The sequence below is a fragment of the Pseudomonas sp. PME37.24/025 genome (assembly GCF_055556615.1).
The window spans coordinates 1-56095 of sequence record NZ_JBVHNK010000004.1 but is presented as its reverse complement, the minus strand read 5'-3'; the positions used below and the strand labels follow the sequence as shown (position 1 = coordinate 56095).

54 protein-coding genes, 1 other RNA gene and 1 pseudogene (1 of these 56 cut by a window edge) are annotated in these 56095 nt (G+C 59.2%); 22 read left to right on the top strand and 34 right to left on the bottom strand.

Features of this window, described 5'->3' with window-relative positions; all coding sequences use genetic code 11:
• The 6 genes from ACZ3HH_RS08970 to ACZ3HH_RS08945 form a co-directional block, all read right to left on the bottom strand.
• Nucleotides 1–196: the 5' portion of an ABC transporter ATP-binding protein gene (locus tag ACZ3HH_RS08970; RefSeq protein WP_465804112.1), read on the bottom strand. The gene continues 947 nt to the left of window position 1, outside the view; the window shows 196 of its 1143 coding nt (coding positions 1–196); the start codon lies at nt 194–196; its stop codon lies beyond the left edge, outside the window.
• A gap of 61 nt (nt 197–257) precedes the next feature.
• Nucleotides 258–1355 (bottom strand): polyamine ABC transporter substrate-binding protein, encoded by a 1098-nt coding sequence (locus ACZ3HH_RS08965; RefSeq protein ID WP_465804111.1) that lies wholly within the window; start codon nt 1353–1355, stop codon nt 258–260.
• 187 nt (nt 1356–1542) lie between these two features.
• Nucleotides 1543–2640, bottom strand: a complete 1098-nt coding sequence (locus ACZ3HH_RS08960) for a polyamine ABC transporter substrate-binding protein (protein ID WP_367375792.1) — start codon at nt 2638–2640, stop codon at nt 1543–1545.
• Nucleotides 2641–2822: 182 nt separating this feature from the next.
• Nucleotides 2823–4187 carry an aspartate aminotransferase family protein gene (locus ACZ3HH_RS08955; protein ID WP_465804110.1) on the bottom strand — a complete coding sequence of 455 codons (1365 nt, stop codon included), beginning with the start codon at nt 4185–4187 and terminating at the stop codon, nt 2823–2825.
• A gap of 58 nt (nt 4188–4245) precedes the next feature.
• On the bottom strand, nt 4246–5604 hold the full coding sequence (locus tag ACZ3HH_RS08950) for a glutamine synthetase family protein (protein ID WP_123360981.1): 1359 nt from the start codon (nt 5602–5604) through the stop codon (nt 4246–4248).
• Nucleotides 5605–5641: 37 nt separating this feature from the next.
• Nucleotides 5642–6418: a gamma-glutamyl-gamma-aminobutyrate hydrolase family protein gene (locus tag ACZ3HH_RS08945; protein ID WP_465804109.1), complete on the bottom strand. Its 777-nt coding sequence runs from the start codon at nt 6416–6418 to the stop codon at nt 5642–5644.
• Between the two features lie 278 nt (nt 6419–6696).
• On the opposite strand from ACZ3HH_RS08945, the gene ACZ3HH_RS08940 reads away from it, so the two are divergent.
• Both ACZ3HH_RS08940 and ACZ3HH_RS08935 read left to right on the top strand, forming a co-directional pair.
• Nucleotides 6697–8073 carry a glutamine synthetase family protein gene (locus ACZ3HH_RS08940; RefSeq protein WP_007897683.1) on the top strand — a complete coding sequence of 459 codons (1377 nt, stop codon included), beginning with the start codon at nt 6697–6699 and terminating at the stop codon, nt 8071–8073.
• A gap of 263 nt (nt 8074–8336) precedes the next feature.
• On the top strand, nt 8337–8969 hold the full coding sequence (locus ACZ3HH_RS08935) for a TetR/AcrR family transcriptional regulator (RefSeq protein WP_465804108.1): 633 nt from the start codon (nt 8337–8339) through the stop codon (nt 8967–8969).
• A gap of 192 nt (nt 8970–9161) precedes the next feature.
• On the opposite strand, the gene ACZ3HH_RS08930 is transcribed toward ACZ3HH_RS08935, so the two are convergent.
• From ACZ3HH_RS08930 to ACZ3HH_RS08900, 7 genes are all read right to left on the bottom strand, one after another.
• Complete coding sequence (locus ACZ3HH_RS08930) at nt 9162–9377, bottom strand: TOBE domain-containing protein (RefSeq protein WP_003229256.1); 216 nt, start codon at nt 9375–9377, stop codon at nt 9162–9164.
• 34 nt (nt 9378–9411) lie between these two features.
• Entirely contained in the window at nt 9412–10218 is an 807-nt protein-coding gene (ssuB, locus tag ACZ3HH_RS08925) for an aliphatic sulfonates ABC transporter ATP-binding protein (RefSeq protein ID WP_465804107.1), read from the bottom strand.
• Complete coding sequence (gene ssuC, locus ACZ3HH_RS08920; protein WP_465804106.1) at nt 10215–10997, bottom strand: aliphatic sulfonate ABC transporter permease SsuC; 783 nt, start codon at nt 10995–10997, stop codon at nt 10215–10217. Before ssuC ends, ssuB begins: the two co-directional genes overlap by 4 nt.
• 6 nt (nt 10998–11003) lie before the next feature.
• Nucleotides 11004–11969, bottom strand: coding sequence for a sulfonate ABC transporter substrate-binding protein (locus ACZ3HH_RS08915; protein ID WP_465804105.1), 966 nt, complete (start codon nt 11967–11969; stop codon nt 11004–11006).
• 102 nt (nt 11970–12071) lie between these two features.
• A complete protein-coding gene (gene ssuE / locus ACZ3HH_RS08910; protein ID WP_123360975.1) occupies nt 12072–12665 on the bottom strand; it encodes an NADPH-dependent FMN reductase in 594 nt (197 codons plus the stop codon).
• Nucleotides 12666–13032: 367 nt separating this feature from the next.
• The gene (locus ACZ3HH_RS08905; RefSeq protein WP_465804104.1) at nt 13033–13671 is read right to left on the bottom strand and encodes a peroxiredoxin; all 639 of its coding nucleotides are present in this window, start codon (nt 13669–13671) and stop codon (nt 13033–13035) included.
• 293 nt (nt 13672–13964) lie between these two features.
• On the bottom strand, nt 13965–15326 hold the full coding sequence (locus tag ACZ3HH_RS08900; RefSeq protein WP_465804103.1) for an OprD family porin: 1362 nt from the start codon (nt 15324–15326) through the stop codon (nt 13965–13967).
• 367 nt (nt 15327–15693) lie between these two features.
• Here ACZ3HH_RS08900 and tauA point away from each other — a divergent pair, with 367 nt between their 5' ends.
• A complete protein-coding gene (gene tauA / locus ACZ3HH_RS08895; protein WP_465804102.1) occupies nt 15694–16680 on the top strand; it encodes a taurine ABC transporter substrate-binding protein in 987 nt (328 codons plus the stop codon).
• Nucleotides 16681–16848: 168 nt separating this feature from the next.
• Here the strand turns inward: tauA and argA are convergent, their stop codons facing one another.
• Both argA and argE read right to left on the bottom strand, forming a co-directional pair.
• Nucleotides 16849–18147, bottom strand: coding sequence for an amino-acid N-acetyltransferase (gene argA, locus ACZ3HH_RS08890; protein ID WP_465804101.1), 1299 nt, complete (start codon nt 18145–18147; stop codon nt 16849–16851).
• 265 nt (nt 18148–18412) lie between these two features.
• The gene (gene argE / locus ACZ3HH_RS08885; protein WP_465804100.1) at nt 18413–19564 is read right to left on the bottom strand and encodes an acetylornithine deacetylase; all 1152 of its coding nucleotides are present in this window, start codon (nt 19562–19564) and stop codon (nt 18413–18415) included.
• 192 nt (nt 19565–19756) lie between these two features.
• Here argE and ACZ3HH_RS08880 point away from each other — a divergent pair, with 192 nt between their 5' ends.
• Nucleotides 19757–21124 carry a CYTH domain-containing protein gene (locus tag ACZ3HH_RS08880; protein WP_465804098.1) on the top strand — a complete coding sequence of 456 codons (1368 nt, stop codon included), beginning with the start codon at nt 19757–19759 and terminating at the stop codon, nt 21122–21124.
• A 125-nt stretch (nt 21125–21249) separates the two neighbouring features.
• On the opposite strand, the gene ACZ3HH_RS08875 is transcribed toward ACZ3HH_RS08880, so the two are convergent.
• Entirely contained in the window at nt 21250–21720 is a 471-nt protein-coding gene (locus ACZ3HH_RS08875) for an Lrp/AsnC family transcriptional regulator (protein ID WP_018927598.1), read from the bottom strand.
• 126 nt (nt 21721–21846) lie between these two features.
• Here ACZ3HH_RS08875 and ACZ3HH_RS08870 point away from each other — a divergent pair, with 126 nt between their 5' ends.
• From ACZ3HH_RS08870 to ACZ3HH_RS08845, 6 genes are all read left to right on the top strand, one after another.
• Nucleotides 21847–22185: a hypothetical protein gene (locus ACZ3HH_RS08870; RefSeq protein ID WP_465804097.1), complete on the top strand. Its 339-nt coding sequence runs from the start codon at nt 21847–21849 to the stop codon at nt 22183–22185.
• Between the two features lie 100 nt (nt 22186–22285).
• Nucleotides 22286–24070 carry a type IV pilus assembly ATPase TfpB gene (gene tfpB, locus ACZ3HH_RS08865; protein ID WP_465804096.1) on the top strand — a complete coding sequence of 595 codons (1785 nt, stop codon included), beginning with the start codon at nt 22286–22288 and terminating at the stop codon, nt 24068–24070.
• A gap of 117 nt (nt 24071–24187) precedes the next feature.
• The gene (locus ACZ3HH_RS08860; RefSeq protein WP_123360967.1) at nt 24188–25102 is read left to right on the top strand and encodes an SPFH domain-containing protein; all 915 of its coding nucleotides are present in this window, start codon (nt 24188–24190) and stop codon (nt 25100–25102) included.
• Nucleotides 25103–25113: 11 nt separating this feature from the next.
• Nucleotides 25114–25551, top strand: coding sequence for an NfeD family protein (locus tag ACZ3HH_RS08855; protein WP_465804094.1), 438 nt, complete (start codon nt 25114–25116; stop codon nt 25549–25551).
• A 68-nt stretch (nt 25552–25619) separates the two neighbouring features.
• Nucleotides 25620–25940, top strand: a complete 321-nt coding sequence (locus ACZ3HH_RS08850) for a DUF2388 domain-containing protein (RefSeq protein ID WP_007899427.1) — start codon at nt 25620–25622, stop codon at nt 25938–25940.
• A 212-nt stretch (nt 25941–26152) separates the two neighbouring features.
• Nucleotides 26153–26821 (top strand): outer membrane protein, encoded by a 669-nt coding sequence (locus ACZ3HH_RS08845; protein ID WP_465804092.1) that lies wholly within the window; start codon nt 26153–26155, stop codon nt 26819–26821.
• Nucleotides 26822–26879: 58 nt separating this feature from the next.
• Here the strand turns inward: ACZ3HH_RS08845 and gcvP are convergent, their stop codons facing one another.
• From gcvP to ACZ3HH_RS08795, 10 genes and pseudogenes are all read right to left on the bottom strand, one after another.
• A complete protein-coding gene (gene gcvP / locus ACZ3HH_RS08840; protein WP_465804091.1) occupies nt 26880–29753 on the bottom strand; it encodes an aminomethyl-transferring glycine dehydrogenase in 2874 nt (957 codons plus the stop codon).
• 157 nt (nt 29754–29910) lie between these two features.
• Nucleotides 29911–30294 carry a glycine cleavage system protein GcvH gene (gcvH, locus tag ACZ3HH_RS08835; protein WP_465804089.1) on the bottom strand — a complete coding sequence of 128 codons (384 nt, stop codon included), beginning with the start codon at nt 30292–30294 and terminating at the stop codon, nt 29911–29913.
• 50 nt (nt 30295–30344) lie between these two features.
• Nucleotides 30345–31427: a glycine cleavage system aminomethyltransferase GcvT gene (gene gcvT, locus ACZ3HH_RS08830; protein WP_465804087.1), complete on the bottom strand. Its 1083-nt coding sequence runs from the start codon at nt 31425–31427 to the stop codon at nt 30345–30347.
• Between the two features lie 277 nt (nt 31428–31704).
• Complete coding sequence (locus ACZ3HH_RS08825; protein ID WP_465804085.1) at nt 31705–33321, bottom strand: ABC transporter permease; 1617 nt, start codon at nt 33319–33321, stop codon at nt 31705–31707.
• Nucleotides 33322–33498: 177 nt separating this feature from the next.
• Nucleotides 33499–34503, bottom strand: coding sequence for an extracellular solute-binding protein (locus tag ACZ3HH_RS08820; RefSeq protein ID WP_465804083.1), 1005 nt, complete (start codon nt 34501–34503; stop codon nt 33499–33501).
• 247 nt (nt 34504–34750) lie between these two features.
• A complete protein-coding gene (locus ACZ3HH_RS08815) occupies nt 34751–35968 on the bottom strand; it encodes a 2-octaprenyl-3-methyl-6-methoxy-1,4-benzoquinol hydroxylase (protein ID WP_465804330.1) in 1218 nt (405 codons plus the stop codon).
• Between the two features lie 9 nt (nt 35969–35977).
• Nucleotides 35978–36073 (bottom strand): annotated as a pseudogene (locus tag ACZ3HH_RS08810) (tetrameric acyl-CoA thioesterase); the annotation flags it as partial.
• Nucleotides 36074–36095: 22 nt separating this feature from the next.
• Nucleotides 36096–37283 (bottom strand): 2-octaprenyl-6-methoxyphenyl hydroxylase, encoded by a 1188-nt coding sequence (ubiH, locus tag ACZ3HH_RS08805; RefSeq protein ID WP_465804081.1) that lies wholly within the window; start codon nt 37281–37283, stop codon nt 36096–36098.
• The gene (pepP, locus tag ACZ3HH_RS08800; protein ID WP_465804079.1) at nt 37280–38614 is read right to left on the bottom strand and encodes a Xaa-Pro aminopeptidase; all 1335 of its coding nucleotides are present in this window, start codon (nt 38612–38614) and stop codon (nt 37280–37282) included. Before pepP ends, ubiH begins: the two co-directional genes overlap by 4 nt.
• Before the next feature lie 27 nt (nt 38615–38641).
• Nucleotides 38642–39196: a YecA/YgfB family protein gene (locus tag ACZ3HH_RS08795; RefSeq protein WP_008012538.1), complete on the bottom strand. Its 555-nt coding sequence runs from the start codon at nt 39194–39196 to the stop codon at nt 38642–38644.
• Between the two features lie 216 nt (nt 39197–39412).
• On the opposite strand from ACZ3HH_RS08795, the gene ACZ3HH_RS08790 reads away from it, so the two are divergent.
• From ACZ3HH_RS08790 to ACZ3HH_RS08775, 4 genes are all read left to right on the top strand, one after another.
• On the top strand, nt 39413–39622 hold the full coding sequence (locus tag ACZ3HH_RS08790) for a TIGR02449 family protein (protein WP_007899405.1): 210 nt from the start codon (nt 39413–39415) through the stop codon (nt 39620–39622).
• Nucleotides 39619–39936, top strand: a complete 318-nt coding sequence (locus ACZ3HH_RS08785; RefSeq protein ID WP_007899404.1) for a cell division protein ZapA — start codon at nt 39619–39621, stop codon at nt 39934–39936. The genes ACZ3HH_RS08790 and ACZ3HH_RS08785 overlap by 4 nt, the downstream gene beginning before the upstream one ends.
• 30 nt (nt 39937–39966) lie before the next feature.
• A non-coding RNA gene (gene ssrS, locus ACZ3HH_RS08780) (6S RNA) lies at nt 39967–40145 on the top strand.
• Between the two features lie 86 nt (nt 40146–40231).
• Nucleotides 40232–40837: a 5-formyltetrahydrofolate cyclo-ligase gene (locus ACZ3HH_RS08775; RefSeq protein WP_465804076.1), complete on the top strand. Its 606-nt coding sequence runs from the start codon at nt 40232–40234 to the stop codon at nt 40835–40837.
• Between the two features lie 34 nt (nt 40838–40871).
• Here the strand turns inward: ACZ3HH_RS08775 and ACZ3HH_RS08770 are convergent, their stop codons facing one another.
• Nucleotides 40872–41021: a hypothetical protein gene (locus ACZ3HH_RS08770; protein WP_018927582.1), complete on the bottom strand. Its 150-nt coding sequence runs from the start codon at nt 41019–41021 to the stop codon at nt 40872–40874.
• Nucleotides 41022–41221: 200 nt separating this feature from the next.
• Between ACZ3HH_RS08770 and ACZ3HH_RS08765 the strand changes: the two genes are divergently transcribed.
• Nucleotides 41222–41674 carry an EVE domain-containing protein gene (locus tag ACZ3HH_RS08765; RefSeq protein WP_465804073.1) on the top strand — a complete coding sequence of 151 codons (453 nt, stop codon included), beginning with the start codon at nt 41222–41224 and terminating at the stop codon, nt 41672–41674.
• Nucleotides 41675–41815: 141 nt separating this feature from the next.
• Here the strand turns inward: ACZ3HH_RS08765 and ACZ3HH_RS08760 are convergent, their stop codons facing one another.
• Nucleotides 41816–42223 carry a flagellar basal body-associated protein FliL gene (locus ACZ3HH_RS08760; RefSeq protein WP_465804071.1) on the bottom strand — a complete coding sequence of 136 codons (408 nt, stop codon included), beginning with the start codon at nt 42221–42223 and terminating at the stop codon, nt 41816–41818.
• A 150-nt stretch (nt 42224–42373) separates the two neighbouring features.
• Between ACZ3HH_RS08760 and ACZ3HH_RS08755 the strand changes: the two genes are divergently transcribed.
• Both ACZ3HH_RS08755 and glpT read left to right on the top strand, forming a co-directional pair.
• The gene (locus ACZ3HH_RS08755; RefSeq protein WP_465804070.1) at nt 42374–43351 is read left to right on the top strand and encodes an NADPH:quinone oxidoreductase family protein; all 978 of its coding nucleotides are present in this window, start codon (nt 42374–42376) and stop codon (nt 43349–43351) included.
• Nucleotides 43352–43570: 219 nt separating this feature from the next.
• Complete coding sequence (glpT, locus tag ACZ3HH_RS08750; RefSeq protein ID WP_192344987.1) at nt 43571–44920, top strand: glycerol-3-phosphate transporter; 1350 nt, start codon at nt 43571–43573, stop codon at nt 44918–44920.
• Here the strand turns inward: glpT and ACZ3HH_RS08745 are convergent.
• The 6 genes from ACZ3HH_RS08745 to ACZ3HH_RS08720 all read right to left on the bottom strand — a co-directional run bounded on the left by ACZ3HH_RS08745 (nt 44896) and on the right by ACZ3HH_RS08720 (nt 51030).
• Nucleotides 44896–45564 (bottom strand): gamma-glutamylcyclotransferase, encoded by a 669-nt coding sequence (locus tag ACZ3HH_RS08745; RefSeq protein WP_038980835.1) that lies wholly within the window; start codon nt 45562–45564, stop codon nt 44896–44898. The two genes, glpT and ACZ3HH_RS08745, sit on opposite strands and share 25 nt — an antisense overlap.
• A gap of 222 nt (nt 45565–45786) precedes the next feature.
• Nucleotides 45787–46755 (bottom strand): CDP-6-deoxy-delta-3,4-glucoseen reductase, encoded by a 969-nt coding sequence (locus tag ACZ3HH_RS08740; protein ID WP_465804067.1) that lies wholly within the window; start codon nt 46753–46755, stop codon nt 45787–45789.
• Complete coding sequence (gene ubiD, locus ACZ3HH_RS08735; protein ID WP_007899385.1) at nt 46755–48221, bottom strand: 4-hydroxy-3-polyprenylbenzoate decarboxylase; 1467 nt, start codon at nt 48219–48221, stop codon at nt 46755–46757. Before ubiD ends, ACZ3HH_RS08740 begins: the two co-directional genes overlap by 1 nt.
• A 142-nt stretch (nt 48222–48363) precedes the next feature.
• Nucleotides 48364–49623, bottom strand: a complete 1260-nt coding sequence (gene rho / locus ACZ3HH_RS08730; protein ID WP_007899384.1) for a transcription termination factor Rho — start codon at nt 49621–49623, stop codon at nt 48364–48366.
• A 247-nt stretch (nt 49624–49870) separates the two neighbouring features.
• A complete protein-coding gene (gene trxA / locus ACZ3HH_RS08725) occupies nt 49871–50200 on the bottom strand; it encodes a thioredoxin TrxA (RefSeq protein WP_007899382.1) in 330 nt (109 codons plus the stop codon).
• Nucleotides 50201–50322: 122 nt separating this feature from the next.
• Nucleotides 50323–51030 carry a FadR/GntR family transcriptional regulator gene (locus tag ACZ3HH_RS08720; protein ID WP_465804065.1) on the bottom strand — a complete coding sequence of 236 codons (708 nt, stop codon included), beginning with the start codon at nt 51028–51030 and terminating at the stop codon, nt 50323–50325.
• Between the two features lie 257 nt (nt 51031–51287).
• Between ACZ3HH_RS08720 and ACZ3HH_RS08715 the strand changes: the two genes are divergently transcribed.
• From ACZ3HH_RS08715 to ppx, 5 genes are all read left to right on the top strand, one after another.
• Complete coding sequence (locus tag ACZ3HH_RS08715) at nt 51288–52073, top strand: transporter substrate-binding domain-containing protein (protein WP_465804064.1); 786 nt, start codon at nt 51288–51290, stop codon at nt 52071–52073.
• Nucleotides 52074–52095: 22 nt separating this feature from the next.
• A complete protein-coding gene (locus ACZ3HH_RS08710) occupies nt 52096–52767 on the top strand; it encodes an amino acid ABC transporter permease (protein ID WP_465804062.1) in 672 nt (223 codons plus the stop codon).
• Nucleotides 52764–53414: an amino acid ABC transporter permease gene (locus ACZ3HH_RS08705; protein ID WP_007899375.1), complete on the top strand. Its 651-nt coding sequence runs from the start codon at nt 52764–52766 to the stop codon at nt 53412–53414. Before ACZ3HH_RS08710 ends, ACZ3HH_RS08705 begins: the two co-directional genes overlap by 4 nt.
• Nucleotides 53401–54138 carry an amino acid ABC transporter ATP-binding protein gene (locus tag ACZ3HH_RS08700; RefSeq protein ID WP_008076079.1) on the top strand — a complete coding sequence of 246 codons (738 nt, stop codon included), beginning with the start codon at nt 53401–53403 and terminating at the stop codon, nt 54136–54138. The genes ACZ3HH_RS08705 and ACZ3HH_RS08700 overlap by 14 nt, the downstream gene beginning before the upstream one ends.
• 244 nt (nt 54139–54382) lie before the next feature.
• Nucleotides 54383–55885, top strand: a complete 1503-nt coding sequence (gene ppx, locus ACZ3HH_RS08695) for an exopolyphosphatase (protein WP_465804059.1) — start codon at nt 54383–54385, stop codon at nt 55883–55885.
• Nucleotides 55886–56095 lie beyond the last annotated feature (210 nt).

The following is a 56095-nucleotide window of genomic DNA, read 5'->3' as shown; positions in this document are numbered from 1 at the left end:
GCAGCAAGGTGGATTTGCCCGAACCCGAGCCGCCGAGCAGGGCGAAGATTTCGCCTTTCTTGATTTCCAGGGACACGTCGTCCACGGCAATCGTCTCGTCGAACTTTTTGGTGACCCGGTCGATTTTGACCAACACCTGTTTAGGTGTCTGGTCGCCCTCGAGGGCTTTCTTATAGGCGCCGGAGGCAACTGCCATTTACGAAACTCCCAACAGAATTTGCAGTTCGCTCAACGTGGCGAACCTGGATAGTTTGAAGCTATTTGCCCGACTTGACCTTGGTCCAGCTGCGCGTCATCAAACGCTGAATGTTCGGTGGCAACTCGATGGATACGTACGTCTTGTCGAGGACCGCTTGCGGTGGATAAACCGATGCGTCGGTGCGTATGGACTGTTCCATCAGTTTGTCCGATCCGGGGTTCGGGTTGGCGTAGCCTACGGAATCGCTGACCTTGGCAATCACCTCGGGTTTGAGCAAATAGTTGATGAAGGCATGGGCTTCTTTGGCGTTGGCGGCATCCTTGGGGATCGCCAGCATGTCGAACCAGAGCGCGCCGCCCTCTTTCGGAATCGAGTAGGCGATGTTCATGCCTTTGCCGGCTTCAGCCGCGCGGGCCTTGGCCTGGAACATATCGCCAGAGAAACCGATCGCCACGCAGATGTCACCGTTGGCCAGGTCTGCGATGTATTTGGATGAGTGGAAATACGTCACGTAAGGCCGCACTGCCAGCAACTTGGCTTCAGCCTTTTTGTAGTCTTCAGGGTTGGTGCTGTTGGCGTTCAGGCCCATATAGTTGAGGACCGTGGGCATCATTTCATCGGCAGAGTCGAGAAACGCCACGCCACAACTGTGCAGCTTCTTGATGTTCTGCGGCTCGAACACCACATCCCAGGAATCGATCTTGTCGAGGCCCAGCACTGCCTTGACCTTGTCGACGTTGTAACCGATGCCGTTGGTGCCCCACAGATACGGCACGGCATACTGATTGCCCGGATCGTTCTGTTCCAGGCGCTTGAGCAGTACCGGGTCAAGGTTCGAGTAGTTGGTCAGCTTCGATTTGTCGAGCTTCTGAAAAGCCCCGGCCTTGATCTGCTTGCCAAGGAAGTGGTTGGACGGCACGACCACGTCATAACCGGTACGCCCGGCCAGCAACTTGCCTTCCAGGGTTTCGTTGGAATCGAATACGTCATACACCGGCTTGATACCGGTTTCTTTCTGGAAGTCGGCCAGGGTGGTTTCACCGATATAGTCCGACCAATTATAAATATGCACTGTGCCAGCGGCCTGAACACTGATAGCAAGTGTCAGCCCGGCGCCGACCAGCAGGGCATTGCGCAACAAAGAAAAAATAGGCAAGTGAAGGTCCTCTAAAATTAGTTGGGCCCAAGTTGCCCCGCGTTACATGACAGCCATGGCTGCCTGGCAACAAAACCGGCGCGCAACTTACCCTCGAAAAACCGTTCCAGCAAAACTTTCTGTCATTTAATTATTTCTGTTGCCGCCGTCGCGCGACGACGGCAACAGGTAGTTGCCTCAAATCGGCTTATTTACCGGATTTGATCTTGGTCCAGCTGCGAGTCAGGATCCGCTGGGTCGCGGCCGGCAAGTCGGCAATCGCGTACAGCTTGGCCAGCACTTCTGCTGGTGGGTAGATGCCTGGATCGCTGGTGATTTCTTTATCGACCAGTGGAGTCGACGCCGCGTTACCGTTCGGGAAACGTACGGCGTTGGTGATTTCAGCCATGATTTCCGGTTTCTGCAGGAAGGTCATGAACTTGTAGGCGCCTTCGACGTTTTCAGCATCTTTAGGGATGGCGACCATGTCGTAGAAGCTGCCGGCACCTTCTTTCGGAATGTTGTAGCTGACTTTCACCTTGTCACCGGCTTCAGCGGCGCGAGCCTTGGCCTGGTAGATGTCACCCGAATAACCCACGGCGACGCAAATGTTGCCGTTGGCCAGGTCGGAGATGTACTTGGACGAGTGGAAGTAGCCCACCGAAGGACGAATCTTCAGGAACAGCGCTTCGGCTTCAGCCAGTTGTTTCTTGTCCTGGCTGTCGGTTGGATAGCCCAGGTAATGCAACGCCACCGGAATCATCTCGGTTGGCGAATCGAGGAAGCTGATACCGCACGACTTCAACTTGGCAGCGTTTTCAGGTTTGAACAGCAAGTCCCAGGAGTTGGTCGGTGCATCGGCACCCAATGCAGCCTTGACCTTCTCGGCGTTGTAACCGATACCGATCGAACCCCACATGTAAGGGAATGCGTGTTCGTTGCCCGGGTCACTCACCGACACTGCTTTGAGCAGGTCCGGGTTCAGGTTTTTCCAGTTAGGCAGCTTGGACTTGTCCAGCTTCTGGTAGACGCCGGCCTTGATCTGCTTGGCCAGGAAGTTGTTCGACGGCACGACGATGTCGTAGCCGGACTTGCCTGCCAATAGCTTGGCTTCGAGGGTTTCGTTACTGTCGAACACGTCGTAGACGACTTTGATACCCGACTCGGCTTCGAACTTCTTGACGGTATCCGGTGCGATGTAATCGGACCAGTTGTACACGTGCAGCACTTTGTCGTCAGCCTGAACGGCGCCCGCCATCACGCCCATCAGGGACATGGCGAGGAGGGTCTTGCCAGCTATCTTCATACCTAATGCCTTCATGGGTAATGCTCCAATTTTTCTTTTTAACCACGTGCTCAGCGGCCTGTTACTGGGCATCCGAACAACCGTTAGTCTGGCAAGATCCAAGGCAGGCTTTCAAGGAAGGCCCCATCCTTTGTTTGCACTGAGCGAAGTGCACACTTCACACCTCGCTCAGAGCCTAGCACTTAGCCCTGTAACGCACTCAGGGTCAGATCCAGGCACTTGCGTGCTTTTGTTACCAGCTCATCGATTTCAGCCGGTGTAATCACCAGTGGCGGAGCAATGATCATGGTGTCGCCGACGGCGCGCATGATCAGGCCGTTGTCGAAGCAGAATGTGCGGCAAATCATGCCGACGCCCCGCCCTTCGTAACGTTTGCGGGTGGCTTTGTCCTGAACCAGTTCGATGGCCCCCAACAGACCGACCCCACGCACTTCTCCCACCAACGGGTGATCGCTCAGTTCCCGTAGACGCTTTTGCAAATAAGGTGCCGTTTCTGTACGCACGCGCTCGACAATTTTCTCGTCGCGCAAGATGCGGATGTTTTCCAGCGCCACCGCAGCGGCCACCGGGTGCCCGGAATAAGTGAAACCGTGGTTGAAATCACCGCCTTCGTTGAGCACCTCGACCACGTCGTCATGCACGATCAGGCCGCCCATCGGGATGTAGCCGGAGGTCAGGCCTTTGGCGATGGTCATCATGTGGGGTTTGAGGTCGTAGAAATCGGTACCGAACCACTCACCGGTACGGCCGAAACCGCAGATCACTTCGTCGGCCACGAACAGAATGTCGTACTTGGCGAGAATTTCCTTGATGCGCGGCCAGTAGCTGTCTGGCGGGATGATCACGCCGCCGGCGCCCTGGATCGGCTCGGCAATAAAGGCACCGACGTTGTCGACGCCGACTTCCAGAATCTTCTCTTCCAGCTGATTGGCCGCCCAGATACCGAACTCGTTCGGGGTCATGTCGCCGCCTTCGCCGAACCAGTACGGCTGGGCAATGTGGACGATGCCAGGGATCGGCAAGTCGCCCTGTTCGTGCATGTACGTCATGCCGCCCAGGCTCGCGCCGGCCACGGTAGAACCGTGATAGCCGTTCTTGCGACTGATGATGACTTTCTTCTTCGGCTGGCCCTTGATCGCCCAGTAGTGGCGAACCATCCGCAGCATGGTGTCGTTGCCTTCGGAGCCGGAACCGGTGAAGAACACGTGATTCATGCCTTCAGGCGCAACGTCGGCAATCACCTTGGCCAGCTCCAGCACCGGTGGGTGAGCCGTCTGGAAGAACAGGTTGTAATAAGGCAATTCGCGCATCTGCTTGCTGGCGGCATCGGCCAGCTCATCGCGACCGTAGCCGATCGCTACGCACCACAGGCCGGCCATGCCGTCGAGGATCTTGTTGCCTTCGCTGTCCCAGAGGTAAACGCCCTTGGCATGGGTGATGATCCGCGGGCCTTTCTCTTTCAGCTGCTTGAAATCGCTGAACGGCGCCAGGTGGTGATCGTTGCTCAGGGCTTGCCATTCAAGGGTTTGCGGGTTGTTGCTGGTCATGCGAATTCTCCTGGGATTCGAGTGGAGGGCGCCGCCAAGCGCAGCGGCGCCCGGCGCATCAGACGGCGAAAAGCAGGAACTCCCGCTCCCACGAACTGATCACGCGCTTGAAGTTTTCATGCTCGGCACGCTTGACCGCGATGTAGCCCGTGATGAATTTCTTGCCCAGGTACTTTTCGATGGTCTTGCTGTTTTCCATGCGATCCAGGGCATCTTCAATAGTCAGTGGCAGGCGCAGATTGCGCCGCTCGTAACCACGACCCACGACCGGAGCACTCGGGTTATGCCCTTCGACCATGCCGATAAGGCCGCACAACAGGCTGGCGGCGATGGCCAGGTAAGGGTTGGCATCGGCACCCGGCAGGCGGTTTTCCACCCGACGATTCTGCGGACCGGCATCCGGAACCCGCAGGCCCACGGTGCGGTTCTCTTCACCCCACTCCACGTTCACCGGCGCCGAGGTATCCGGCAGGAAGCGGCGGAACGAATTGACGTTGGGTGCGAACAACGGCAGCAGCTCAGGAATGAATTTCTGCAACCCGCCGATGTGGTTGAGGAACAGCTGGCTCATGGTCCCGTCTTCATTGGAGAAGACGTTTTTACCGGTCTCGATGTCGATGATGCTCTGGTGCAAGTGCATGGCGCTGCCCGGCTCGCCGGTCATGGGCTTGGCCATGAAGGTCGCCGCCACGTTGTGCTTGAGCGCGGCTTCACGCATGGTGCGTTTGAACACCAGAATCTGGTCGGCCAAAGACAGGGCATCGCCATGACGGAAGTTGATTTCCATCTGCGCGGTGCCGTCCTCGTGGATCAGCGTGTCAAGGTCCAGCTCTTGCAGTTCGCACCAGTCGTAGACGTCTTCGAACAACGGATCGAATTCATTCGCGGCTTCAATCGAGAAGGATTGGCGACCGGTTTCCGGACGACCAGAGCGGCCAATCGGCGGTTGCAGCGGGTAGTCCGGGTCATCGCTGCGCTTGGTGAGGTAGAACTCCATTTCCGGCGCCACGATCGGCTGCCAGCCGTGGTCGGCGTAGAGTTTCAGTACCTTTTTGAGCACGTTGCGCGGCGACAGCTCGATCGGATTGCCCTGCTTGTCGTAGGTGTCGTGAATCACCTGCGCAGTGGGCTCGATGGCCCAGGGCACCAGAAACACCGCGTTCTGGTCGGGGCGGCAGATCATGTCGATGTCGGCCGGGTCGAGCAGTTCGTAATAGATGTCGTCTTCGACATAGTCGCCGGTCACGGTCTGCAACAGAACGCTTTCGGGCAGGCGCATGCCTTTTTCGGCAATGAACTTGTTAGTCGGCGAAATCTTGCCCCGGGTGATGCCGGTCAGGTCGCCAATCATGCATTCGACTTCTGTGATCTTATGGTCTTTCAACCAATCGGTGAGCTGGTCGAGGTTGTTACTCATAAATGCCTCTTAGGCTGAGTTTCCTGACTTTGATAAGTCAGGCGTTGTTTGACGCATCGGCGTCGCGTTGTAGTGCGCGCTTGCGGCAGGCATCGCCAAATGCCTGGAAAATCGCAAGGTAGTCAGGGTTAGAGCTTACCTGCCATTCGGGATGCCATTGGACTCCCAGAGCAAAAGCCTTGCCGCCATCGACTGAGACAGCTTCGATCAATCCGTCTGGCGCCAAAGCCTCTACGCGAAGGCCCGGCGCCAGACGGTCAACGCCCTGACCATGAATCGAATTGACTTGAATCTCGCTCGCCAGGCCAAGTCCGGCCAGTACACCGCCCGATTGGACGTGCACCGGGTGACTTGGCGCGTACTGCCCTTCCAGCGGCAGGCTGTCATCTTCACGGTGATCCATGAAAGCACCGGCTTCGTGAACTTTTTGATGCAGGCTGCCGCCGAACGCCACATTCATTTCCTGGAAGCCGCGGCAAATGCCGAGCACGGGAATACCGGCCTCGACAGCGGCGCGGATCAGCGGGAGAGTGGTGGCATCGCGTGCAGAATCATGAGCAGTACCTGGCACACTGGCCGGGCCGTTATAGTGAAACGGTTCTATATTGGATGGAGAGCCTGTAAAGAGAATGCCGTCCAGAGCGCCCAGAATATCGGGCGACGCCAGTAGATCCGCCAGGGATGGAAGAATCAACGGCAGGCCCTTGGCAGCTGAAGCCACGGCGCGTACGTATTTGTCGCCACTGATGTGATAAGCATGCAGACCGATCTGCTTTGAGCAGGCGGTGACGCCGATTAACGGCAGGCGAGACATGAAGCACCCCGGTATTATTGCTGTTATGGGTTTAAATCGAGCTTAGCCTTGTTCATTTTTTTACACAACACCCCCGTAAAAAATACAACACGGCCCGCTCAAGCTCGCGGGCGCCAAGACGACTGAAGGCCAAAAAACGCCCCAAAGTGCCTCAAAAAAGCCCCGCGAGAGCTTTTTTAGGGCAAAAAAGGCCTCGCTTGACTTCGGCATGCCGTTCGGGTTGACTGGAATCCGAAGAGATCAATGATTGATATTTTTAACAACAAAGGTGTTGCATCATGTCGGTACCCCCGCGTGCCGTTCAGCTTAACGAAGCGAACGCGTTCCTTAAGGAACATCCTGAGGTTCTGTACGTTGACCTTCTGATTGCGGATATGAATGGTGTGGTGCGCGGCAAGCGCATTGAACGCACCAGCCTCCACAAGGTTTACGAGAAAGGCATCAACCTGCCGGCCTCTCTATTTGCTCTGGATATCAATGGCTCGACGGTGGAAAGCACCGGCCTGGGCCTGGACATCGGCGATGCTGACCGAATCTGCTATCCAATCCCCGACACCCTGTGCAATGAGCCCTGGCAGAAGCGCCCGACCGCGCAGCTGTTAATGACCATGCACGAACTCGAAGGTGATCCTTTCTTCGCCGACCCGCGCGAAGTCCTGCGACAAGTCGTAGCCAAGTTTGACGAGATGGGCCTGACTATCTGCGCTGCGTTCGAACTGGAGTTCTACCTGATCGACCAGGAGAACGTGAACGGCCGCCCACAACCGCCGCGCTCGCCGATCTCCGGCAAACGCCCGCATTCGACACAGGTCTACCTGATCGACGACCTCGACGAATACGTCGACTGCCTCCAGGACATTCTGGAAGGCGCCAAGGAGCAAGGCATCCCTGCAGACGCGATCGTCAAGGAAAGCGCCCCGGCACAGTTCGAAGTGAACCTGCACCACGTGGCCGACCCGATCAAGGCCTGCGACTATGCGGTCCTGCTCAAGCGTCTGATCAAAAACATCGCCTACGACCATGAGATGGATACCACCTTCATGGCCAAGCCTTACCCAGGCCAGGCGGGTAACGGTCTGCACGTCCACATCTCGATTCTTGATAAAGATGGCAAAAACATTTTTGCCAGCGAGGATCCCGAGCAGAACGCCGCACTGCGTCACGCGATCGGCGGTGTGCTCGAGACCCTGCCGGCGCAGATGGCTTTCCTCTGCCCGAACGTCAACTCCTACCGTCGTTTCGGCGCACAGTTCTACGTGCCGAACTCGCCGTGCTGGGGTCTGGACAACCGCACCGTGGCCATCCGCGTACCGACCGGTTCCTCCGATGCCGTGCGCATCGAGCATCGTGTCGCCGGCGCCGACGCCAACCCGTATCTGTTGATGGCTTCGGTTTTGGCCGGTGTACATCACGGCCTGACCAACAAGATCGAGCCAGGCGCACCCGTGGAAGGCAACTCCTACGAGCAGAACGAGCAAAGTCTGCCGAACAACTTGCGTGATGCACTGCGTGAGCTGGATGACAGCGAAGTCATGGCCAAGTACATCGATCCGAAATACATCGACATTTTTGTCGCCTGTAAAGAGAGCGAGCTGGAGGAGTTCGAACACTCCATCTCCGACCTCGAGTACAACTGGTACCTGCATACCGTGTAAGCGGTTGCAGTAAAAAACAACGCCGCCGGCTATTGAAGCCTGCGGCGTTTTTTTATGGCCAACATCAAACCTGTGGCGAGGGAGCTTGCTCCCGCTGGGTCGCGAAGCGGCCCCAAAACAGTCAATGAGGTGTGTCTGACAGAACCGTATCGCTGTTACAGGGAGTCCTTCGGCCTCCAACGGGAGCAAGCCCCCTCGCCACAGGGGATATGGAACATCTGCCCGCTCTGCGTACAATGCCCGCTGCCCCGCAGGAGACTTCAATGACGCGCACCGCCACCATTCGCAAACCCCGCGCCCGCAGCCAGGCCCGGATCGATTCGATACTCGATGCCGCCCGCACGCTGCTGGCCGCCGAGGGCGTGGCCAGCCTGTCGATCTACAGCGTCGCCGAACGCGCGGAGATTCCGCCCTCCTCCGTCTACCACTTTTTCGCCAGCGTCCCGGCCCTGCTTGAAGCCCTGACCGCCGACGTCCACGCCGCGTTCCGCCACTGTCTGCAAGCGCCCATCGACCACCATGCCCTCAACGGCTGGCGCGATTTGTCGCGACTGGTGGAACAACGCATGCTCGCCATCTACGACGAAGACGCCGCCGCCCGCCAACTGATCCTCGCCCAGCACGGCCTGACCGAAGTCACCCAAGCCGACCGCCAGCACGACATCGAACTCGGCGACCTGATGCACAAGCTGTTCGACCACCACTTCGAACTGCCGACGCTGCCAAGTGATGTCGATGTGTTTGCCCTGGCCATGGAACTGGGGGACCGAGTGTATGCACGCTCGGTGCAGCAGCATGGGCAGATCACGCCGAGAATGGCTGAAGAAGGGATGCGCGTGTTTGATGCTTATCTTGGGTTGTATTTGCCACCCTATCTGCCCAAGAGAAATCTCTAGCGCCTTCACTGGCCTCATCGCGGGCAAGCCCGCTCCCACAGGTTTATCTGTCGCTCACAAAATCTGAATCCATTGGAGATGCTTGTGGGAGCGGGCTTGCCCGCAATGGCAGCACCACCAGTTTCAATTCAGGCAGACATAGAAAAACCCCGAAGGGCTCACACCCTCCGGGGTTGTTGTTTGCGCACGCGCTTACAACTTGGCGATCGACACCTCGGTGGATTTCACAAACGCTATCACTTCACTGCCGACCACCAGTTCCAGCTCTTTCACCGAACGGGTGGTAATCACCGAAGTGACGATGCCGGAGGCGGTCTGCACGTCGATTTCCGACAGCACGTCACCCAGCACGATTTCCTTGATCGAGCCTTTGAACTGGTTGCGAACGTTGATGGCTTTGATAGTCATGATGTTGATTCCTGTCGTTGGATGAATCTTTAAGTTATTGAGCCCAGCGCAATTGCGTAGGCAGTGGTGAAACAGGTTCCGGTTCCGGCGGTTGGCCAGGCAGGGACAGCACGCGGTTAAGCACTTCGGTTTCCAGCGCCGCCAGCCGATGGGAGCCACGGACCCGAGGGCGCGGCAGTTCCACATGCAGGTCGAGGCCGACTTCGCCCTCTTCAATCAGGATCACCCGATCGGCAATCGCCACCGCTTCGCTGACATCGTGGGTCACCAGCAACACGGTGAAGCCATGCTGTTGCCAGAGCCGCTCGATCAGTTGCTGCATTTCGATTCGGGTCAGGGCATCCAATGCGCCCAGGGGTTCGTCGAGCAACAGCAAGCGCGGTTGATGAATCAACGCGCGAGCCAGGGCCACACGCTGCTTCTGCCCGCCAGACAACGCTGCCGGCCACTCGTTGGCGCGATCCGCCAGGCCGACCGCCTCAAGGGCTTCCAGTGCTTGCGCCCGCCAGTTGCCCTTGAGCCCGAGACCAACGTTGTCGATGACCTTTTTCCAGGGCAGCAGACGGGCCTCCTGAAACATCAATCGGCTGTCATCCCGCGCATCACTCAGCGGCGCTGCGCCGGCAAACAGCTCACCAGCCGTGGGCTTATCGAGACCGGCGAGCAAGCGCAGCAAGGTACTTTTGCCGCAGCCGCTACGCCCGACCACCGCCACAAACTGCCCGGCCGGAATGTGCAGATCGATTTCACGCAGCACTTGCCGCGAACCGAAGTTTTTTTGCAGCTTGCGCACGGCCAGCGGAATACCGCGCAGCAGGCGTGGAGGCTGTTGAGCCGTCATGCGGCACCTCCCTTGGCAACCTGATAAGCCGGATGCCAGCGCAGCCACACACGTTCAAGCCCACGCGCCGCAAGATCAGCCAGCTTGCCGAGCACCGCGTACAAAAGAATCGCCAGCACCACAACGTCGGTCTGCAAGAACTCCCGGGCATTCATCGCCAGGTAGCCGATGCCCGAACTCGCGGAAATGGTTTCCGCCACGATCAATGTCAGCCACATAAAGCCCAACGCGAAACGCACACCGACCAGAATCGAAGGCAATGCACCCGGCAGGATCACTTGGCGAAACAGGCTGAAACCGGACAAGCCATAACTGCGCGCCATCTCCACCAGCGCCGGATCGACGTTGCGGATACCGTGATACGTGTTGAGATAGATCGGGAACACCGTGCCCAACGCCACCAGAAATACCTTCGCCGACTCATCGATGCCAAACCACAGGATCACCAGTGGAATCAGTGCCAGGTGCGGTACGTTGCGGATCATCTGCACCGAACTGTCGAGCAGGCGCTCGCCCCATTTTGACAAACCCGTGATGAAACCCAGGGCCAGACCAATGCCGCCACCAATGGCGAAACCGAGCGTCGCGCGCCAGCCGCTGATGGCCAGGTGAGTCCAGATTTCACCGCTGCTGACCAGGCTCACACCGGCTTCGATCACCGCGATCGGCGCCGGCAGAATCCGCGTCGACAACCAGCCTGCCGATACCGACAACTGCCATACCGCCAGCAACAAGACCGGCAACACCCAGGGCGCGAGGTTGTTGATGATTTTCTTCATAGTGAATTACTGCGCTTTGGCTACGGCCGCCGGTGGCGTCCAGATCACGTCTTTGATGCTCAAGGGTTTGGGAATCAGCTTGAGCTGGTAGAAGCTGTCGGCGATTTTTTGCTGGGCCGCGACTACATCAGGGGTCAGGAAAAGTGCACCGTAGCCTTGGCGTTTCATCGAGGTCAGGGTGATGTCCGCTGGCAGGCCGAGCAGTGGCGAAACTTGCTTGGTCACGTCCTCGGGATTGGCCTTGGACCATTCGCCGACGGCGCGCACTTCTTCCACCAGCGCCTTGATCACTTCGGGATTTTTCTGCGCGTAAGGTTTGGTCGCCAGGTAGAACTGGTGGTTGTCGACGATGCCTTGGCCATCGCGCAGAGTGCGCGCTTGCAATTGCTGTTCGGCGGCGGCCTGGTACGGGTCCCAGATCACCCAGGCATCGACACTGCCACGCTCGAACGCGGCACGGGCATCGGCTGGCGGCAGGAACACGGTCTGGATGTCGGTGTATTTGAGGCCGGCGTCTTCAAGCGCACGCACCAACAGGTAGTGCACATTGGAGCCTTTGTTGAGCACGACTTTCTTGCCCTTGAGGTCCTGCACCGATTGGATCGGCGAGTTCTTCGGCACCAGGATCGCTTCGCTATGGGGCGCTGGCGGCTCATAGGCGACGTAAAGCAGATCGGCGCCGGCCGCTTGGGCGAACACCGGTGGCGTTTCACCGGTGACGCCGAAGTCGATGGAGCCGACGTTCAGGCCTTCGAGCAGTTGTGGGCCGCCGGGGAATTCAGTCCATTGCACGTCCACGCCTTGGGCGGCGAGGCGTTTTTCCAGAGTGCCTTTGGCTTTAAGTAGCACCAGGGTGCCGTACTTCTGATAACCGATTCTTAGTGTCTCAGCCTGAGCTTGAGCAATAACGCCGAAGGACACAGCCGCAGCAAACAGAGCGACCAGACCACGACGCAAAATGACAGGGCGCATGGCGCTCTCCTTTTTGCAGTTGGGTTTTGGCTGCACCTGCTTGCCCGTTAGCGGGCCAGTAAGGTGAAGTACTTCAAATTCAGGTGTGGCTTAAGTGCAGGTTTAAATGCTCCAGCGAGCACTCAGCAAACGTTCATTCAACAGGTTAGGATCGAGCGGCCTGGGCCGACGAGCCATGGCGCTGAAAAACTGCTCCAGCGCTTCAAACAATCGTTGCGCAAGCTCCGGCGCCAACTGTGCCTGGGCGCTGCCTTCGCCGTAAGCGATCTGGCTGTCCACGGCGAAAATCCCCTGCAGCATTTCCTGGGCTTTCAACGCCGACAGCACCGGTTTGAGCGCGTAATCCACCGCCAGCATGTGGGCGATGCTGCCGCCTGTAGCCATCGGCAGAACCACCTTGTGGCTCAGGGCACGTTCGGGCAGCAGATCGAGCAGGGTTTTCAGCGCGCCGGAGAACGACGCTTTGTAAACCGGCGTGGCGATCAGCAAGCCATCGGCGTTTTCAATCTGTTGCAGCAGGTCGATCACCTTCGGGCTGTCGAAGCGGGCATGCAGCAAATCTTCGGCCGGGAAGTCCCGTACCTGGTAACTCACCACTTCCACCCCTTGCTCTTGCAACCAGCGTCGCGAGCGCTCCAGCAAAACTCCGGAACGGGACCGTGGGCTGGGACTGCCACCGAGTGAGACGACCAGCATTCAGACAATTCCTTGAGCGGTGTTGGCGATTCGCGGCTTGCGATCTCGCGTCGATGGAATGACCTTAACAGCTGATTAATATATCCATAAATCATATTTATTCATTTGGTTATACTTTAAATGAATATACAGATTGTCTTTTTTCAGGCAAAAAAACAGGCCGTCGAAACGGCCCGAAATCCCCTGCTTTGTGGATGACATGAAATTTTCACTGGCTGGTCTGCCGCCTTCGCGGGCAAGTCGGATCGCCGCACCGCCGCTCCCACAGGATTTTAGGTCTGCCACACATCTCTGACCCTCCCCAGTCCACTGTGGGAGCGGGTTTGCCCGCGATAGCGATTTCAGCCACACCGCAAAATTCGGATAACTACCTGTTCGGTTGAGGCGTCAGGCGCAGGTACGGTTTCACCGCGCGATAACCCTTGGGAAAACGTCGTTTGATTTCGTCTTCGTCCTTGAGCGACGGCACGATCACCACTTCATCACCGTCCTGCCAGTTGGCCGGGGTCGCCACCTTATAGTTGTCGGTGAGCTGCAGCGAATCGATCACCCGCAAAATTTCATTGAAGTTACGGCCGGTACTCGCCGGGTAAGTAATCGTCAGCCGGATCTTTTTGTTCGGATCGATCACAAACAGCGAACGCACAGTCAGGGTGTCGTTGGCATTCGGATGGATCAGGTCGTACAGGCCGGACACTTTACGATCCGCATCGGCGAGGATCGGGAAGTTGACGATGGCGTTCTGGGTTTCGTTGATGTCCTCGATCCACTTGTGATGCGAGTCCACCGGGTCTACCGACAGAGCAATGGCTTTGACGCCACGCTGGGCGAATTCATCCTTGAGCCTGGCGGTGAAGCCCAACTCGGTGGTGCACACCGGCGTGAAGTCCGCCGGATGGGAAAACAACACGCCCCAGCTTTCGCCCAGCCATTCGTGGAAACGGATAATGCCGGCGCTGGAATCCTGTTCGAAATCGGGGGCGATATCGCCAAGTCTGAGGCTCATGGTGCTGCTCCTTGTGAGTGCTTGTTGAGCCCAACTGTGCCTGCGTTCCTTAGAGATTAAAAAGAATAAATATCGATTTATTTAGATCATAATTGAATATTAAATATCTGTTCACTGGACCTGAATGCACATGAGGACGAACATCGCCGACAAGGTTCGAGAAGGCCTTGAGTTGCTGCAAAAGAGGGGAATTTCAAGGAGGGTTTACGGGGGTGAACCCACCTTGAAAACGCAAAAGCCCCGCCCGGCGTGATGCCGGGCGGGGCTTTTTTACGTCGGTTACGCGAGTGCTGTTACAACAGCGGGATCGAGTAGCTGACGATCAGGCGGTTTTCGTCCTGGTCGCGCTGACCTGGGACGTCGTTGCGCCACATGGCGTTTTTCCAGGTGAGGCCCAGGTTTTTCAGCGGACCTTCTGGCACTACGTAAGCCAGGGTCAGGTCACGTTCCCACTCGGAACGGCCGGAACCGTTCTCGCGACCATTGGTACCCACGGTATCAATGTTGTCGCCACGCAGGTAAACGATGCCGGCAGTAGCGCCTGGCAGACCAACCTTGGCGAAGTCATACGAGTAGCGAGCTTGCCAGGTACGTTCGCCGGCACGGGCGAACTTGGCGATCTGGCTGTCGGTAGTCAGGTAAGCCGACGAGCCGTCACCCTGGTTCAGCCAAGGGAAGTCGCTGCTGCCGTTGCTGACCTGATAACCGCCGCCAAAGGTGTGACCGGCAACGGAGTACAGGAACAGGCCGCTGTACAGGTTGTTGTCGACTTCGCCTTTACCGCTGCGGAAGCCCTGATAGTTACCGGAGGTGTAGTAAGCCGAGTCGTGACCGTTGGCACCATCATCAGAGCTGTTGAAGTAACGCAAGTCAGACTTCAACACACCAGGACCGATCGACCAGTTGTGAACCAGGCCCAGGAAGTGTTGCTTGTAGAAGTCTTCCAGGTTGCCGTAGTAGTACTGGGCAGTCAGGTCTTTGGTGATTTTGTAGTCACCGCCGCCGTAGATGAACTTGTTGCTGTCACGGAAGCCAGTACCGCGAGTGTTCGCACCAGCGATCGACAACTCTTCGTTGTTGCTGGAGTTACGGCCCTTGGCGTGCTCGATCTGACCACCGACCAGTGTCAGGTCCTTGATCTCGTTCGAAGTGATCTGACCGCCCTGGAAGGTTTGCGGCAGCAGACGACCGTCGTTGGTCACGATCACCGGCAGTTTTGGCTGCAGGGTGCCCAGCTTCAGTTCGGTCTGGGAGATCTTGGCCTTGGCAGTCAGACCCAGGCTGGAGAAGTTATCAACCGCTTCGCCGTTGGACTTGCTTGGGAAAACAGTACCACCGTAGGAGGTAGGGGTGGCGCCGTTGGTGCCGCCGCCCGAATCCAGACGCACGCCCAGCAGGCCGATAGCATCAATACCGAAGCCAACGGTGCCTTGGGTGTAGCCAGAGATGAAACGCAGATCGAAGCCTTGGCCCCACTCTTCGTTTTTGCTCTGAACGTTGGAAGCAGTTCTAGCTGCCGAATCGCGGTTATCGGTGTTGATGTAGAAGTTACGCAGCCCCAATGTGGCCTTGCTGTCTTCGATGAAACCGGCGGCGCCTGCCTGCTGCGCCAAAACCCCTACGGCCACAGCCAGGGCCAAGGTGGACTTCTTCATTGTTTCGCTCCTCTCGTTCTAATTTTTGTGTTCTTTGGTCTTGGGTCTAACGCCCAGATCCACAGATGCGCGATTAGCGCCAGACCGTGACTGACAAGTCAATCGTAACCATGTGTGTCTACGACCAAGGTCTAACCGCAGTGATTTGGTCCCTGCAGGGTAATGATTTCCTCATAAACCCAAAAAGAATTATTTCATTCTTTTTAATACCCTTTAGGAATATAGCTCACTGATCAAGATCCGAACCGGGACCCAAGGTATCGGCTCATAAGCTAATTCCTAAATGGTATTTATTGGCCTTTTTTTAGATCGATTAGCGTTGGCGTATTCCCCATACGTCAATCACTTTCGAAAAGGCGACGCCATCATGGCCAAACGCGCACTATCTAGTCAATTTGTTACAGTTTGTGTATCGCTGATATTTTCTTTTTCCGCTCAGGCGGCGACTCTCACCGTCGGTTATCAAACCGGTATCGACCCCAGCAAAGTCCCTCAGGCCGATGGCGTATACGAGAAAACCATTGGCCAGAAAATCGATTGGCGTCGCTTCAACAGTGGCCCGGAAGTGGTCACCGCCATTGCGTCCGGCGATGTGCAAATTGGCAATCTCGGCTCAAGCCCGCTGGCGGCAGCCGCTTCGCGCAATCTGCCGATTGTCGCGTTCATTGTTTCGGCTCAGATCAACGCTGCCGAAGCACTTGTGGTGCGCAATGGCAGCGGCATCGATAAACCGGAAGATCTGATCGGCAAAACCATCGCCACGCCCTTCGTTTCAACCTCCCACTACAGCCTGCTCGGCGCGCTGAAGCACTGGGGCCTGGACGCCTCGAAAGTCAAAGTGGTGAACCTGCAACCGGCGGAGATCGCCGCAGCCTGGAAGCGTGGCGACATCGATGGCGCGTTTGTCTGGTCGCCGGCGTTGGGGGAAATCCGCAAGACCGGCAAGACGTTGACCGACGCCGCGCAGGTCGGCCAATGGGGCGCGCCGACCTTCGAGGTGTGGGTCGCTCGCAAGGATTACGCCGAGAAGCATCCTGAAGTCGTGGCCCGATTTGCCAAGGTCACGCTGGATTCATTCGCCGACTATGCCGCCCATAAAGACAGCTGGACCGCCGATTCGGTACCTGTGCAGAAAATCGCCAAATTGACCGGTGCCAATGCCGCCGATGTGCCGGAGCTGCTGGCCGGTTCCGCATTCCCGGATGCCAAGGCACAACAGACCACCGCGCTGCTCGATGGCGGCACAGCCAAGGCAATTGGCGAGACGGCGAAGTTCTTGAAGGAGCAAGGGAAGGTCGAGACGGTGCTGCCGGATTATTCACCGTACGTCAGCGCGAAGTTTGTCTCTGAATAACACGCAAAACCTGTGGCGAGGGAGCTGGCTTTCGCTGGAGGCCGGAGGACTCCCAAACCCGACAACGCGGTGAATCAGTCATAACGCGTTTACTGGTTTTGAGGCCGCTTCGCAGCCCAGCGGGAGCAAGCTCCCTCGCCACAAAAGCCAACACGGACAGCCACCCAGTCAGAGGGTTTTTTCGAAGATCTTCGAATTACGCTGGTAGTTGTAAAGCGATGCCCGCGCCGATGGCAGGCGTTCGACGCTGCTTGGCACGAAGCCCCGCTCACGAAACCAGTGGGCCGTCCGGGTCGTCAGCACGAACAAGGTTTTCAGACCCTGTGCCCGGGCGCGGGTTTCGATGCGTTCCAGCAGTTCATCGCCGCGACCGCCATGGCGGTACTCCGGGTTCACCGCCAGACACGCCAACTCCCCGGCATCCGAATCGGCGATCTGATACAGCGCCGCGCAGGCGATGATCATACCTTCGCGTTCGACCACGCTGAACTGCTCGATCTCACGCTCCAGCACCTCGCGGGAACGGCGCACCAGAATGCCCTGCTCTTCCAGCGGACTGATCAAATCCAGCAAGCCGCCAACGTCTTCAATGGCCGCCTCGCGCACAACCTCGAATTGCTCCTGGGCCACCAGCGTACCGCCACCGTCACGGGTGAACAGTTCGGTCAGCAGCGCGCCATCTTCGGCGTAGCTGACGATGTGACTGCGCGCCACCCCGCCCCGGCACGCTTCAGCGGCCGCGTCCAGCAGCTCGGCCTGATAATTGTTGCCCAGGCGTTGCAGATGCGCCGGCACCTGTTGCGGACGCAATTCGCGAACCAGGCGACCATTTTCATCGATCAAGCCCAGATCGGCGCCGAACAGCAGCAGCTTGTCCGCCCCCAGATCGATAGCGGCGCGGGTGGCGACATCTTCGCAAGCGAGGTTGAAGATCTCACCGGTCGGCGAGTAACCCAACGGCGACAACAGCACGATGGAGCGTTCGTCCAGCAGACGATTGATGCCCTTGCGATCGACCCGGCGCACTTCGCCGGTGTGGTGATAGTCGACACCTTCAAGTACGCCGATCGGCCGCGCAGTGACCAGATTGCCGCCGGCCACCCGCAGGCGTGAGCCCTGCATCGGTGACGAGGCCATGTCCATGGACAGCCGCGCTTCGATGGCGATGCGCAGTTGGCCGACCGCATCGATCACGCACTCAAGCGTCGCCGCATCGGTGATGCGCATGCCATGGTGGTAATGCGGGGTCAGGCCACGAGCAGCGAGGCGGGTTTCAATTTGCGGACGCGAACCGTGAACCAGCACCAGTCGTACGCCCAGGCTGTGCAACAGCACCAAGTCGTGGACGATGTTGCCGAAGTTCGGGTGCTCGACGCCGTCGCCGGGCAGCATGACGACGAAGGTGCAATCGCGGTGGGCGTTGATGTAAGGCGAAGCGTGACGAAGCCAATTGACGTATTCGGGCATGAACCTGGGCCTGTAATAAATAGCAGCCGAAAAAAGGGTAAAGCAGTAAACGCACAGCGGGCTGATGGTTATCGTCGGAACAGGCTTGGCGACACGCGCGCTCTCCTCATGAATACGGGTTGGGACACTGGCAATTTACAAGGCTTGTCAGGCAAATCACATACCCTGTGGGAGCGAGCCTGCTCGCGATAGCGGTACATCAGTCGACATTTCAGTGACTGTTACACCGCGATCGCGAGCAGGCTCGCTCCCACATTGATTTCGCTCAACTGGCCGGTGTCAGGCAGTAATGTTCAATCAGTTGACGTAATAGATGCACGGTAGGCTGCAAACGTGACATTTCGAGGTATTCCCCCGGTTGGTGTGCGCAGGCGATATCACCCGGCCCCAATACCAATGTTTCACAACCAAGACGCTGAAGATAAGGCGCTTCCGTGCCGAACGCCACTGCTTCGGCGCGATGGCCGGTGAGCTTTTCAGCGACCCTCACCAATTCCGAGTCCTCGGCCTGCTCGAACGGCGGCACCTCGGGGAACAGCGGCGCGTAATCGATCTTCACCATATGCCGTTCGGCAATCGGATTGAGTTTCTGCAAAATCGCTGCGCGAAGGGCTTTGGGGTCCATGCCTGGCAACGGACGCAAGTCGAACTCCAGCGAGCACTGGCCGCAGATGCGGTTGGGGTTATCGCCGCCGTGAATGCAGCCGAAATTCATCGTCGGTTGTGGCACGCTGAACTGCAGGTTACGGAATTCACGCTGCCACGCCAAGCGCAAGCCGCGCAGTTCGCCGATAGCATCGTGCATGGCCTCGAGGGCACTGTGACCCAGACGCGGGTCCGAGGAATGGCCGCTCTGGCCGAGGATGTCGATGCGCTCCATCATGATGCCTTTGTGCATCCGGACCGGCTTCAGCCCGGTCGGCTCGCCGATCACCGCCGCGCGACCTAATGGCCGCCCGGCTTCGGCCAGAGCGCGAGCGCCGGACATCGAGCTTTCTTCATCGCAGGTGGCGAGGATCAGCAAGGGTTGCTTGAACGGTTGGTCAAGCAAGGGTTTGACGGCTTCGATGGCCAGGGCGAAAAAACCTTTCATGTCGCAACTGCCCAAACCGATCCAGCGCCCGTCCACTTCCGTCAGTTTCAGCGGGTCGGTCTGCCACAACGCCTCGTCGTACGGCACCGTATCGCTGTGACCGGCCAACACCAGGCCGCCGGGGCCGGAGCCAAAACTGGCCAGCAGATTGAATTTGCCGGGGCTGACCTGCTGGATATCGCAGGCAAAACCCAGGTCCCCGAGCCATGTCGCCAACAAGTCGATGACCGGCCGATTGGTTTGATCCAGGCTGGGTTGGGTACAGCTGACGGACGGCGCGGCGATCAGCGCAGCGAACTGATCTTTCATGGACGGCAAAGGCATCGCTGACTCCCAACACTCCCGAATTGAAGTCCATCATAGAACCATCAGGCGACAGGAATAAACCGTCGCGGCGCGTAGGGTCTTTCGCCACCAAGTGTCAACAGACCCTACACCCCTTCAGTCCTGTACACTGCACGACCTTGGCAGCCACACATTCCCCCGGCTGCGCTCCCGATCCTGGATTTTCCGGCCATGCAGAAAGAAACCGAAATCAAACTCCGCGTCAGCCGCGAAACCCTCGCCGCCCTGCGCGAGCACCCGTTACTGAAAAAACGCAACAAAAGTGGCTGGGAACGCCGTGAGTTGATGAACCAGTACTTCGACACGCCTGAGCGCGACCTGGCCCGCGCCAAGGTTGCCCTGCGCCTGCGCCGCGATGGCGAAGAAGTGATTCAGACCCTCAAGACCCGTGGCCAGAGCGTCGCCGGTCTGTCCGAGCGTCACGAGTACGACTGGTCCCTGCCCAAAGCCAAACTCGACGTGAAGAAACTCGACGGTGAATGCTGGCCCGAAGAGCTGGCCGAGCTGGACAAGAAAACCCTGAAAGCCATCTTCACCACCGATTTTGTTCGCGAACGCGCGGAAATCGCTTGGGGCCGCGGCAAGACCAAAGTGGTCATCGAAGCCGCGCTCGACCTGGGCCACGTAGTGGTCGGCAAGCAGAAAGAAGAAATCTGCGAGCTGGAGCTGGAGCTGCGCGAAGGCGAACCGGCCGCGTTGCTGGAACTGGCCGCCGAACTGGCTGCGACCCTGGCGCTGATGCCATGTGACATCAGCAAGGCCGAACGCGGTTATCGCCTGTTCGACGCCAACAGCTACTCGCTGAGCTTGCCGGCGCCGCAGATCACCGCCGAAATGCCGCTGGACGATGCGTTCGCCGCCCTGAGCTGGCATTTGCTGAGCAGCAGCCAGCGTCTGGCCGAGCAGTATCGCTTCAATGGCCACTGGCGCCTGTTGCAGGACTGGGTCGAGAACCTCGCTGAAATGCGCGCACTGATCAGCAGCCTCGGTCAGGCCGCACCGCGTCAGTCGACTCACGATCTGCGGGTCGCGCTGGATGCCCTGCTGGAAGACTGGCGCCCGCTGGTACAAGCCGGCCTGGACGACGAAGACGTGCGCAAAGCCGCGCCGGAGCAGTTCCTCGAAGAGCTGGAAGATCCGCGCTGGGGTCTGTTCTCCCTGAACACTTCGCGCTGGTTGCTGGCCCGCACTTGGGCCGCCGATCGCAACACCCGTGGTAATCGCCAGGGTGCGGCACAACTGGGCAGCTGGCTGCCGCGCATGCTGGGTGAAGAAGCCAACTCGCTGCAATTGCAGCGTTACCAGCAACAACCGGAAGACCTGGCCGAACAGTTACCGCGCATCGAACGTATCCAGGCCTGGCTGCACCATGCCCGTAGCGTGCTGGAGATCCCGGAGATGGATCGCCTTTATGGTGAGCTGAAACAACTGGCGCAACTGGCTAACGAGCCGATCACCGATGAAATCCTGGATGCGCGTAAGCAGCAGGCGATTGCGGTGTATCAGAATCGTGCCTGGAAGATGCTCCTGCGTATGTAAGACCGCCATCGCGGGCAAGCCCGCTCCCACAGGGATCAAGTTGGAACGCGCATCGTGTTTCAACACAAAATACTGTGGGAGCGGGCTTGCCCGCGATGAGGCCCTCACTCACCGCAAGACTTGGCTCAGCGCAACACCGGCAAACTCGTCGTGGATTTGATCTCCGACAACGCCACAATCGAGTTGACCTCCTGAATCCCCGGCACCATCGACAGCTTCTCGAAGAAGAAGCGCTCATAAGCCTCGATATCCGCCGTGACGATCCGCAGCAAGAAATCCACCGACCCCATCAGCACATAACATTCCAGCACTTCGGGAAAACCGCGAATCGCCTCGGTGAACTCAGTGAAGTTCGAACGTCCGTGGGCGTTGAGTTTGATCTCGGCGAAGATCTGCGTGTTAAGGCCGATTTTCTTGCGGTCAAGCAACGTCACCTGACCGCGAATGATCCCCTCTTCCTTCATCCGCTGAATCCGCCGCCAGCACGGCGACTGCGAGAGCCCTACCTGTTCGGCAATCTGTGCACTGGAAAGCGAAGCGTCCTCTTGCAGCAACGCGAGAATCTTGCGGTCGTAGCCATCCAGCTCGCTGTGCATAGAAAAACCTATAGTGGGTACTAAATCGAATTGATCTATTCGATAAACGGTCAATAAGCCCAATCATAGATAAGAAATGCCCCGCACCGAATGTAAAAATTCCTCCAGTGATTTTGGAGACTGACCATGCCGCATTTAGAAGCCGTGAACACCCCGCCCGCCCGCGCCGATGTCTGGAACGTCAGCAACGCCCACTGCCGCGTTCACTATCAATTACTGGCCGAGGCCGAGCCGGATCTGCTGTGTCGGGCGCTCAATCTGTTCGCCTTGCAGTTTCTGACGCCGCAGCAGGTCAACGTGCAGCGTATGGAAGATCTGCTATCGATCGACATCGTCATGGACGGTCTGAGCTGGCACCGCGCTCAAGTGATCGCGGAAAAATTACGAAACCTGATCAGCGTCTGCTCGGTAAACCTGCAAGCGGCTGATTCTGCGTGGGGAGAGCCGGCTCAGGCAGCTGGTTAAAAAAACCTGAAAAAACCCGACACGACTTGGTCCGGTAGTGGCCCAACGGTTTACGGGTGCGCGACTATCCTTTGCGAACGGTTGTTCATAAGGAGCCCGCATGTCCGTTCAACTCGCCACTCAGGACCGCTGGCTGGACCTTAACGATTTGCTGCGTGAACTGGTCGCCCAAGGCTTTATCAGCCAGGACTCGGCCGAACACGCACTCAACGCCCGCCGCCGTCACGCCATAAATGGTCAGCAGCATCCGCTGGAATTCATTGCCAGCCAACACCTGGACGACCTCAGCCGTCCCGGCAAACACCTCGATCTGGAAAGCCTGACACTGTGGCTGTCTCAGCAGGCCGGCCAGCCTTACTTGCGCATCGACCCGCTGAAAATCAATGTCGCGGCCATTACGCCGTTGATGTCCTATGCCTTCGCCCAACGCCACAAGATTCTGGCGGTGTCCATCGACCGCGACGCCGTCACCGTGGCCAGCGCCCAGCCCTTCGTCAGCAGCTGGGAAGCCGACCTGACCCACGTGCTGAAGCTGCCGATCAAGCGCGTGGTGGCCAACCCGGTGGACATCCAACGCTTCAGCGTGGAGTTTTTCCGCCTGGCCAAGTCGGTCACCGGCGCCACCAACGCTGATCAGCAAGTAAGCACCTTGGGCAACTTCGAACAGTTGCTCAACCTCGGCGCCAGCGACCAGGAGCCGGACGCCAACGATGCGCACATCGTCAACATCGTCGATTGGCTGTTCCAGTACGCGTTCCAGCAACGGGCCAGCGATATCCACATCGAACCCCGGCGCGAGCAAGGCACGGTGCGCTTTCGCATCGACGGCGTGCTGCACAACGTCTATCAATTCCCGCCGCAGGTGACCATGGCCATCGTCAGCCGCCTGAAAAGCCTGGGGCGGATGAACGTCGCAGAAAAGCGCAAACCCCAGGACGGCCGGGTAAAAACCAAAACCCCGGACGGCGGTGAGGTCGAGTTGCGGCTGTCGACATTGCCGACGGCGTTCGGCGAGAAGATGGTCATGCGGATCTTCGACCCGGAAGTGCTGCTCAAAGACTTCGATCAGTTGGGTTTTTCCGCCGATGACCTGCGTCGCTGGCAAGACATGACCCGCCAGCCCAATGGCATCATTCTGGTGACCGGGCCGACCGGTTCAGGCAAGACCACCACGCTGTACACCACCCTGAAGAAACTGGCGACGCCGGAGGTCAACCTCTGCACCATTGAAGACCCGATCGAAATGGTCGAACCGGCGTTCAATCAGATGCAGGTCCAGCACAACATCGACCTGACCTTTGCCGCCGGCGTGCGCGCACTGATGCGGCAAGACCCGGACATCATCATGATCGGCGAGATCCGCGACCTCGAAACCGCCGAAATGGCGATTCAGGCCGCACTCACCGGCCACTTGGTGTTGTCGACGTTGCACACCAACGACGCCCCGAGCGCCATCAGCCGCTTACTGGAACTCGGCGTGCCGCATTACCTGATCAAGGCCACGGTGCTAGGGGTCATGGCTCAGCGTCTGGTCCGGACCCTTTGCCCGCATTGCAAGGCGCCATTAACTTTGGGCGAGGACGACTGGCACACCCTGACCCGGCCTTGGCAAGCGCCACTGCCAAGTAACGCACAACGCGCCATCGGCTGCCTGGAATGCCGCGAAACCGGTTATCGCGGCCGCGCCGGGGTGTACGAAATCATGCAGCTGACTGACGGCATTAAAGCGCTGATCAACCCTGATACCGATTTGCTGGCGGTCCGCCGTCAGGCCTTCAAGGAAGGCATGCGTAGTTTGCGGCTGTCGGGGGCGCAGAAAGTGGCGGCGGGTTTGACCACGATCGAAGAGGTGTTGCGAGTGACGCCGCAGAGTGAGCAAAAGTAGGCAATAGTCCCGGTAGCACGCGTTCAGACATATAAAGCCCCAAGTCGAACACAACGTTGCAGGCCTTTTGCCCTACACTCTGGCCATCGCAACTCCACCAGATGGACAGGGACCGTTATGGGTATTGCACTGATTCTTTTCGTCGCGCTGGCCGTGGCCATTCTTTTCATGGGTTTCAAGGTGGTGCCTCAGGGCTTTGAATGGACGGTCGAACGTTTCGGCCGTTACACCAACACCCTCAAACCAGGCTTGAACATCATCATTCCGGTGATGGACCGCATCGGTCGCAAGATCAACGTGATGGAAAGCGTGCTGGACATCCCGCCTCAGGAAGTCATCACCGCCGACAACGCCACCGTGCAAATCGACGCCGTGTGCTTCTTTCAGGTGGTCAACACCGCCCAGGCCGCCTACGAGGTGAACAACCTCGAACACGCGATCCGCAATCTGCTGCAAACCAATATCCGTACCGTGCTTGGCTCCATGGAGCTGGACGCGATGCTCAGCCAGCGCGACAACATCAACGAAAAACTGCTGCGCACCGTTGATGAAGCCACGGCGCCATGGGGCATCAAGATCACCCGGATCGAGATCAAGGACATCAGCCCACCCGCCGACCTGATGGCCGCCATGTCCGGCCAAATGAAAGCCGAGCGGATCAAACGCGCACAAATTCTTGAAGCCGAAGGTTTGCGCGCCTCGGCGATCCTCACCGCCGAAGGCAAGAAGCAGGCGCAAATTCTGGAAGCCGAGGGTAGCCGTCAGGCGGCGTTCCTCGAAGCCGAGGCCCGGGAGCGTCAGGCCGAGGCCGAAGCCCAAGCCACCAAAGTCGTGTCCGAAGCCATCGCCGGCGGTAACGTGCAGGCGGTCAATTACTTCGTTGCACAGAAGTACATCGATGCCTTGGGCAAACTGGCCTCGGCCAACAACAGCAAAGTGATCCTGATGCCGCTCGAGGCCAGTTCGATGATCGGCGCAGTCGGCGGCATTGGCGAAATCGTCAAAGCCACGTTCGACGGCAAGAAAGGCTGAGGTCGGTGCCTATGGAGTTGTTTTCGTTCTGGAGCTGGTTGGCCCTGGGCACGCTGTTGTTGATCCTCGAGGTATTCGGGGCCGGTGGTTATCTGCTGTGGATCGGCATGGCAGCCGCCGCCGTCGGCGTGCTGACCTTCGTGATACCGGGCTTGCCATGGGAATTGCAGGTGCTGCTGTTTGCGATTTTTTCAATCCTCACCGCGCTGTACTGGTGGAGACGTCAGCGCAGCGTGGTGCGGGTCAGTGACCAGCCGAATCTGAACCTGCGAGGACAGGATCTGATCGGCAAGGTGTTCGTAGTCACCGAAGCGATTGTCAACGGTCGCGGCAAGATCAAGGTCGCCGACGGCGTGTGGATGGTCCGAGGGCCTGATACCGCGTCCGGCAGCCGTGTTCGGGTGATCGGGCAGCAAGGGGCGATTTTACTGGTGGAGCGAGCCGACTAACGTCACGGAACTCGATTGGGTCATTGGCAATCAAAGCCCGCAGTTAAAACCCAGTGGAGTCACCTTTTATGCGTCTCAAACTTGCTGTCGCTACCTTCGCCGTGTTGTCCCTTCAAGTCGGTTCGGCGATGGCTGATGACAGCTTTTTGCGTAACGTCCTTACGTCCGGTGCCACCACCGGTACGTCCTACCTGACCTCCAGGGATCACAAGCTGGTCGTCGCCGCCCAGGACGACGCCGGTAGCTTTGTCGCCAGTGACGGCGCCATTCGCGGCCCCTACCTGGAAGCCGCGATGCAGAAAGTCCGCGCCGACAACCCTGGCCTGCAAGCCACGGACATGGAACTGGCGAATGCAATCCTGGCGAAGAATGCCATCGCCTCGAAATAAGCTTTATTGCTGGTCGAAAATGCCGCTCCCGGGAGCGGCATTTTTTATGGGTCAGGGAAATTGCATAGCTATTGCCTACGATAGCCAACGCCAAAGCGCCAACATGCTGGCGAGTTTTCACCGACCTGTTGAGGAAAGGTCTGATATGAAAGCGTGGCATGCAAACTCAAACTTTGTCGATTCGGATTACCCCTACAAGCGAACCGACTCACATGAAAAAAACAGCCTTATCTTTACTGCTGCTGACCGCCACCTTCAACCAGATATCGCACGCCGACGGTCTATATGGCTCGATAAAAATCCAGAGCGCTCAACAAGACCTTTCCAGCGCCCTGCTCACCAGCCCGCGGGTGAATAACCGCATCATCAGCCCCGACAGCAACAAGGACATCACCGGCTCCGTTGCGCTAGGGTATGGATTCAAGGGTGATTGGCGTCTGGAAGGCGAGTACACGATCAAGCAAGACTCGGAATTCAAGAGTCACTGGGCGCCGTTCAACGCCAACGTCAACAACATGCAAGTCTCGTCCCGCCGGCTGATGGTCAACGGCTACAAGGATTTCCCTCTCAACGAATACCTGTCGCTGTACGCGATGGCCGGTGTCGGTGTGGCACACATCAACTCCGAGGGCTATCAATCCAACCCTTCGCGACGGTTCGCCAACAACAGCCAGAACAACTTCGCCTATGCCCTGGGCGTCGGGGCAGACCTCAAGCTCAATCAGCAAATCACCCTCGGCACCGGCTACCGGTACGTCGACATAGGTGATATTGAAACCGGCTACAACACCTTTGCCAACCGCATTAACGCACGGGACGAACAACTCAAGGGCAAACTCCGGGAGCAGAACCTATACGTCGAGGCACGAATGTCGTTCTGATTCATTGCCCATAAAAAATGCCGCTCCTTATGAGCGGCATTTTTTTGCCCGACACTATTCAGCGATATTCATCCACCGGCACACACGCGCAAAACAGATTGCGGTCGCCATAGACATTGTCCACACGGTTCACCACCGGCCAATACTTATGGGCCTTGGTGTGAGCATCCGGCGTCACCGCCCGCTCAATGCTGTATGGGCGCTCCCAAACCCCGGTGATGTCGGCCAAGGTATGGGGTGAGCGTTTCAGCGGGTTGTCTTCGGCCGGCCAGTTGCCGTTCTGCACCTCGGTGATTTCCGCGCGGATACTCAGCATCGCGCCGATAAAACGGTCCAGTTCCGCCTTCGACTCACTCTCGGTCGGTTCGACCATCAACGTCCCTGGCACCGGGAATGACATGGTCGGCGCATGAAAGCCGTAGTCCATCAGGCGTTTGGCAACGTCTTCTTCGCTGATCCCGGTCAGCGCCTTGAGCGGCCGCAAGTCGAGGATGCATTCGTGGGCCACTCGCTCATTGCGCCCTGTGTAGAGCACCGGGAACGCCCCGGACAAATGCTGCGCCAGGTAATTCGCGGCAAGAATCGCCACCTCGCTCGCATCCGCCAGTTGCGGGCCCATCATGGCGATGTACATCCAGCTGATCGGTAGAATGCTTGCACTGCCCCAGGGTGCCGCGCTCACCGCGCCGTTCTCCGGCAGCGGGCCATCGATTGGCACTACCGGGTGATTGGCAACGAACGGCGCCAAGTGCGCCCGAACGCCGATCGGGCCCATCCCCGGTCCGCCACCGCCGTGGGGAATGCAGAAGGTCTTGTGCAAGTTCATGTGCGACACATCGGCACCGATGTCTGCCGGCCGTGCCAATCCAACCTGCGCATTAAGGTTGGCGCCATCCATGTACACCTGACCGCCATGGCTGTGGATAACTTCACAGATCTCGCTGATACCTTCCTCGTAGACCCCATGGGTCGAAGGATAAGTCGCCATCAGGCAGGCGAGTTTATCCCCCGCCTCCGTGGCTTTTTCCTTCAGATCATTCAGATCGACATTACCCCCCTCGTCGCACTCGACGATCACTACCCGCATCCCGGCCATTTGCGCCGAGGCCGGGTTGGTGCCGTGGGCCGAGGACGGGATCAGGCAGATATTCCGCGCACCCTGATGGCGGCTCTCGTGATATTTGCGGATCGCCAGCAACCCGGCGTATTCGCCCTGAGCACCCGAGTTGGGTTGCATGCAGATCGCATCGAAACCGGTGATCGCGCACAGCCAGCGCTCCAGCTCTTCGATCATCAAGGAATAACCCACCACCTGCTCTTTCGGCACAAACGGATGCAGGTTGGCGAACTGCGGCCAGGTGATGGGGATCATCTCGCTGGTGGCATTGAGCTTCATGGTGCAGGAGCCCAGCGGGATCATCGATTGGTTGAGCGCCAGGTCTTTGTTTTCCAGCTGCTTGAGGTAACGCAGCATTTCGGTTTCGCTGTGATGAGCGTTGAACACCGGATGACGCAGATACGGTGTACTGCGCTGCAACCTGGCAGGAATGCCGGATACCAGCGCTTCGGCGTCCAATTCGTCGACGTTGAGCCCATGATCGGCACCGAGAAACACATCGAACAGCTTCGCCACGGTGGTTTCGTCACAGGTTTCGTCGAGGCTGAGGCCGAGCTGTCCACGGCCGAGAATGCGCAAGTTGATCTGCGCCGCCTGGGCACTTTCGATGACCGCAGTCTGAGTGCCACCGACCTCCAGGGTCAGGGTGTCGAAGAAGTGTTGGTTGAGACGCGTAATGCCGTGACGCTCCAGGCCGGCAGCGAGGATGCAGGTTAGACGGTGCACTCGCTGGGCGATCCGTTTTAGCCCCTCCGGACCGTGGTAGACCGCGTAGAAACTGGCGATATTGGCCAGCAGCACCTGAGCGGTACAGATGTTCGAGTTGGCCTTCTCCCGGCGAATATGTTGCTCGCGGGTTTGCAGGGCCATGCGCAGGGCGACGTTGCCGCGAGCATCTTTCGATACGCCGATGATCCGCCCGGGAATCGCCCGTTTGTATTCGTCGCGGCTGGCAAAAAACGCCGCGTGCGGGCCGCCGTAACCCATGGGCACGCCGAATCGCTGGGACGAACCGAACACCACGTCGGCGCCCAACTCCCCCGGCGGAGTCAGCAACAGCAGGCTCAGCAGATCGGTCGCCACACAGGCCAAGGCTTGCTGGGCATGCAGATGATCGATCAATGGACGCAGATCGCGCACTTCACCGTGGGTGTCGGGATATTGCAGCAGCGCGCCGAACACCTGGTGCTGTTTCAAGTTATCCACAGCGTCGACGATCAGCTCGAAACCGAACCCTTCGGCCCGGGTCCGCACCACGGAAATGGTCTGCGCGTGGCAATTCTCATCGACGAAAAACAGGTTACTTCTGGATTTGGCCACGCGCTTGGCCAGAGCCATGGCCTCGGCTGCCGCCGTGGCTTCATCGAGCAGCGAGGCGTTGGCCAGTTCCAGGCCGGTCAGGTCGATGGTCAGCTGCTGGAAATTCAGCAACGCTTCGAGCCGGCCTTGGGCGATCTCTGGTTGATAGGGCGTATAGGCGGTGTACCAACCGGGATTTTCCAGCACGTTGCGCAGGATGACGGCCGGCGTGAGGGTGCCGTGGTATCCCATGCCGATCAGGCTGGTCCAGACCTGGTTCTGCTCGGCGTAGCCCCGCAACTTGGCCAGTGCGGCTTCCTCGTCGAGGGCCGGAGGCAAGTCCAGTGGCCGGTTGAGGCGGATTCCCGGCGGCACCGTCTGCTCGATCAGTTCGACCCGGCTGCCAAGACCAAGGCTGTCGAGCATCGCCTGCTGCTCGGCGGCATCGGGGCCCAAGTGGCGGCGCAGGAAGGTATTGGGGTCGCGTAACTGGCTCAAGGACGGCAACTGGGACATGACGGGCTCTCTCTAGACTGGCGCTCGGCGTCGATGCAATGCGGTCAAACCAGCATAGCAGTCGCTGTCACAGTGCCTTGAAGAAGGAGTCGTATGTAAACGATGTAGGCGCTGCCGAAGGCTCGGGCCGCGTTCGGCAGCTCCTACGGGGCGAGCATTACTCGCCGATAGCAGCCTTGTAGGCCGCCGGGTCGAGCAGGTTGTCCAGCTCGGAGGTATCGCTTGGCTCGAGTTTGAAGAACCAGCTGTCATAAGGCGCGCTGTTGACCAGTTCCGGGTTGTTGGCCAACTCTTCGTTAACGGCAATGACGGTGCCGGAAACTGGCGAGTAGATATCCGACGCGGCCTTGACCGACTCGACGACACCTGCAGCCTCACCGGCAGCGAACACTTTGCCGATTTCCGGCAGCTCAACGAACACTACGTCACCCAAGGCTTCCTGAGCATGGTCTGAAATACCCACTTTCACGCCGCCATCATGGTCTAGACGGGCCCATTCGTGACTTTCGGCAAAACGCAGGTCGGTTGGGATATCGCTCATGTTCTGTGTCCTCAAGAAGAAATGTCAGCGGTCGATCCCGCCGGAATGAGTTAGATCAAGGTTTTGCCATGGCGTACGAAGGTCGGTTTGACCACTCGAACCGGGTACCACTTGCCACGGATTTCCACTTCAGCGCGGTCGGCGGTGGCCGCCGGTACGCGCGCCAGTGCAATCGACTTGCTAAGCGTAGGAGAGAAACTACCACTGGTGATCTCCCCTTCGCCAACATCAGCGATGCGAACCACCTGATGCGCCCGTAAAACTCCACGTTCTTCCAGGACCAGCCCCACCAGTTTGTGCTGTACGCCATCGGCCTGTTCGGCTTCCAGGGCGCTGCGGCCGATGAACTGGCGCGTGGCCGGTTCCCAGGCAATGCTCCAGGCCATGTTGGAAACCAATGGCGAAACGTCTTGATGAATGTCCTGACCGTAGAGGTTCATGCCAGCTTCGACACGCAAGGTATCGCGCGCGCCGAGGCCGATCGGGGAAATACCCGCGCCCACCAGATCGTTGAAGAAACCCGGTGCCTGATCGGCCGGCAGCACGATTTCCAGACCATCCTCACCGGTGTAACCGGTGCGCGCGATGAACCAGTCACCGTCGGTCTGACCTTCGAAATATTTGAGCTGCTGAATCAGCGCCCCACGGGACTGAGTCACCAGTTCGGCAATCTTGTGCCGGGCGTGAGGCCCTTGAATAGCCAGCATCGCCAACTCGGAACGCTCGTTGAGCTGCACATCAAAGTCGCCGAGATGAGCCTGCATCCAGGCCAGGTCCTGATTGCGGGTGGAGGCGTTGACCACCAGACGATAACCGTCCTCGAGACGGTAGACGATCATGTCGTCGACGATGCCACCGTGCTCGTTGAGCATGGCGCTGTACAAGGCACGGCCGGGGCTGTGCAGACGTTCGACGTCATTGGCCAGTAAATACTGAAGCCAGGCCTTGGCCTGGGGGCCGTCAACATCGATCACGGTCATGTGGGATACATCGAAAACCCCGCAATCGCGGCGCACCTGATGGTGTTCCTCGACCTGCGAGCCGTAATGCAGAGGCATATCCCAACCGCCAAAATCGACCATCTTCGCGCCGAGGGCGAGATGAAGGTCATACAGAGGCGTACGCTGTCCCATGGGTTTCTCCTTCCGGGCGTGGCGAAGGTGCGGACAGGCGCTGCACGGGGTGAATGCCTTGAAATAAAAGGCTTTCAGCCGTTTCAGCGACCCGGTCTGAAAGACGGACCGCACCGAATGCCGCGCATTGTAGCCGCAAGGTGCAGGACTGGCACAGCGCCCTGTCTCACGAATCACTGTCCCGTTTTGACGGCGCCTGTTATTGCCATGCTGCGTTGCCGTTCCTGGCAATAACAGTCACTCGTCAAACTCGGGACGGATTCGCGAGACTGGGCGCCTACCCGTTTCGATGCGCCGAACGTCGGATCAATCCGATGACCGGTAACAGCCCGACCAACACCAGGGTCAGTGCCGGCAGCGAGGCCCTCGCCCACTCGCCCTCGCTGGTCATTTCAAAGATCCGCACTGCCAGCGTGTCCCAGCCAAACGGGCGCATCAGCAGGGTCGCGGGCATTTCCTTGAGCACGTCGACGAATACCAGCAACGCCGCGCTCAACGTGCCCGGCAGTAGCAGCGGTAGATACACGTTGAAAAACAGTCGTGGCCCACTGACGCCAAGGCTACGTGCTGCTTCGGGCAAAGAGGGCCGTATTCGCGCCAGGCTGCTTTCCAGCGGTCCATAAGCCACAGCGATGAATCGCACCAGATAGGCCAGCAACAACGCCGACAGACTGCCCAGCAGTAACGGTTTACCGGCGCCGCCCAGCCAGCCCGACAACGGGATCACCAGTTCGCGATCCAGGTAACTGAACGCCAGCATGATCGACACCGCCAGCACCGAGCCCGGCAAAGCGTAGCCAAGGTTGGCCAGACTGATGCCAGAGCGGATCGCTCGGGTCGGCGCCAATCGGCGGGCAAAGGCCAGCACCAGAGCAACACCGACGGTGATCAATGCCGCCATGCCGCCCAGATACAGAGTGTGGATGATCAATCCGGTATAGCGCTCATCCAGATCGAAGCGCCCGCGTTGCCAGAACCACACCACCAGTTGCAGCACGGGAATGACGAAGGCGCAGGCGAAGACCAGGCCGCACCAGCTCATGGCCGCCAGCGCCTTGACCCCGCGCAAGTGATACAACGCCTTGACCCGTGGCCGTTCGTTGCTCGCCCGGTTGGCCCCGCGGGCACGGCGCTCGCCATACAACACGACCATCACCACCAACAGCAACAGGCTGGCCAGTTGCGCGGCGGTGGAAAGACTGAAAAAGCCGTACCAGGTTTTGTAGATAGCGGTGGTGAACGTATCGAAGTTGAACACCGACACCGCACCAAAATCCGCCAGGGTTTCCATCAGCGCCAACGCCACTCCCGCGCCGATGGCCGGACGTGCCATGGGCAACGCCACGCGCCAGAACGCCTGCCATGGAGATTGCCCAAGGACTCGTGCTGCTTCCATCAAGCCTTTGCCCTGAGCCAGGAATGCGGTACGCGCCAACAGGTAAACGTACGGATAGAAAACCAGTACCAGCACCAGAATCACACCGCCGGTGGAACGCACTCGCGGCAGCCTCAAACCGCTGCCGAACCATTCGCGCAGCAAGGTTTGCACGGGCCCGGCAAAATCCAGCAGGCCGACGAAGACGAATGCCAGCACGTAAGCAGGAATCGCAAAGGGCAGCATCAGCGCCCAGTCCAGCCAACGCCGCCCGGGGAATTCGCAGAGGCTGGTGAGCCAGGCCAGGCTGACGCCCAGCAGCGTTACGCCAAAACCGACGCCGAGTACCAAAGTCAGGGTATTACCCAACAGCCGCGGCATCTGGGTGTCCCACAGGTGGGACCAGATTTGCTGATCGATGGTTTGCCACGAAAGAAGCAGGACGCTCAGGGGCAGCAGGACCAGCGCAGCAATGGCGAAGACCAGGGGATACCAGCGGCGTTGGGCGGGGTGGGCCAAGGAAAGCTCTCGTTTAAATGATTGTGCCCACGCTCTGCGTGGGCACACATCTTGTGACGCTCTGCGTCACGCCTCGACGCGGAGCGTCGGTGGATGCATTCCCACGCAGAGCGTGGGAATGATCAGGCCGGCAGGGACGCCGCCGACTTTATTCTGTGGCGCAGTATATCGACAGACTCAGTTCCAGCCAGCCCGATCCATCATCCGGATCGCTTCAGCCTGACGCTTGCCAGCGATTTCCACCGGCAAGGTGTCGGCCACAAATTTGCCCCAGCTCGCGACTTCAGCTGAAGGCTGAACGGCAGGATTGGCCGGGAATTCCTGGTTCACGTCAGCGAAAATCTTCTGCGCTTCAGGCGTGGTCATCCACTCCACCAGCGCCTTGGCGGCTTCCGGGTGCGGCGCGTGTTTGGTCAGGCCAATGCCCGACAGGTTGACATGCACGCCACGGTCACCCTGATTCGGCCAGAACAGCTTCACCGGCAGGTCTGGCTTCTGTTTGTGCAGACGGCCGTAGTAGTAAGTATTGACGATGCCGACGTCGCACTGGCCGGCGTTGATCGCCTCCAGCACGGCAATGTCGTCGGAGAACACGTCGGTGGACAGGTTATTGACCCAGCCCTTGAGGATCTTCTCGGTTTTTTCGGCGCCATGGACTTCGATCATGGTGGCGGTCAGGGACTGGTTGTAGACCTTCTTCGCCGTGCGCAGGCACAGGCGGCCTTCCCACTGCTTGTCGGCCAGCGCCTCGTAGGTGCTCAGCTCACCGGGTTTCACCCGGTCGGTGGAGTAGGCGATGGTCCGCGCCCGCAGGCTCAAGCCGGTCCAGGCATGGGAGGAGGCGCGGTATTGCAGCGGGATGTTGGCGTCGATCACCTTGGAAGTGAACGGCTGGAGGATGCCCATCTGCTCGGCCTGCCAGAGGTTGCCGGCATCGACTGTCAGCAGCAGATCGGCGGTGGCATTTTCGCCCTCTGCCTTGATCCGCTGCATCAGCGGCGCTTCCTTGTCGGTGATGAACTTCACCTGCACGCCGGTTTTCTGGGTGTAGGCATCGAAGACTGGCTTGATCAGCTCATCGATACGCGAGGAGTAAACCACCACCTCGTCGGCGGCCTGGGCGGCGGTGCTGCCAATCAGGGTCAGGGCCAGTGCGGTCAGTAGACGCTTGGGTGCCAACATGGAAGCGGTCTCTCGAGTGGGGAAGTGATGCCAAATGATAAGGACTCACATTTCGCTTCTCAATCGAACAGTGAGTGGAGGAGTTACCGGATGTTGCACAGTTAGGGATATGAGGTGTCTGATCTGCCGCCATCGCGGGCAAGCCCGCTCCCACAGGTATTCAGGTGTTAATGCAGTATGTGTGAGCGCTGAAGATCCTGTGGGAGCGGGCTTGCCCGCGATGGGGCCAGTTACCTCAGCGAAAATTTCAAGCCTTGGCCAACGCCGGAAGATCCCCAATCAACCCAAGCGCTTCACGCACGAACAACGCCTTGGCCTCGGGCATCTGATCGACCATCTTCAACCCGGTATTACGCAACCAGCGCACTGGCAACGGATCGGCCTGGAACAGTCGCTCGAACCCTTCCATCGCCGCCATCAACGCCAGGTTGTGGGGCATGCGCCGACGCTCGTAGCGACTGAGCACTTTCACGTCCGCCAACCGCTCGCCACGCTCGGCCGCTTGCAGCAGCACTTCGGCCAGCACCGCGGCATCGAGGAAACCGAGGTTCACGCCCTGCCCGGCCAGCGGATGGATGGTGTGGGCCGCGTCGCCGATCAGCGCCAGGCCTTCAGCCACGTAACGCTTGGCATGACGCTGACGCAGCGGCACGCACAAACGCGGGTCGACGCTGAGCACTGTGCCGAGGCAACCCTCGAAGGCCCGTTCCAGCTCCTTGCAGAAGCCTTCGTCGTCCAGCGCCATCAGGCGTTCGGCTTCGCTGGGCGTGGTCGACCAGACGATCGAGCACCAATCCTGTTGACCGTCCCGCTCCAGCGGCAGAAACGCCAGCGGGCCATTGTCGGTGAAGCGCTGCCACGCGGTCATTTGATGAGGTTTTGCGCTGCGCACGCTGGTGACGATCGCGTGGTGCATGTAATCCCACTCACGGGTTGCAACACCGGTCAGGCGTCGAACAGCCGAGTTGGCGCCATCCGCCGCGATCACCAAAGGTGCCCGCAAGGTGCGGCCATCGGCCAGGGTCAGCAGCCAGTCGTCACCGGAGCGGCGCATCTGCTCCAGACGCGCATTGGCCAGCATCCCGAGATCGCAGTCGTGCAGTCGATCGAGCAGAGCGTCCTGAACCACGCGGTTCTCGACGATATGCCCGAGTACTTCGGCATGTACGCTGGTCGCCGAGAAATGGATCTGCCCGGTGCCGCTGCCGTCCCAGACGTGCATGTCGGTGTACGGACTACTGCGCCGGCTGGCGATGCCATCCCAGACGCCGAGGCGTTCGAGTATTCGCTGGCTGGCCGCCGACAAGGCGCTAACCCGTGGTTCGAACGGTGCCTGCCCATCGAAGGGTTTGACGCTCAGGGGACTACCGTCCAGCAGCAGGACTTCGAGCCCACTGTTTTGTAACGCCAGCGCCAGGGCACTGCCGACCATTCCGGCCCCGACAATCAGCAGATCTGCGCGCATTTCCATGCTTTAAGCCTGTCTCGCTTGCGGCTTGAGCCGCACATAAAGGTTTTTCTCGACCCGCGTCACCCAAGTGCTCGCGCCGTCATGAATATCGACTTGCAGGTGCACCCTGCCCGGTTTTCGCTTAATCATCGGGACGCGTACCCAACCCCATGGCCTGCCGGGCGAACCAGCGCTTGGCCGGCGGCAGCAGATCGAGGCCGAGCAGACCGATGTTGCGGCCCAGGGAAACCAGCGGCTGCGTGCTGCCGAATAACCGGGTGACCTGATCGGAGAAACCCACGGTCAGGTTCTGATCCATGCGCTGACGCTCGCGGTAGGCCTGCAAGGTGGCGAAATCGCCGGGCGATGTCTCGCTGCCCAATAAACTGTCGGCCAGCGCTTGGGCGTCACGCAACGACAGGTTGAAACCCTGCCCGGCGATCGGATGCAGGCTATGAGCAGCGTTGCCGAGAATCGCCAGATGCGGGCGGACTTGTTCCTCGGCCTCAACCAGCGACAACGGATACAGATGCCGTGCGCCCACCTGTTTCAGCGTGCCGAGGCGATAACCGAAGATGCCCTGCAACTCGCCGAGAAAGCTGCGGTCATCAAGGGCTGCCAGCCGTTGCGCGTCCATGCCCAGACGGGTCCAGACCAAGGCGCAACGATTGTCCGGCAACGGCAGCAAGGCCATCGGACCATCGTCGGTGAAACGCTCGAAGGCCATGCCGTTGTGCGCTTCGCTGGGGGTGATGTTGGCGATCAGCGCGCTCTGGTTGTACGGGCGTTTCTTGATGCCGATCCCCAATTGCTCACGCAAGCCGGAACGGCCGCCATCGGCGAGCACCGCAAGGTCGCATTCCAGAATGGTTTCATCGTTGAGCGTCAGGCGATAGCCGTCGGTCAGCGGTTCCATGCGGGTGACTTCCGCCGGGCAACGCCAACTGATCACATCCTTGTCCAGACCTTGCCAGAGGCACTGGCCAAGCCAGGCGTTTTCAACCACATAACCCAGCGCCGGAACGCCCTCTTCCATCGCCGACAGCCGCGCGGTGGAGAAACGCCCACGGTCGGAGACATGAATCTGCTTGATCGGCTCGGCGCGGCGAGAGATTTCCTGCCACACGCCCAACCGCTGATAAATCTGCCGGGCGCCGAAGGACAGCGCAGAAGAACGGGCGTCATAACTCGGTTGATAGGTGTCGCCGGGGGCAAACGGTTCGATCAGCACGATCTTCCAGCCACGGGCCTTGGCCCCGGCCTGCAACGCCAACGCCAGACTGGCACCGACCAGGCCACCACCGATGATTGCCAGATTGACTCGACTCATGCCGCTTGTGTCCGTGCGGCGGCCATCAAGGCCTCGATCTCGGCGACCGTTTTCGGTACGCCTTTGGTCAGGATTTCACAACCGGTTTTGGTGACCACCACGTCGTCCTCGATGCGCACGCCAATGCCGCGCCATTTCTTCGCCACGTTCTGGTTGTCCGGAGCAATGTAAATGCCCGGCTCGACCGTCAGCGCCATGCCAACTTCCAGCACGCGCCATTCGCCGCCGACCTTGTATTCGCCGACATCGTGCACATCCATCCCCAGCCAGTGGCCGGCGCGGTGCATGTAAAACGCTTTATAGGCTTCGCTGGCGATCAACTCGTCGACGTCACCCTGCAACAGGCCCAACTTCACCAGACCGGCGGTAATCACCCGAACCGTGGCTTCGTGCGCCTGATTCCAGTGTTTGTTCGGCGCGATCTCGGCAAACGCTGCTTCCTGGGAAGCCAGCACCAACTCGTAAATCGCCTTCTGCTCCGGTGAATACTTGCCGTTGACCGGCCAAGTGCGGGTGATGTCGCTGGCGTAGCAGTCGATCTCGCAACCGGCGTCGATCAGCACCAGATCGCCGTCCTTGAGCACCGCGTCATTCTGCTGGTAGTGCAGGATGCAGCTGTTGCGCCCCGCCGCGACGATCGACCCATAAGCCGGCATCTTCGCCCCGCCCTTGCGGAACTCGTAATCGAGCTCGGCTTCGAGGCTGAACTCATGCAAACCGGCACGGCTGGCTTGCATCGCACGAATATGGGCCTGGGCGGAAATCCGTGCGGCTTCGCGCATCACCTTCACTTCTGCCGCCGATTTATACAGGCGCATGTCATGAAGCAGATGATCCAGGGCAACGAATTCGTTCGGCGGCTGGGCGCCGAGGTGCGCTTTAGAGCGAATCACGTTGATCCAGTCCATCAGGTGCCGGTCGAATTCGGGGTTGCTGCCCATGGCCGAGTACACCCGGTCGCGGCCTTCGATCAGGCCCGGCAGGATGTCGTCGATGTCGGTGATCGGGAAAGCGTCGTCGGCGCCGAAGTCGCGGATCGCGCCTTCCTGGCCGGCGCGCAGGCCGTCCCACAATTCCCGTTCGGCATTACGTTCCCGGCAAAACAACACGTATTCGCCGTGCTCACGGCCGGGCATCAAGACGATGACGGCTTGAGGCTCGGGGAAACCGCTGAGGTACTGGAAGTCGCTGTCCTGACGGTAGACGTGCTCGACATCGCGGTTGCGGATGGCCACCGCGGCGGCGGGCAGGATGGCGATGCTGTTGGGTTCCATCTGCGCCATCAGCGCCTTGCGGCGACGGCTGTATTCCGATTTCGGGATATGAATCATGGGCAGATGGCTTTCCCTGGCACGCGATTAATGCAACGACGGTTTGGCGGCCGCTTCGTCGGTTTTCTTGGTTTCGGTGAACAGCAGCAACGGAGCGACGCGCAGGTACTCCATCACTTCCATGTAGTCGCTTTCGCCGTCGTCGGACTCTTCCAGCGCGTCTTGCACCTGGGCAATGGCGGCGAGATCCTGCAGCACTTCGGTGGCTTCAGTGCTCAAGGCATATTCGCGGCGGGTCAGACCGAAGCCGGTAAGGAAGCCCTGGCACCACTGGCCCAGTGCAGCCGCGCGCTCGGTGAGCGGCGCGTCGTCGGTCGGCAGCAGCAGAACCACGGTCATGTCGTCGCTGGTGAGCTCGCCCTTGACCATCTCTTGCAGGCCGATCAAGGCGTTGCGAACGTTGTCTTGTGGCTCGCCTTCGAGCAGCTCGGCGGCGTCGGCCAACCAGCTGTCGGCTTCGAAGCCGGCACCGGCGCAACTGCGGCCGAGCAACAGGCCATGCAGTTCGGCAGGCGAGACGGGGTGGCCGCTGGTACTCAGCAGGGTGGCAAAGGCTTGGTACGGAGAATTCTGAATGGGCATGGGCAGCTAGGCGCCAGACGGCGCTATGTCTAGAATGAAGGCCTTGTATCCTACATCGACAGACTCGCCAAGACTATTAAAGGCTGTCCGCCAGCCAAGCCTGTACAAAAACTCGCCGAGCGCTGATCAGGCGAGCCGGTTTTTAACGCGGCATGATCCACGCGTAGGCAGTTTTGTACAGAGCCTGCCACCCATCAGACACAACCAGTGGACACAATGGAAGACACCGACCTGCAAGCGCTGATGGCCAGACTCGAACTGCTAATTACTCGAGTCGAGCAACTAAAGAGTCAGAATGGACTCCTATTAGCTCAGGAAAAGAGCTGGCGCGAGGAACGCGCGCACCTCATTGAAAAAAATGAAATCGCCCGGCGTAAGGTCGAATCGATGATTTCGCGCCTCAAGGCCCTGGAGCAAGACTCATGAGTTCAAGCAATAGCGTTACCGTGCAGATCCTCGACAAAGAATATTCGATCATCTGCCCCCAGGAAGAGCGCAGCAACCTGGTGAGCGCTGCCCGTTACCTGGACGGCAAGATGCGCGAAATCCGCAGCAGCGGCAAAGTCATCGGCGCCGACCGCATCGCCGTGATGGCCGCGCTGAACATCACCCACGATCTCCTGCACAAGGAAGAACGCCCGGATGTGCAGGCCAGCGGTTCGACTCGTGAGCAGGTTCGCGATCTGCTGGACCGCGTCGATCTGGTGTTGTCGACCGATCCGGATGTCACCAAGGGCTGATTCGCGCAACCGCTTGGGGTATACTCGCATCACTCCCTGGGGTGCTTGCCAGTTGGCGATGTCCCTGAGCCGATTTGCTATACCCTGGAGGTTGCACGTTGGGCTGGTGTGCATGTCCGCTAGACGGAAAGCCTTAAAGCCTACTGCATCTTCCACCTTGAACTTTCGGGTTCAAGGGCTAAGTCGACAGCGGTACATCCGGGGAGCCTGATTCCAGTCCGATGCCGGTTTAAATACCGGCATCGGCTTTTTTACGGGTACGCTTTATGTACCCGCACTGCCGAAGCCCGAATTCATGACCGAACCTGCGCTGCTGCCCCGCCCGCAACTTCGACGCATGCTGCGCAAGGCCCGCCGCGCACTGACACCCAGTCAGCAGCGCGAGGCCGCTCGCGGGCTGTATAAGCAATTGGCCCAGCACCCGCTGTTCCGCCGCGCAAAACACATCTCCCTGTACCTGCCCATGGACGGTGAAATCGATCCGCGTCTGCTGATGCATGCCGCGCAACGTCGGGGCAAGGCGACATATCTGCCGGTGCTCAGTGCCTGGCCGCGAACCAAAATGGTGTTCCAGCGGATTCGTCCCGGCGAAAAGCTTAAACCCAACCGTTTTCGCATCCCCGAACCTCGGCACACCATCGCCCGACAACGCAAGGTCTGGGCGCTGGATCTGGTGTTGTTGCCGCTGGTGGGGTTTGACGATGTCGGCGGACGCTTGGGAATGGGCGGTGGTTTCTACGACCGCAGCCTGGCGTACCTGGCGCGCCGCAAAAACTGGCGCAAGCCGACGCTGCTGGGCCTGGCCCATGAATGTCAGAAGGTTCAACGATTGGCTCAGGCGAGCTGGGATGTGCCGCTGCAGGGAACGGTCACGGACAAGGCGTGGTATTTCGCGGACTAGACGCCACTGAAATCAGCGGCGCCCAAAGACAGGTTCAGCGTTTGAAGGCCGACGGCTGTTGCTGTGCGATCTCGACAGGAGCATCGGGTTTGTTGTTCCACAGGCTTTGGGCATAGCCGGTGGTCACGACACCAAGGCCGAATAAAATTACCAAAATCCATAGTAAATCCGGTTTGCGTTTCATCGATTGCCCCCCAAAGGCACATCAACACGATGACAGCAGCGGTTTCCGTTGTAGGTGTAGGCCGTGCAGCAGCGTCAAGCTTAGAAGGCCGGCATTTTGCGACAACGTGAACCGACACGCAAACGCTGGCGTCAACCGACTGTCGGTTTGTCATAAAATTGCCCGACCGCTTGCCCACTCACCTCGCAAGGAGCAAACCCATGGCTTATTGGCTGATGAAATCCGAGCCCGACGAACTCTCGATCAAAGACCTGGGGAAGCTTGGCCGGGCGCGCTGGGACGGGGTTCGCAACTACCAGGCGCGTAACTTCCTGCGGGCCATGGCGGTGGGTGACGAGTTCTTTTTCTACCATTCCAGCTGCCCTGAGCCAGGGATTGCCGGGATCGGCAAGATTGTCGAAGCCGCGTACCCGGACCCGACGGCGCTGGAGCCGGAGAGTCATTACTTCGACCCGAAGGCCACCCAGGAGAAAAACGCCTGGAGCGCGATCGATGTTGCGCATACCGAAACGTTTTCCAAGGTGCTGAAGCTGGAGTATCTGAAGCAGCAAACGACGCTGGCCGAGATGCCACTGGTGCAGAAAGGCTCGCGGCTGTCGGTGATGCCAGTGACAGCCGAGCAGTGGGCGGCGGTGATTGCGCTCAAACCGTAAAGTCTCCAGCGCTACTTCGAATGTCATCGCGGGCAAGCCCGCTCCCACAATGATCTCCAGTGAATGCAGCTTTTGCATCCACCCCAGATCCCTGTGGGAGCGGGCTTGCCCGCGATGAGGCCCGCCCGGACAGCAAAAGACTTATTGAATGATCAGGTTGTTGAACAACAAATCCTCAACCACCGGCTTGCCGGTCTCGTCGTTCATCACTTGCTGGGTCTGCTTCAAAGCTTCCTGACGCAGCTTTTCCTTGGCTTCAACATTGCTCATCGTCTCGGTGGTCTGCTGCGCAAACAACGCCACCAGCTGATTGCGGATCAATGGCTCATTGGCCTTTACCGCTTTGGTCGCCTCTTCACCGGTCACCCGCAACGCCACATCGGCCTTGTAGACCTTGAGCTTCGGCGTGCCGTCTAGCCCATAGTTGCCCACGAATGGCGGGCTCAGGGTGATGTAGTTGACCTTCGGGGCCTCACCTTCTTTGGCTTCTTCGGCCATCGCTGCCACAGGCAGAGACAGGGCCAGCAACAACATGATCCACGCTTTCACAATTCGCTCCTTATCCGGTTTGCGGCCAAGCATAACGACCCGCCGCTCAAGCACAAGCTTATGGCTGACTATCAGGGTCGGGCATGCTCGTTGACCCAATGACTCACACCCCTACACTTATCGGCCATCACTCCCAAAGGAATAGCCCTGATGAAAGCCGTGCTGTGCAAAGCCTTCGGCCCTGCCGAATCGCTGGTGCTGGAAGACGTCGCCAGTCCTGTCGCGAAGAAGAATGAAATCCTGCTGGATGTGCATGCGGCTGGGGTGAATTTCCCGGACACGTTGATCATCGAGGGCAAATATCAGTTCAAGCCGCCCTTCCCGTTTTCGCCAGGTGGCGAAGCGGCTGGCGTGGTCAGCGCGGTGGGCGAAAAGGTTAGCCACCTCAAGATTGGCGACCGGGTCATGGCCCTGACTGGCTGGGGCAGCTTTGCCGAGCAGGTCGCGGTGCCGGGCTACAACGTGCTGCCGATCCCGTCATCGATGGACTTCAACACCGCCGCCGCATTCAGCATGACCTACGGCACTTCGATGCACGCTCTCAAGCAACGTGGCAACCTGCAACCCGGCGAAACCTTGCTGGTGCTCGGCGCTTCCGGTGGCGTCGGCCTCGCCGCGGTGGAAATCGGCAAAGCCATGGGCGCCCGGGTGATCGCCGCCGCCAGCAGTGCGGAAAAACTCGCCGTGGCCAAGGCCGCCGGCGCCGATGAGTTGATCAACTACAGCGAAAACAGCCTCAAGGACGAAATCAAACGCCTGACCGACGGCCAGGGCGCCGACGTGATCTACGATCCGGTGGGCGGCGATCTGTTTGACCAGGCCATCCGTGCCATCGCCTGGAACGGCCGTCTTTTGGTAGTCGGCTTCGCCAGCGGACGAATCCCTGAGCTGCCAGTGAATTTGGCGCTACTCAAAGGTGCCGCGGTGGTCGGCGTGTTCTGGGGTTCCTTCGCCCAACGCCAACCACAGGACAACGCGGCCAACTTCCAGCAGTTGTTTGGCTGGTTTGCCGAGGGCAAGTTGAAACCACTGGTGTCACAGGTGTATCCGCTGAGCAACGCGGCGCAGGCCATCAATGATCTTGGCCAGCGCAAGGCGGTCGGGAAAGTGGTGGTTCAGGTTCGCTGACCGTTTACCTGAACTGTTTTACCTGACCGGGTCCCAGCCCTGCGACCCGGTGCCGCCATCCCCATACCGCCCTTCATTTATACCTGAGCGACATGTTCATAAAAGAACATGCGATCTCCAACATTTCCGCTATTTGGCCGATGCGAACCGGTGCTATTTTCGGTAACGAAACTGTAACATTCGCATCCGCAGTCAAAACAAGAAATCTGGAGCTCTTGAATGTTTGCTTTCTTTCGTCCTGCCGCACATCAGGCTCCATTGCCTGAAGAAAAAATAGACAGCACCTACCGACGCCTTCGCTGGCAGATCTTCGCCGGGATTTTCATTGGGTATGCGGGTTACTACCTGCTGCGCAAAAACTTCACCCTGGCATTTCCGGATCTGATCGCCCAAGGCTATACAAAAGGCCAACTCGGGGTGGCGATGTCGGCGATTGCAATCGCCTACGGTCTTTCCAAGTTTTTGATGGGCATCGTGTCCGACCGCTCCAACCCTCGTTACTTCCTGCCCTTTGGCCTGATTGTGTCCGCCGGGGTGATGTTCGTTTTCGGTTTCGCACCGTGGGCGACGTCCAGCGTGACCATGATGTTCATCCTGTTGTTCATCAACGGCTGGGCGCAAGGCATGGGTTGGCCACCGAGCGGGCGAACCATGGTGCACTGGTGGTCGCAGAAAGAACGCGGCGGTGTGGTTTCGGTATGGAACACCGCACATAACGTTGGCGGCGGCTTGATCGGCCCGCTGGCGATACTCGGCATGGGTTGGTTCAACGACTGGCACAGCAAGTTCTACGTACCGGCAGCGGTGGCGTTGCTGGTCGCTGTATTTGCCTTCATTGTCATGCGCGATACCCCCCAATCGACGGGCTTGCCGCCCATTGAGAAGTACAAGAACGATTACCCGGAAGGCTACGACGCCAGTCACGAAGAAGAATTCAGCGCCAAGGACATCTTCGTCAAATACGTGCTGCGCAACAAAATGCTCTGGTTCATCGCGTTAGCCAACGTCTTCGTCTACTTGTTGCGCTACGGCATCCTGGATTGGGCGCCGACCTACCTTAAAGAGGTCAAGCACTTCGACTTCGACAAGACGTCCTGGGCTTACTTCCTGTACGAGTGGGCAGGCATTCCCGGCACGCTGCTGTGCGGCTGGATGTCGGACAAGATCTTCCGGGGCAACCGTGGTCTGACCGGCATGGTGTTCATGGCGCTGGTGACTGTGGCGACTGTGGTGTATTGGCTGAATCCGCCGGGTAACCCGATGGTCGACATGATCTCGCTGTTCGCGATCGGCTTCCTGATCTATGGCCCGGTGATGCTGGTCGGACTGCAGGCGCTGGAGCTGGTCCCGAAGAAGGCAGCAGGAACGGCCGCGGGCTTTACCGGCTTGTTTGGTTACCTGGGTGGTTCAGTCGCGGCCAGTGCCCTGATGGGCTACACGGTGGACTATTTCGGCTGGGACGGCGGCTTCATCCTGCTGGTCGTCGCCTGCCTGTTGGCGATGGCGTTCCTGGCACCCACCCTGGGCCACAAGAACGTCGCCAGTCAGAGCCGCGAAGCGATCGCCTGATCGGCCTTTGATTTGCAGCGCTTGAGCCGCGCCTCCAGATTCCGGTCTGGCATGGCGTGGCTACGCAGGGCGTGGGCGGTCTGCTCGACATACTCGCGAGTGGTGCCGTAACGCCCGCAAGCGCTTTCGAACACCTGGCTCAGCACATGATCCGGCAAGTTGCCGGCATAGCTGGGCAGGTGCCGTTCCAATACAAATCCCAATGCCTGAACCTGACTTCCGTCTTCGAGACGGCAGTTGAGCCAGTGTGGGCGATAAGACGGAAATGGCATTTCACGCTGCCAGAGCGCATAAAGCGAAGCTTCGAGTTGTTCTTCGGGCAAGCGATAGGCAAACCCGCTGCATGAGCCGCCACGATCCAGGCCAAACACCAGCCCTGGCACTTCCGGCGTACCGCGATGTTCGTGGGACCACAGGTACAAACCGCGATGGTAGCCATGCACACGCCCGCGTACACGCTCAACCGCCGCACATTCAGGACGCCAGATCAGCGAACCATAAGCGAACAACCAGACCGGCCCACCCTTGTGGCGTGCCATGGTCGCCTGCATTGAGCCGAGTAATTGTTCGTGCGTAAGCTGCGGCCCCAGATCGAGCCGCGGAGGGTAAGCCAGATTCAAAAAAGCAGATTCAATGGCGCTCATGGCGAATAGCGTTCAGCTCCCCGCGGGTAAAGAATTACTTAATAGAACGCACCGCTGTAACAATAAGGCACATATGTTTTAAGGCAATTTAAGTGCCATGGCGGCGCTATAAAACTTATTGCCTGAATGAGATATAACCTACCGGCATTTATATAAATCTATAAATACCGATCGGCTATATGGGGAGTTATAACGATTTAGATCGGGGATCAAGATCGCGGATCAAGATCGCGGCGCGTAAGCGAAAACATCCGCGCGCATTTGATGGGCATCCATCCCTGCTTCGACCAGCGCATCCAGCGTGCCATAGACCATGGCCGGAGAGCCGCTGGCGTAGACATGCAGGGCTTTCAGATCAGGGAAATCTTCGCACACCGCCTGATGCAACATGCCGCAGCGCCCGCCCCAGCCACATTGATCGCTGACGACTTTATGCAGGAATAGATTGGGCAGTTTTTCCCATTCATCCCAATGCTCGATGTCATAGAAGTCTTCGGGACGACGCACCCCCCAATACAGATGCACCGGATACTTGAAACCCGTGGCCCGGCAATGCTCGATCAGGCTGTGAATCTGGCCCATGCCGGTTCCGGCAGCAATCAGTACCAATGGACCGTCCGGCAGTTCCGCCAGATGGGTGTCACCGAATGGCATCTCGATGCGCACCATCGAGTTGCGCTGAAGCTGTTCGATCAGGCTCAGCGCACTGCTTTCGCGCGCCAGCACATGGATTTCCAGATCGCGGCCGGAATGTGGCGCAGAGGCCAGGGAGAAGGCGGATTTCTCGCCGTTCTCACGCTCGATCATCAGGTACTGACCGGCGTGATAACGCGGCGGCTTGCCCGCAGGCGCACGCAGACGCACGCGCCAGGTATCGCCGCCGACGTCCCTGCATTCAATGACCTGACACGACACGCTGCGCACCGGCAACTCTCCCAGCGCGAGCACGCCATCCCACAGCACGATGCAGTCTTCCAGCGGCTCTGCAATGCAAGTGTAGAACTCGCCATGGTCGCGCACATCGCCGGCCTGTTCGACCCGCCCTTCCACCAGCAACGCGCCGCACACATGGCAATTGCCGTTACGACAGCTTTGCGGGCATTCATAGCCCAGGCGCCGCGCGCCGTCGAGAATCCGCTCGCCGGGCAGAATATCCAGCACTGCTCCGGAGGGCTGCAAAGTTACACGCATCAATCTATTCCTAACTGATTCCAGATGGCATCGATCCGTTGGGTAACGGCTTCATCCTTGACGATGACCCGGCCCCACTCGCGAGTGGTTTCGCCCGGCCATTTATGCGTGGCATCGAGCCCCATCTTCGAACCCAGGCCGGAGACCGGCGAGGCGAAGTCCAGGTAGTCGATCGGCGTGTTGTCGATCATCACCGTGTCTCGCTTGGGGTCCATGCGCGTGGTGATGGCCCAGATCACGTCGTTCCAGTCCCGTGCGTTGATATCGTCGTCAGTGACGATAACGAACTTGGTGTACATGAACTGTCGCAAAAACGACCAGACACCGAGCATTACCCGCTTGGCATGCCCAGGATACGACTTCTTCATGGTCACGATGGCCATGCGATACGAACAGCCTTCGGGCGGCAGGTAGAAGTCGGTGATCTCCGGAAACTGCTTTTGCAGGATCGGCACGAACACTTCGTTCAGCGCCACGCCGAGAATCGCCGGCTCATCCGGTGGACGGCCGGTGTAGGTGCTGTGGTAGATCGGCTTGATCCGATGGGTAATGCGTTCGACGGTAAACACCGGGAAGCTGTCGACTTCGTTGTAGTAGCCGGTGTGGTCGCCATACGGGCCTTCGTCGGCCATTTCGCCCGGATGGATCACGCCTTCGAGGATGATCTCGGCGGTGGCCGGCACTTGCAGGTCGTTGCCGCGGCACTTCACCAGTTCGGTGCGATTGCCGCGCAACAGACCGGCGAAAGCGTATTCGGAGAGGCTGTCCGGCACTGGCGTCACGGCGCCAAGGATGGTTGCCGGGTCAGCGCCCAAGGCCACAGAGACCGGGAACGGCTGGCCAGGGTGTTTCTCGCACCACTCACGGTAATCCAGCGCGCCGCCACGGTGGCTCAACCAGCGCATGATCACCTTGTTGCGGCCGATCACCTGCTGACGGTAGATGCCGAGATTCTGGCGATCCTTGTTCGGACCTTTGGTGACGGTCAGGCCCCAAGTAATCAGCGGACCGACGTCACCCGGCCAACAGGTCTGCACCGGCAGCATCGCGAGGTCGACGTCGTCGCCTTCGATGACCACTTCCTGGCACACCGCGTCTTTGACGACTTTCGGCGCCATGGCAATGATCTTGCGGAAGATCGGCAGCTTGGACCAGGCGTCCTTCAGGCCCTTCGGCGGCTCGGGTTCCTTGAGGAACGCCAACAGCTTGCCGATTTCGCGCAACTCGCTGACCGCTTCCGCACCCATACCCAGCGCCACGCGCTCGGGGGTGCCGAACAGGTTGCCGAGTACTGGAATGTCATAACCGGTAGGGTTTTCGAAAAGCAGCGCCGGGCCCTTGGCGCGCAATGTGCGATCGCAGACCTCGGTCATTTCGAGCACTGGGGACACTGGAACCTGGATGCGCTTGAGTTCGCCGCGCTTTTCCAGGCCGCTGATAAAGTCGCGCAAGTCGCGATACTGCATGCGTGAGCCTCGTGTTGGCCGTGGCGTTCGGGGCAGGCAGTTTAGCGCCGAACCCCTCTATTCAGAACCACGAACTGCCGGTTCATCAAAAATCAGATAGCAAAAAGCCGGGTTTCCCCGGCTTTTGCTGACTTTCTGCGATTTACTTGCGCTTCATCGACAGGAAGAACTCGTCGTTGGTCTTGGTCTGTTTCAGCTTGTCGACCAGGAACTCGATGGCAGAGACTTCGTCCATCGGGTGCAGCAGTTTGCGCAGAATCCACATACGCTGCAGTTCGTCGTCGGCCGTCAGCAACTCTTCGCGGCGAGTACCGGAACGGTTGATGTTGATGGCCGGGAACACACGCTTTTCGGCGATCTTGCGATCCAGAGGCAGTTCCATGTTGCCGGTGCCTTTGAATTCTTCGTAGATCACTTCGTCCATCTTCGAGCCGGTTTCAACCAGCGCGGTAGCGATGATGGTCAGCGAGCCGCCTTCTTCGATGTTCCGTGCAGCACCGAAGAAACGTTTCGGTTTCTCCAGGGCGTGGGCATCGACACCACCGGTCAGCACCTTGCCGGAGCTCGGGATCACGGTGTTGTAGGCACGCGCCAGACGGGTGATGGAGTCGAGCAGGATCACCACGTCCTTTTTGTGTTCGACCAGGCGCTTGGCCTTCTCGATCACCATTTCGGCAACCTGCACGTGGCGGGTTGGCGGCTCGTCGAACGTCGAGGCAACCACTTCGCCGCGCACGGTGCGCTGCATTTCGGTCACTTCTTCCGGACGTTCGTCGATCAGCAATACGATCAGATGAACTTCAGGGTTGTTACGTGCGATGTTCGCCGCGATGTTCTGCAGCATGATCGTTTTACCGGCTTTCGGCGGTGCAACGATCAGGCCGCGCTGGCCTTTGCCGATCGGGGCGCACAGGTCGATGACGCGACCGGTCAAGTCTTCGGTGGAACCGTTGCCGGCTTCCATCTTCATGCGCACGGTCGGGAACAGCGGGGTCAGGTTCTCGAAGAGAATCTTGTTTTTCGCGTTCTCGGGACGATCGTAGTTGATCGTGTCGACCTTGAGCAGCGCGAAATAACGCTCGCCTTCCTTTGGAGGGCGGATCTTGCCAACGATGGTGTCACCGGTGCGCAAGTTGAAGCGGCGGATCTGGCTCGGCGAGACGTAGATATCGTCTGGGCCGGCGAGATAGGAAGCGTCAGCGGAGCGCAGGAAGCCGAAGCCGTCCTGGAGAATCTCCAGCACGCCATCACCGGAGATTTCCTCGCCGCTTTTAGCGTGCTTTTTGAGCAGGGAGAAAATCACGTCCTGCTTGCGCGAACGGGCCATATTTTCTATGCCCATCTGTTCGGCCAATTCGAGCAGTTCGGTAATCGGCTTTTGCTTGAGTTCAGTCAGATTCATATAGGAATGACGTAATCATTTATGGAGGGGGGAAATTAAGCTTTTGGCTTAATGAGGCCGCGCCGCAGAGAAGGCGACAGGATCGCGTACTTATTCGAAAAGGAGTGCGTCGGCGACGGCTAGCAGGGGGCAGTGGAGAAACCAGTGCGGGGCCGAATGTACCACCTGAGTTTCGGAGCGTCTAGCCCTCAATAACGAAAAGGCCCCGCATTATGCGGGGCCTTTTCATGACGCTTTATAACAACGCTTAGATGTTGGCGTCGAGGAAAGCAGCCAGTTGCGACTTCGACAGCGCACCAACCTTGGTGGCCTCGACGTTGCCGTTCTTGAACAGCATCAGCGTCGGGATACCACGTACGCCGTGCTTGGCCGGGGTTTCCTGGTTTTCGTCGATGTTCAGCTTGGCAACGGTCAGCTTGCCAGCGTAGGTGCCAGCGATTTCGTCCAGAACCGGGGCGATCATTTTGCAAGGACCGCACCACTCAGCCCAGTAGTCAACAAGCACAGGGCCAGCAGCCTTCAGTACTTCTTCTTCGAAGTTCGCGTCGGTGACGTGCTTGATAAGATCGCTGCTCATGGATGTCTCCGGGTTGTAAGCAATAAAAAACGTGGCCCATCATAGCCGCCCTTCCCGTGTTCAGGAAGCCGCAGATGATTGAGTCTCGCTATGGTGGCCCATGAGTTTGGGTATAGCTCAAGTCATGAGGTGGCGGGAGCGACGAAAGCGATTCCGGTGCGCAGGGCGGCGTTGCGCACATGCTCCTGCATGGCCTTCTGCGCAGCACCTGAGGCCCGACGAGCCAGCGCGCGGAGGATTTTACGGTGTTCCTGCCAGGTTTCCATGGCCCGTTCGGCCCGGATGAACGGTAGCTTCTGGCTCTCCAGGAAGATGTCGGCGCTGGCCGTCAGGATGCTCAGCATCGCCTGATTGCCGCTGGCGAGAAGAATGCGCCGGTGAAACTCGAAATCCAGTCGCGCCGCTGCATCGAAGTCGGCGGCACGCAGTTCGTTGCGCATGGCGGCGACATTGTCTTCCAGGGCATCGAGCTCATCGGTGCTCAGGGTCACAGCCGCCAGCCCGGCGGCAAACCCTTCCAGCGCGTAGCGCAACTGGAAGATGTCCAGCGGCGATGCCTGGGCCGCGAATGGCCAGCCCGGCGCCGCATCGCCCCGGGGCAGATCGACCGGTGACTGCACGAACACACCCTTGCCCGGCTGGATACTGACTACGCCCAGCGCACTCAGGGACGATAACGCCTCACGCAATGACGCCCGACTGACCCCCAATTGCACCGCCAGGTCCCGTTGCGAGGGCAAGGCATCCCCCGCCCCGAAGCCTTGCTCGATGATCAGTTTGCGGATGGCTTGCAGCGCCACTTCAGGCACGGCGCGGGAGATCGAGTTCATGGTTTTTTCAGACGAGCCAGGCCAATGAGCGGCTAGTTGTAAAGCTATTCGCGACGTCCGGCAAGTCGTGCCCCATGGGGGTTCGGGAATTTTCACGGGTGCGCCATCAGGGTGCGAAATGCTATCCAACTGTTCAGACCAGTAAGACCGAACGACACCAGCAAAACCGTGGCCTGCGCCCCCCAAAACCTGATCTTGGCATGGCCCGTGCTCTGTCGATCCGCAGAAATCACTTCCCGCCGATCCGGAGATTTGCCATGACCATGCGTTACAGCGTCCTCCTCGCCGCCCTGTTTGCCAGCCTGATGCTGAGCCAGGCACCCGCCCACGCCGACGGTCTGGAGGATGTGGTCAAGCGCGGCACCCTCAAAGTCGCCGTGCCCCAGGACTTCCCGCCGTTCGGTTCGGTCGGCCCGGACATGAAACCTCGGGGCCTGGACATCGACACCGCCAAACTGCTGGCCGACCAACTCAAGGTCAAACTTGAACTGACCCCGGTCAACAGCACCAACCGTATCCCGTTTCTGACCACCGGCAAGGTCGACCTGGTGATTTCCAGCCTCGGCAAGAACCCCGAGCGCGAAAAAGTCATCGACTTCTCCCGTGCTTACGCACCCTTCTACCTCGCCGTGTTCGGCCCGCCAGACGCCGCCATCAAGGGCCTGGACGATCTCAAGGGCAAAACCATCAGCGTCACCCGTGGCGCCATCGAAGACATAGAGTTGACCAAAGTCGCCCCCGAAGGCGCGACCATCAAACGCTTCGAAGACAACAACTCGACCATCGCCGCTTACCTCGCCGGCCAAGTCGACCTTATCGCCAGCGGTAACGTGGTGATGGTGGCAATCAGTGAGAAAAACCCGAAACGCGTGCCGGCCCTGAAAGTGAAGCTCAAGGATTCACCGGTTTACGTCGGCGTTAACAAGAACGAGCCCGCGCTGCTGGGCAAGGTCAACGACATCCTCGCCACGGCCAAGGCTGACGGTGCGCTGGAAAAGAATTCGCAAACCTGGCTGAAAGAGCCGCTGCCGGCCGATCTCTGATCGTTCGCGCGGGAGATGATTTATGGCTTATCAGTTCGATTTCTTGCCGGTGGTGGAAAACACCGACCTGCTGCTGCGCGGTGCGCTGTTCACCCTTGAGCTGACGGCCATTGGCGCGGTGCTGGGGGTCAGCCTGGGCATCGTCGGAGCGCTGGTGCGGGCGTGGAACATTCGCCCGTTCGCCGGCATTTTCGGGGTTTACGTCGAGTTGATCCGCAACACGCCATTTTTGGTGCAGTTGTTTTTCATCTTCTTCGGTTTGCCGTCGTTGGGCCTGCAGATTTCCGAATGGCAGGCGGCGGTGCTGGCGATGGTGATCAACCTCGGCGCCTATTCGACCGAGATCATCCGTGCCGGCATTCAAGCGATCCCCCGCGGGCAGCTGGAAGCCGCAGCCGCCTTGGCGATGACGCGCTTCGAAGCCTTCCGCCACGTGGTTCTGTTGCCGGCGCTGGGCAAGGTCTGGCCGGCCCTGAGCAGCCAGATCATCATCGTGATGCTCGGCTCGGCGGTCTGTTCGCAGATCGCCACCGAAGAACTGAGCTTCGCCGCCAACTTCATTCAATCGCGCAACTTTCGCGCCTTTGAAACCTATGCCCTGACCACACTGATCTACCTGTGCATGGCGCTGCTGATCCGCCAATTGCTGAACTGGATCGGCCGGCGCTACATAGCAAGGAGCAGCAGCCAATGAGCGATTTCACCTTCTGGGACATCCTGCGCAACCTGCTCACGGGTCTGCAATGGACCCTGGCCTTGTCGCTGGTGGCGTTTATCGGCGGCGGGCTGATCGGCTTGCTGATCATGGTGATGCGGATTTCAAAAAAATCCCTGCCCAGCCACTTCGCCCGCACCTACATCGAACTTTTCCAGGGCACGCCGCTATTGATGCAGCTGTTTCTGGTGTTCTTCGGTGTGGCGTTGGCCGGGGTAGAAATTTCACCATGGATGGCGGCGGCGATTGCCTTGACGCTGTTCACCAGCGCTTACCTGGCGGAGATCTGGCGCGGTTGCGTCGACTCGATCCCCAACGGCCAGTGGGAGGCCTCGTCGAGCCTGGCGCTCAATCCGCTGGAGCAACTGCGTTACGTGATCCTGCCGCAAGCCCTGCGCATCGCCGTGGCGCCGACCGTGGGCTTCTCGGTGCAAGTGGTCAAAGGCACCGCCGTCACCTCGATCATCGGCTTCACCGAACTGACCAAGACCGGCGGCATGCTCGCCAACGCGACCTTCGAGCCTTTCATGGTCTACGGCCTGGTGGCCCTCGGTTACTTCCTGCTCTGCTACCCCTTGTCCCTCAGTGCGCGCTACCTGGAAAGGAGACTGCATGCCTCTGCTTAGAATTTCCGCCCTGCATAAATATTACGGCGACCACCATGTGCTCAAAGGCATCGACCTGAGTGTCGACGAAGGTCAGGTGGTGGCGATCATCGGCCGCAGCGGCTCGGGCAAATCCACCTTGTTGCGCACCCTTAATGGTCTGGAATCGATCAATGACGGCGTGATCGAAGTCGACGGCGAATACCTCGACGCCGCCCGCGCCGACCTGCGCAGCCTGCGGCAGAAAGTCGGGATGGTGTTCCAGCAGTTCAATTTGTTCCCGCACCTGACCGTGGGCGAAAACGTCATGCTCGCGCCGCAAGTGGTGCAGAAGGTGCCGAAAGCCAAAGCCGCCGAACTGGCGCGACAGATGCTGGAACGGGTCGGGTTGGGGGAGAAGTTTGATGCCTTCCCGGATCGGCTGTCTGGCGGCCAGCAACAGCGGGTGGCGATTGCCCGGGCGTTGGCCATGTCACCGAAAGTGCTGCTATGCGATGAGATCACCTCGGCACTCGACCCGGAACTGGTCAACGAAGTGCTGAGCGTGGTCCGACAACTGGCCAAGGAGGGCATGACGCTGATCATGGTCACCCATGAAATGCGCTTTGCCCGCGAGGTTGGGGATAAATTGGTGTTCATGCACCATGGCAAGGTGCATGAGGTGGGGGATCCGAAGGTGTTGTTTGCCAACCCGCAGACGGCGGAGCTGGCGAATTTCATCGGGACGGTGGAAGCAGCAGGCTGAAGGATATTTGTGCCTTTGAAGCCGCCTTCGCGGGCAAGCCCGCTCCCACAGGGTTCTCTGTTGGAACGCGATCATGTGTTCGACGCAAAAACCTGTGGGAGCGGGCTTGCCCGCGAAGAGGCCATCTGCAACGCCACGAATGCCCCCCGTGGTAAAAGATCGCAGCCTTCGACAGCTCCTACGCGTTGGCGGCAGCGTTTGATCGTGGCAGGATGTCGAGGTTATCGACCGAGACCCCCTGACCATGCCGCTATCCCAAGCCAAGAATCTGTCCCTGATCGCCGCAATCGACCTGGGCTCCAACAGCTTTCACATGGTCGTGGCCAAGGCCCAGAACGGCGAAATCCGGATTCTCGAACGTCTCGGGGAGAAGGTTCAGCTGGCCGCCGGCATCGACGAAGAACGCCAACTCAGCGAAGAATCCATGCAGCGCGGGCTCGATTGCCTGAAGCGTTTCGCCCAACTGATCAGCGGCATGCCGCCCGGCACCGTGCGGATCGTCGGCACCAACGCCCTGCGCGAAGCCCGTAACCGTGGCGAATTCATCCACCGTGCCGAAGAAATTCTCGGCCATCCGGTAGAAGTCATCTCCGGCCGAGAAGAAGCGCGCCTGATTTACCTCGGCGTCTCCCACACCCTCGCCGACACCCCGGGCAAGCGCCTGGTGGCCGATATCGGCGGCGGCAGTACTGAATTCATCATCGGCCAGCGCTTCGAACCGCTGCTGCGCGAAAGCCTGCAAATGGGCTGTGTCAGCTTCACCCAGCGCTATTTCAAGGATGGCAAGATCACCCCGGCCCGCTACGCCCAGGCGTACACCGCGGCGCGGCTGGAGATCATGAGCATCGAACACGCCCTGCACCGCCTGACCTGGGATGAAGCCATCGGCTCCTCGGGCACCATTCGCGCCATTGGCCTGGCGCTGAAGGCCGGCGGGCATGGCACTGGCGAAGTGAATGCCGAAGGCCTGGCCTGGCTCAAGCGCAAGCTGTTCAAACTCGGCGATGCCGAGAAAATCGACTTCGAAGGCATCAAGCCCGACCGCCGGGCGATCTTCCCCGCCGGTTTGGCGATTCTCGAAGCAATCTTCGACTCCCTCGAACTGCAACGCATGGATCACTGTGAAGGCGCCCTGCGCGAAGGCGTGCTCTATGACCTGCTGGGTCGTCATCATCACGAAGACGTCCGTGAGCGTACGCTCAGCTCGCTGATGGAGCGTTACCACGTCGACCTCGAACAAGCGGCGCGTGTCGAACGCAAGGCGCTGCATGCCTTCGATCAAGTGGCTGAAGACTGGGACCTGAACGACGGCGTCTGGCGCGAATTGCTGGGCTGGGCAGCCAAGGTCCATGAGGTGGGCCTGGACATCGCCCACTATCAGTACCATAAGCACGGCGCCTACCTGATCGAGCACTCGGACCTCGCCGGATTTTCCCGTGAAGACCAGCAAATGCTCGCGCTGCTGGTGCGTGGCCACCGACGCAACATTCCCAAGGACAAGTTCGCCGACTTCGGGGACGACGGCATCAAGCTGATTCGCCTGTGCGTGCTGCTGCGCTTTGCGATTCTGTTCCATCACATCCGCGGCACCCAGGAAATGCCACAAGTGGTGCTGCACGCCAATGGCGATAGCCTGGATGTGTTGTTCCCGGAACACTGGCTGGACGACAACCAGTTAACCCAGGCCGACTTCGCCCTGGAAGCAGAGTGGCTGACCCGCGTCAGCTTCGTACTCAACGTCCGCTAAACCCTGTGGCGAGGGAGCTTGCTCCCAGCCGGGCTGCGAAGCGGCCCCATTCTCTATTTTAAAAAAAGGGGACTGCTGTGCAGTCCAACGGGAGCAAGCTCCCTCGCCACAAGTCATTCACCGCTCGGGCGGGTGTCTAGTCCTGAAATAGGTTTACACCTGTTTCAGTCTCAAAACGCCCGATGCACCGCATCGGGCGTTTTGTATTTC

What these genes read in the sequence shown, in the direction of transcription:
- ACZ3HH_RS08960 (WP_367375792.1), bottom strand. Translation starts at nt 2,640, where the DNA reads ATGAAGATAGCTGGCAAGACCCTCCTCGCCATGTCCCTGATGGGCGTG.
- ACZ3HH_RS08955 (WP_465804110.1), bottom strand. Translation starts at nt 4,187, where the DNA reads ATGACCAGCAACAACCCGCAAACCCTTGAATGGCAAGCCCTGAGCAAC.
- ACZ3HH_RS08950 (WP_123360981.1), bottom strand. Translation starts at nt 5,604, where the DNA reads ATGAGTAACAACCTCGACCAGCTCACCGATTGGTTGAAAGACCATAAG.
- ACZ3HH_RS08945 (WP_465804109.1), bottom strand. Translation starts at nt 6,418, where the DNA reads ATGTCTCGCCTGCCGTTAATCGGCGTCACCGCCTGCTCAAAGCAGATC.
- ACZ3HH_RS08940 (WP_007897683.1), top strand. Translation starts at nt 6,697, where the DNA reads ATGTCGGTACCCCCGCGTGCCGTTCAGCTTAACGAAGCGAACGCGTTC.
- ACZ3HH_RS08935 (WP_465804108.1), top strand. Translation starts at nt 8,337, where the DNA reads ATGACGCGCACCGCCACCATTCGCAAACCCCGCGCCCGCAGCCAGGCC.
- ACZ3HH_RS08930 (WP_003229256.1), bottom strand. Translation starts at nt 9,377, where the DNA reads ATGACTATCAAAGCCATCAACGTTCGCAACCAGTTCAAAGGCTCGATC.
- ssuB (WP_465804107.1), bottom strand. Translation starts at nt 10,218, where the DNA reads ATGACGGCTCAACAGCCTCCACGCCTGCTGCGCGGTATTCCGCTGGCC.
- ssuC (WP_465804106.1), bottom strand. Translation starts at nt 10,997, where the DNA reads ATGAAGAAAATCATCAACAACCTCGCGCCCTGGGTGTTGCCGGTCTTG.
- ACZ3HH_RS08915 (WP_465804105.1), bottom strand. Translation starts at nt 11,969, where the DNA reads ATGCGCCCTGTCATTTTGCGTCGTGGTCTGGTCGCTCTGTTTGCTGCG.
- ssuE (WP_123360975.1), bottom strand. Translation starts at nt 12,665, where the DNA reads ATGCTGGTCGTCTCACTCGGTGGCAGTCCCAGCCCACGGTCCCGTTCC.
- ACZ3HH_RS08905 (WP_465804104.1), bottom strand. Translation starts at nt 13,671, where the DNA reads ATGAGCCTCAGACTTGGCGATATCGCCCCCGATTTCGAACAGGATTCC.
- ACZ3HH_RS08900 (WP_465804103.1), bottom strand. Translation starts at nt 15,326, where the DNA reads ATGAAGAAGTCCACCTTGGCCCTGGCTGTGGCCGTAGGGGTTTTGGCG.
- tauA (WP_465804102.1), top strand. Translation starts at nt 15,694, where the DNA reads ATGGCCAAACGCGCACTATCTAGTCAATTTGTTACAGTTTGTGTATCG.
- argA (WP_465804101.1), bottom strand. Translation starts at nt 18,147, where the DNA reads ATGCCCGAATACGTCAATTGGCTTCGTCACGCTTCGCCTTACATCAAC.
- argE (WP_465804100.1), bottom strand. Translation starts at nt 19,564, where the DNA reads ATGCCTTTGCCGTCCATGAAAGATCAGTTCGCTGCGCTGATCGCCGCG.
- ACZ3HH_RS08880 (WP_465804098.1), top strand. Translation starts at nt 19,757, where the DNA reads ATGCAGAAAGAAACCGAAATCAAACTCCGCGTCAGCCGCGAAACCCTC.
- ACZ3HH_RS08875 (WP_018927598.1), bottom strand. Translation starts at nt 21,720, where the DNA reads ATGCACAGCGAGCTGGATGGCTACGACCGCAAGATTCTCGCGTTGCTG.
- ACZ3HH_RS08870 (WP_465804097.1), top strand. Translation starts at nt 21,847, where the DNA reads ATGCCGCATTTAGAAGCCGTGAACACCCCGCCCGCCCGCGCCGATGTC.
- tfpB (WP_465804096.1), top strand. Translation starts at nt 22,286, where the DNA reads ATGTCCGTTCAACTCGCCACTCAGGACCGCTGGCTGGACCTTAACGAT.
- ACZ3HH_RS08860 (WP_123360967.1), top strand. Translation starts at nt 24,188, where the DNA reads ATGGGTATTGCACTGATTCTTTTCGTCGCGCTGGCCGTGGCCATTCTT.
- ACZ3HH_RS08855 (WP_465804094.1), top strand. Translation starts at nt 25,114, where the DNA reads ATGGAGTTGTTTTCGTTCTGGAGCTGGTTGGCCCTGGGCACGCTGTTG.
- ACZ3HH_RS08850 (WP_007899427.1), top strand. Translation starts at nt 25,620, where the DNA reads ATGCGTCTCAAACTTGCTGTCGCTACCTTCGCCGTGTTGTCCCTTCAA.
- ACZ3HH_RS08845 (WP_465804092.1), top strand. Translation starts at nt 26,153, where the DNA reads ATGAAAAAAACAGCCTTATCTTTACTGCTGCTGACCGCCACCTTCAAC.
- gcvP (WP_465804091.1), bottom strand. Translation starts at nt 29,753, where the DNA reads ATGTCCCAGTTGCCGTCCTTGAGCCAGTTACGCGACCCCAATACCTTC.
- gcvH (WP_465804089.1), bottom strand. Translation starts at nt 30,294, where the DNA reads ATGAGCGATATCCCAACCGACCTGCGTTTTGCCGAAAGTCACGAATGG.
- gcvT (WP_465804087.1), bottom strand. Translation starts at nt 31,427, where the DNA reads ATGGGACAGCGTACGCCTCTGTATGACCTTCATCTCGCCCTCGGCGCG.
- ACZ3HH_RS08820 (WP_465804083.1), bottom strand. Translation starts at nt 34,503, where the DNA reads ATGTTGGCACCCAAGCGTCTACTGACCGCACTGGCCCTGACCCTGATT.
- ACZ3HH_RS08815 (WP_465804330.1), bottom strand. Translation starts at nt 35,968, where the DNA reads ATGCGCGCAGATCTGCTGATTGTCGGGGCCGGAATGGTCGGCAGTGCC.
- ubiH (WP_465804081.1), bottom strand. Translation starts at nt 37,283, where the DNA reads ATGAGTCGAGTCAATCTGGCAATCATCGGTGGTGGCCTGGTCGGTGCC.
- pepP (WP_465804079.1), bottom strand. Translation starts at nt 38,614, where the DNA reads ATGATTCATATCCCGAAATCGGAATACAGCCGTCGCCGCAAGGCGCTG.
- ACZ3HH_RS08795 (WP_008012538.1), bottom strand. Translation starts at nt 39,196, where the DNA reads ATGCCCATTCAGAATTCTCCGTACCAAGCCTTTGCCACCCTGCTGAGT.
- ACZ3HH_RS08790 (WP_007899405.1), top strand. Translation starts at nt 39,413, where the DNA reads ATGGAAGACACCGACCTGCAAGCGCTGATGGCCAGACTCGAACTGCTA.
- ACZ3HH_RS08785 (WP_007899404.1), top strand. Translation starts at nt 39,619, where the DNA reads ATGAGTTCAAGCAATAGCGTTACCGTGCAGATCCTCGACAAAGAATAT.
- ACZ3HH_RS08775 (WP_465804076.1), top strand. Translation starts at nt 40,232, where the DNA reads ATGACCGAACCTGCGCTGCTGCCCCGCCCGCAACTTCGACGCATGCTG.
- ACZ3HH_RS08770 (WP_018927582.1), bottom strand. Translation starts at nt 41,021, where the DNA reads ATGAAACGCAAACCGGATTTACTATGGATTTTGGTAATTTTATTCGGC.
- ACZ3HH_RS08765 (WP_465804073.1), top strand. Translation starts at nt 41,222, where the DNA reads ATGGCTTATTGGCTGATGAAATCCGAGCCCGACGAACTCTCGATCAAA.
- ACZ3HH_RS08755 (WP_465804070.1), top strand. Translation starts at nt 42,374, where the DNA reads ATGAAAGCCGTGCTGTGCAAAGCCTTCGGCCCTGCCGAATCGCTGGTG.
- glpT (WP_192344987.1), top strand. Translation starts at nt 43,571, where the DNA reads ATGTTTGCTTTCTTTCGTCCTGCCGCACATCAGGCTCCATTGCCTGAA.
- ACZ3HH_RS08745 (WP_038980835.1), bottom strand. Translation starts at nt 45,564, where the DNA reads ATGAGCGCCATTGAATCTGCTTTTTTGAATCTGGCTTACCCTCCGCGG.
- ACZ3HH_RS08740 (WP_465804067.1), bottom strand. Translation starts at nt 46,755, where the DNA reads ATGCGTGTAACTTTGCAGCCCTCCGGAGCAGTGCTGGATATTCTGCCC.
- ubiD (WP_007899385.1), bottom strand. Translation starts at nt 48,221, where the DNA reads ATGCAGTATCGCGACTTGCGCGACTTTATCAGCGGCCTGGAAAAGCGC.
- rho (WP_007899384.1), bottom strand. Translation starts at nt 49,623, where the DNA reads ATGAATCTGACTGAACTCAAGCAAAAGCCGATTACCGAACTGCTCGAA.
- trxA (WP_007899382.1), bottom strand. Translation starts at nt 50,200, where the DNA reads ATGAGCAGCGATCTTATCAAGCACGTCACCGACGCGAACTTCGAAGAA.
- ACZ3HH_RS08720 (WP_465804065.1), bottom strand. Translation starts at nt 51,030, where the DNA reads ATGAACTCGATCTCCCGCGCCGTGCCTGAAGTGGCGCTGCAAGCCATC.
- ACZ3HH_RS08715 (WP_465804064.1), top strand. Translation starts at nt 51,288, where the DNA reads ATGACCATGCGTTACAGCGTCCTCCTCGCCGCCCTGTTTGCCAGCCTG.
- ACZ3HH_RS08710 (WP_465804062.1), top strand. Translation starts at nt 52,096, where the DNA reads ATGGCTTATCAGTTCGATTTCTTGCCGGTGGTGGAAAACACCGACCTG.
- ACZ3HH_RS08705 (WP_007899375.1), top strand. Translation starts at nt 52,764, where the DNA reads ATGAGCGATTTCACCTTCTGGGACATCCTGCGCAACCTGCTCACGGGT.
- ACZ3HH_RS08700 (WP_008076079.1), top strand. Translation starts at nt 53,401, where the DNA reads ATGCCTCTGCTTAGAATTTCCGCCCTGCATAAATATTACGGCGACCAC.
- ppx (WP_465804059.1), top strand. Translation starts at nt 54,383, where the DNA reads ATGCCGCTATCCCAAGCCAAGAATCTGTCCCTGATCGCCGCAATCGAC.